The organism is Acinetobacter sp. ANC 4558 (genome assembly GCF_002135375.1).
In the GTDB taxonomy this organism is placed as follows: Bacteria; Pseudomonadota; Gammaproteobacteria; order Pseudomonadales; family Moraxellaceae; genus Acinetobacter.
Window position 1 is genome coordinate 421,113 of sequence record NZ_NEGH01000001.1, and the last position, 57,671, is coordinate 478,783.

Genomic DNA, 57,671 nt, shown 5'->3' on the forward strand with positions numbered 1-57,671 from the left:
AATTCGTTTGGATGTGAAAACACCTGCAATTGGTACAGGGTATGCAAATGTTATTATTGATCCTTATAGTGATAATAAAAATATGCGTGGGGAAGTGGCATTTAATGAAATTGATTTAAAAGTCTTTAAACCATTTATTCCAGATGTTCGAAAAATGGGGGGTATTTTATCTTTTGCTGGAAAAGTACATGGTTCTTTAACTGAGCCATTACTCACAGGTGAAATGCGTCTGAAAAATGGTGAAATTAGTATGATTTCACTCCCCGTCAATTTGACGAATATCCAAATATATACCGCAATCCGACAAGATTCAGCATCAATTAATGGTGCATTTAACAGTGGGCAAGGGGTTGGAAACCTAACAGGAAATATTAATTGGAAAGGTGAGCCTAAAATTCAATTGAATTTGAAAGGTGAAAATTTATTAGTTCGCCAAGCGCCGTTAATCACTGCACTTGTGACGCCTAATATGTCATTGGAAGCTTATCCATTAAAAAGAACATTAAAGGTTGATGGAAATATATTGATTCCAAGGGCTTTAATCTCTATGCCTGAGTCTTCAGAACCTGTGACTGAAGTTTCTCCAGATGCGCGTGTGATACAGGCAGGAAAAAATCAATTAGAAATATTAAAAGCGGCAAAACCATGGAAAATTGAGACAAAAATTGATTTACGATTAGGAAATCAGGTGATATTTCAAGGTTTTGATAGTCGATTCCCATTGGTTGGTCGCCTGTATTTATCTCAAGTAGGAAGTGAAGCTGCGATGCGAGCAAATGGTGCTATTGGCGTCAGTCAACAAGTAACATTTGAAGCTTATGGGCAGTCTTTAAATTTAAATAAAGCAATCGCACGTTTTAATGGTCCTTTATCCAATCCAACATTGGATGTTGATACGAGTAAAAGTATTCAAGGTAACTTAGTTGGCGTCAGAGTTTCTGGTACCGCATCTAGCCCTAATATTCGAATTTATAATGATGCAGGTTTGTCGGAACAAGAGGCATTGAATGCCTTGCTGACTGGGCGTATTAATGATGGTTCTGGTTCTTTTGCAGGAACAGCGGGCTTTAAATCTGATGTTAATAACACTATTGCAGCTGCAGGCTTAAGTATGGGGCTTGGAAGTACACGGGCATTTACCAATGAAATTGGTCGAACATTTGGTCTCAGTGGTTTGGCTTTAGATGCGCGTGGTGATGGTGATGATACACAGGTGAGCCTAACGGGATATATCACTCCTGATTTATTTATTCGATATGGTGTAGGTGTATTTAGTTCAGTTAATAAATTGACTCTGCGATATCAATTAAATAAACGCTTTTATTTAGAAGCAAGTCAATCTTTAGAAAAAGCGATAGACTTTTTCTATAATTGGAAATTTTAATGGTTTGAAAATCTTTATCTGTAGAAGAAATTATTATTTATTTTCAATACATTAAAAAGTGATATGAATTTCTAAGAAAGGTCAGGTTTAAAATACAAACGTTGAGTTTGTAAATTAGACCTGAAGTAAAACTTAAATATTTTAGATTAGACTTAAACTGGGTTTAGTTTTAAAACCTTTTGTTTACTGAAAATTAGAGGATTGGTTTTTATATCTGGTCTTTTTATTTTTAAGATATATCATAGAAAATCAAATGCAATATTATTTCGAAATTTATCCGTAGAGTTAATTAAATCAATTGTTTTGTTCTCTGATTTGGATGGTCGATTTAAAATCTATTGCTAAATATATATTTAGATGATTAAACAATAGAAATTTTTTTGGTGGTTCTGACCACATTGTTATTTTGATTATATCTAGACAAAATGTGGCATCTGTCAAAATATACATATGATATGAAAGTTTATATTAATCGTGAAATGGATTATTAATGAGTCGTTCTACTCGCCTTCTTATTTTATTACAAGCATTACGTGGTCGTCGTAAAGCTGTAACAGCATCCGTATTGGCATGCGAATTGGATGTATCTGAACGAACAATTTATCGTGATATTGCGAGTTTGATTGCAAGCGGAGCTCCAATTCGAGGAGAAGGAGGTGTTGGGTATATACTTGAAGCAGGACTATTTCTTCCGCCTCTTATGTTAAGTGAAGAAGAAATAGATGCACTTTTACTTGGTTTAAGTTATGTCGATCAGCGCGGTGATTCTATTTTACGTCAGGCAGCGCAAGTTGCTCGCGCTAAAATTATCAGTGTATTACCCTCGAAAATAGAGGCTGCTGTAAGAATGCCAATCTCGGATGCAGGCCCACATGATCGAAACTTTCCTACCGATATCATTCCTTTGGAAGTCTTTAGAATTTCAATTCAAAATCAGCAAAAAATAATCATTACATATTTAGATGAGCATAAAAATCAGACTGAACGTGTAATTTGGCCAATTCAACTTGGTTTTTTAGAGAATGTTCGAATTGTGACTGCTTGGTGTGAGTTACGACAGGCTTTTCGATTTTTTAGAACGGATCGTATTTTGACTGCTATACCAAGTATTCGTTACCCAAAACAACGTGCAATATTATTGAATGAGTTTGAGCGTGAGTTTGCTATTCCAATTGAGCCGAGTGAGTCACCCTGACACAAACTGTCAGGGGACATCGTGTATTCTTTTGATATGAAAACATAGAATCATTGAATAGTTACGTAATGATTCATATGCTTTTCTTTGGCTTAAATGACTAGAAACTGGAATAATATCATGAGTAATAATCAATACATTTATAGAAAACAAGCGGAACCATTTTTTAATATTGTAATGGAAGGATTAAGCGGTGAAGTTGATGGTGAGAATTTTTGGGAGGTTATGGCTGAAGATGTAATTTTTGACTTTATTTACGATATTCCGGGCTTTACGAATCAAATCAAAGGTCGTGATGCTTATTATGAGTGGTTTAAAAGTTATTCTATGGAGTTACATTCCGCAGATGATTTAAACATTTATAAAACTGAAAATGGCAATATCATTATTTTAGAATATGCTGTTCATGGCATAAACCCAAGTACTGGTAAGGCTTATAATAATAAATTTTGTTCAATTATAACGATTAAGAATCGTAAAGTTGTCTATTGGCGAGATTATATGGATACACTTGCTGTGATGAGAACGCAGCATTAAATACGTTTGAATTGAAACATCATATAAAAAGCTCACTCGAATCAGTGGGTTTTTTGAGTGAGTATTAGTCCTTCACATGAATATATAAATATTAATTTGATCTAAAATGACATAAGTCAATATGACGATACGTAACAGTAATGTGTTATATATTAACAATAATAATTATGAAATTAAGATGCTTTAAAATTAAGATAATAAATCGGATATGAAATAAAAAGTAATGCTCTAAAAGTTAAGTTTTCTATAAAATAAGGATCAATAAAGTACATATAAAAGAATGTAATTTGTAGCGTTTTTGGGATTGATGGTATTAAAAGGTTCATGAATATTATTTAAAATTAAATAGGATTAAGTGCATGTGTACAAGAGTTGTTTATCTGGGGGAAAATGGTCGTGTAATGACAGCACGGTCAATGGATTGGAAAGTAGACGTACATACTAATTTATGGATTTTTCCTCGCCAAATAAAACGAAATGGACTAGCGGGTCCTCAGTCCATTGAATGGACCTCAAAATATGGCAGTGTTATTGCATCAGGATATGATATTTCAACGACTGATGGGATCAATGAGAAAGGTTTGGTTGCAAACTTATTGTGGCTTGTTGAATCAGCCTACCCAGATCATACAACAAATACAAAAGCATCTTTAAATATTTCATTATGGGCGCAATATATCTTAGATAATTATGCAACGGTAGAAGAGGCAGTAGAAGCACTTGAAAAAGAACCGTTAACTGTAAAGACGGATACTGTTCCTGGTGAAGAACGTCTAGCAACGTTACATTTATCTATTTCGGATGCTTCAGGTGATAGTGCGATTGTTGAGTATATTGATGGTCAACAAGTGATCCATCATAGTCGTGAATATCAAGTTATGACGAACTCTCCTATATTTGAAAAGCAGTTGGCTTTAAATGCATATTGGCAACAAATTGGTGGTACAGTGATGTTGCCTGGAACAAATCGTGCATCAGATCGATTTGCTCGTGCTTCATTTTATATTAATGCAATTCCTAAAAATGCCAATCAACGTGATACGCTTGCCAGTGTATTTGGGGTCATTCGAAATGCTTCTGTACCATTTGGTTTAAATACTAAAGATGAGCCAAATATTTCATCTACGCGTTGGCGTACAGTGGTCGACCATCAAAATGGTTTATATTTCTTTGAGTCAGCCACATCACCAAGTATTTTTTGGGTGGACTTAAATGACATTGATTTTGAGCAGAGTGAAATTAAAGTTTTGGCACTTGGTGCAAACCAAGAAAATATTTATTCAAGTAAAGCGAATTCAGCATTTAAAATTTCTGAACCTTTCCAGTTTTTAGGAATTTCTTAAATACTCATATAGTAAGTCTGGGTAAAAGATAATACTGATATGTTTGAAACTAAACATAATGTATATGACAGTATATAAATTAATGTAAAAGTCATATAAATAGTGATGTGGTATCGTTGGGGGGGATGGTGCTACATTCATGTAATATATTTACATAAAACAACATAATATATGAAATTTAATTGGATAAATTAATACAATAATCCACTAATTTTTCATCACAATTGTTCCATCTGAGTTTACTATGAGTAAAAAGTTGTTATCTGTATTCGGTATTTCTATTTTAGTTAGTTTAAGTGCTTGTTCAACATCGCAAGTCACTTCAAGCAAGATATCGAATGTTTCCACTCAACATCAACAAGCGATTGCACGTTATTTTAACGAAGCGCAAACGCAGGGTGTGATTGTGATTAAAAAGGGTGAGCAGATTGATATTTATGGTAATGATTTAACGCGTGCTAATACGCAATATGTACCAGCATCAACTTTTAAAATGTTAAACGCTTTAATTGGCTTAGAAAATAATAAAGTAACGGTAGATGATGTTTTTAAATGGAATGGAGAAAAGCGATCATATCCTATTTGGGAAAAAGATATGAATCTGAGCGAAGCGATGTCTTTATCTGCAGTTCCTGTCTATCAAGAGCTTGCCAAGCGGATAGGATTAGATTTAATGACAAAAGAAGTAAAAAGAGTAAATTTTGGTAATGCTAACATTGGAACAGAAGTTGATAATTTTTGGTTAGTTGGGCCTTTACAAATTACACCAATTCAAGAAGTTGAATTTGCTGATCATTTTGCACATAAAAAACTGCCATTTAAGCCAGAAGTGCAGGAAGCTGTAAAAAATATGATTTTAATTAAAGAAGTTAATGGAAATAAAATTTATGCCAAAAGTGGATGGGGAATGGATGTTACGCCTCAAGTCGGTTGGCTCACAGGATGGGTAGAGCAAGCTGATGGCAAGAAAGTTGCTTTCTCACTCAATTTAGAAATGAAGTCAAATTTACCAGGTTCTATTCGTAATGAAATTGTTCTCAAATCTCTAGATGATTTAGGAATTATTTAATTATATCATGTGGTTAAATTAAACGATCAAGTCATGAGTGGGCAATATTATAAATTGAGTACCTTTATTCGTAGAGGTGTTCAATAAGCGTTAATAAGGAGTTGTGTTAAATGTTGAGATTAAAAGAAAGTTTGATTGTAAATAACGAATAATTCAAATAAATACATTATAAGAAATGTAACATTATAAAAAACCTACAAGTTTTGTTGAGTAGAAACTTGTAGGCTTATAAAGTTCTATATTTTAGATTATTTATTTTAATACTTATAATTTTAAGCATACAGGATTTAATTAAATATGCAAATAACATATTGTTTTATATTAAATAATCTAGTGTTTTGGTATGAATTTAAATTGTTGTGAAATCAGGGTATTGTGCTTTCTAGATAAGTTATACTAATATATGTAAGCGCAATTTATTTGAAATTTTCATATAGAACTTTAGAAAAATCAAAAAAATAGATAACAAAATAAAAATGGTAAATTAAAACAGGCTAAATAGAGTGACTTTTTTATGTTGATGTAGGTTTATCCATTCGATACGGGATACATATTTTAACTTTTCATCATTTTTGATTATGATACATCAATGAGGAGATTATGAATGAAAAAGTTAGTTGTATTGGTTGTATTTGCGATGTTAGTTGGATGTGCGGAAAAAAAGCCTTTAACTATGGAAGAGCAATGGCATGGATATTGTAAGAGTGTGGGAAATGCTGCGCGTACAATAATGTTAGATCGTCAAAATGCTATTGAAAAAGATCAGGCAATTGAACACGCCAATAAAATTGATGACGATACAACAAAAACATTTATTTTAGAGATTATTGAGTACGTTTACGCCTTACCTGAACGTGAAATTAAGCAGGATATTGAAGGCGCAAGAGAAAAAGTACGCAGTGAATTTACCGCTAAGTGTATCGCAACGCCACATGATAAAATGCCAGATTATAAGCCGTTCTAAGGAACGGTTGTTATTGATAATAGCCTAAGCAAATTTCATTCACATAAAACTATATAATAAATATAGAAATACTTATCGATATTTGACATATTAAAAGAAACTCTAAAAAAGAGGTTCATAATATGGAAGTTGTTGCTTACTTAAATAATTCAGATTTGCTCTTAGAAGATGAACATGGTGTGGCTGTTATTGGCGGGAGTTCATATGTATTAAGTGTGGGAGATAAAGTTTTTATCCAAAACCCGATTAATACTGATGCCAAGGTCTATTCTGTAAAGATTTCTTTTGCCCATGTTGAACATTGCATGCTACATGATGATGAAATTCAAATTAAATTTGAAGGCTGTCATGAAAGCCTAAAAAGTTATGTGCAAAAAACTACCGTTCACTAAAATGCATTATTATTTTTAGAAATGATTAGGCAACATTATGTTGCCTTTTTGTTAAGTTCATTCATATTGAGTTGTATAGATAAGTTGTTTTAAATGCTAGGTTTGTTAAATGATTGCTTATTGAACTAAATCAGAGCATTATTTCGTAGCGAAATAATGGACATCATAAAGAAACTCTTTACTAGCATTAACTTTTCACTCGATTTTTAGTAAAATTTGAGAGTCCATATTATTTGTGTAGCTTTGAATAGCTGGAATTCACAAATAATTTTTTAAAAAAGAGGAATTACACCGTGCTAGAAGCTTACCGCCAACACGTTGAAGAACGTGCCGCACTCGGAGTACCACCGAAGCCACTTGATGATGTTCAAACAGCTGCATTGGTTGAATTATTAAAAAATCCACCTGCAGGTGAAGAAGCTTTCTTGGTTGACTTGTTAGAGAACCGTGTTCCAGCGGGTGTTGACCAAGCAGCATATGTAAAAGCTGCTTTCTTAACAGCTGTGGCAAAAGGAGAAACAACATCTCCATTGGTTTCTAAAGAACGTGCGGTTTATTTATTAGGTACTATGCTTGGTGGTTACAACGTAGCGCCTTTAGTAGAACTACTAGAAAATGCAGAGCTTGCTGAGTTAGCTGCTGAAGCTTTGAAAAAAACACTTCTTGTATTTGATGCATTCCATGACGTTGCTGATAAAGCAAAAGCAGGTAATGCACATGCACAAGCAGTTTTACAGTCTTGGGCAAATGCTGAATGGTTTACGTCACGTCGTGATGTTCCGACAGAAATTAAACTCACTGTGTTTAAAGTAACAGGTGAGACAAACACAGATGACTTATCTCCTGCACAAGATGCATGGAGTCGTCCAGATATTCCATTGCATGCAAATGCAATGCTTAAGAATGAACGTGAAGGAATCAATCCTGAAAAACCAGGTGAAGTTGGCCCACTTAACCAAATTAAAATACTCATTGCGAAAGGCAATCAAGTTGCATATGTTGGTGATGTTGTGGGTACAGGTTCATCTCGTAAATCTGCAACGAACTCGGTTCTTTGGTTCTTTGGTGATGATATTCCACATATCCCAAACAAAAAAGATGGTGGTTACTGCTTAGGTTCTAAAATTGCACCAATCTTCTTCAATACCATGGAAGATGCTGGCGCTTTGCCAATCGAAATTGATGTTGCAAACATGAACATGGGCGATGAAATCGTTCTTAATATTAATCATGCGGAAGCGAAAGTTACAGCATCTAAAGATGGTGTACAAATTGCTGAAGCTGAACTTAAAACCCCAGTTCTTCTTGATGAAGTTCGTGCGGGTGGTCGTATTAATCTAATCGTTGGTCGTGGCTTAACAACGAAAGCACGTGAAGAATTAGGTCTTGCACCATCTACATTGTTCCGTGTACCAGTTCAACCTGCTGCAACAGGTAAAGGCTTTACACAAGCACAAAAAATGGTGGGTCGTGCATGTGGTCTTCCAGAAGGTCAAGGTGTACTCCCTGGAACTTACTGTGAACCAAAAATGACGACTGTCGGTTCGCAAGATACGACTGGTCCAATGACACGTGATGAATTGAAAGATTTAGCATGTTTAGGTTTCTCTGCAGACCTCGTCATGCAATCTTTCTGTCATACAGCTGCATATCCAAAACCAGTTGACGTTCAAATGCAACATACGCTTCCTGATTTTATCATGAACCGTGGTGGTGTATCTTTACGTCCAGGTGACGGTATCATTCACTCTTGGTTAAACCGTATGCTTCTTCCAGATACTGTAGGTACTGGTGGTGACTCTCATACTCGTTTCCCAATTGGTATTTCTTTCCCTGCTGGTTCAGGTCTTGTAGCATTCGCAGCTGCGACTGGTGTAATGCCGCTAGATATGCCAGAATCTATTCTTGTTAAATTTAAAGGAAAAATGCAACCAGGCATCACATTACGTGATCTTGTACATGCAATTCCTTATGTTGCAATTCAACAAGGTGATTTAACTGTAGAGAAAAAAGGTAAGAAAAACATTTTCTCTGGTCGTATTTTAGAAATCGACTTAACAGAAATGGAAACTGACTTAACCGTAGAACAAGCATTTGAACTTTCAGATGCATCTGCTGAGCGTTCTGCTGCAGGTTGTTCTATTACACTTTCAGAAGAGAAAGTGTCTGAGTACTTACGTTCTAACATTACAATGTTAAAATGGATGATCTCACAAGGTTATGGCGATGCGCGTACAATGGCTCGTCGTGTTGAGAACATGGAAAAATGGTTGGCAAATCCATCTCTTCTTCAAGCAGATGCAGATGCAGAATATACGAAAGTATATGAAATTGATCTTGCTGATATTAAAGAACCAATTCTTTGCTGTCCGAATGATCCAGATGATGCAAAACTTCTTTCTGATGTTCAAGGTGCGAAAATTGACGAAGTATTCGTTGGTTCTTGTATGACGAATATTGGTCACTTCCGTGCAGCTGGTAAACTTTTAGATAAAGTACCAGGTGGCTCTTTGTCTACTCGTTTATGGTTAGCGCCACCAACGCGTATGGACGAGCACCAGTTAATGGAAGAAGGTTACTATAATATTTATGGTAAAGCTGGTGCGCGTACGGAAATGCCAGGTTGTTCATTATGTATGGGTAACCAAGCACGTGTTGCGCCAAATACGACATGTGTATCTACATCTACACGTAACTTCCCGAACCGTTTAGGTCAAGGTGCCAATGTATATTTAGCATCTGCTGAGCTTGCATCTGTTGCTGCTGTATTAGGTAAATTACCTTCTCCAGAAGAATATCAGCAATATGCTGCACAAATTGATAGCATGTCTGCGGATATTTATCAGTACTTGAATTTCGACCAAATGGGCGAATATACAAATGCTGCGAAAGACATTGATACCAAGAAAATTGCTGCTGCTCAATTGTCTTAATTGATGACGTAGTTGAAAATAAGGGCTGATTTATTCAGCCCTTATTTTTGTGATTTTAAACTGGTACTAAATTAAGAAAATAGACTTTTATATTCAATCGGAAAGTCGTTAAAGTAAGATATCTAAATAATCCTAGATTTTTCTGTCTATGTAGTTTCCTCATCATGTGCAGGCGCTCTTTTTTAGATAATATGATCTGGACAGATTAAAATGATTTCAAACGACTAATTCCAAGATTAAAAGACTCAATCACTTTCTTATTCGAACCATTATTATCGATAGTAACTCTAATTGGGCAAGAATGTTTACAGATTGCATTTTTTAAAAAATCGACGAGTAGCTTACATATTCCAATGTTTCATCAATAAAAAATCTAAGGTTTTCCCTGCCGATCAATGGCACTGCACAAGTAATACTATTATCCTTTGATTTTGATCTAGGTTTCAGTAATATGCCAGAATTACTATACAGGCTTTTTATATCTAAGGGCGATCTTATGGGAAGATGAGTGTAGTTTTGAAAAAGCAAAAATAATGTTTTTAGCGCATATTCAATAGCAGCATGAAGAATTAGAAAATCGAATAAACGTTCAAAAGCAAAAAAATATGCCAAGCCCTAATGCTCATAAATTCATCATTAAATAAAGAAATGTAAATCTTGTGCTTAACACTTATGATTGGAAATAGGACATTTTAAGTGGTTTATCGCATAGACATTACAATTGGCAAATAACTCCATCTAAATTGAACATAGAGGATTAGATACTTTTCTGCTTAAGTTGTTGGCGTGAATACCAAGTATTATACAAATTATGGCATGTCGTCAGAGTTAACAGCTTCAAGAATCGTAAGCCATGTAGAGGATTGCCTAATCAATTTAACTTATCGAAGAATTTGCCTGAAGGTGAAGGTATAGACTGGAACGTAGTGATATCATGAGCATTATAAATAATAATCAACCTAATTTTTTAAGAGGGATAGAAATGCTAAGCTCTATGCCAAATGAATTTTTATTTTTTAATATATACCCAATGAATTTTAAAAAAAATATTACAGTAATCGTTGGAGAGAATGGCGTAGGAAAATCTACTTTACTTGTAACTATCGCTATTAAATTTGGTTGTCCTGCTGAAGGGGGGGCTCGTAATTTTAATTTTAAAACGGAAGATACACACTTCCAATCTGTAGAACATATTAGATTAATTAAATCTGGTAAAAGAATATCTGACTTATTCTTTTATAGATCAGAGGCTTATTATAATTTCCTTACCGAAATGAGAAAATTAGATGCAGAGGAGTTTGGAGGGGCTAAAATAAATTCATATTACGGTGGTAAAGACTTACTTCTCCTATCACATGGAGAGTCGATGAAAGCTTTATATGAACATCGACTTAAACCCAATAGTTTGTATATTTTTGATGAACCAGAAGCTTCTCTTTCCGTTGATAATTTAATTAATTTAATTCGTAAAATTAATCAATTAAGTCTAAAAGGCACTCAATTTATTATTGCAACACACTCCCCATTACTAATGGCAATTCCTGATGCTGATCTTATAGAGTTAGACAAAAAATTCCATAGAAGAATAAAATTATAAGATACGCATGCATATTATATATATAAGAAAATATTAGACTCCAAGGGTGAATTTCTAAAAAGTTTATTAGATTGATTGCTATTTTATTCTTAAATCGTAATTTAAAGAATTAGGGTCTGTTAATATTTGTTATGCAAAAAAATAGCGAAGTCGTAAAATTAAATCGCCAACCCCAATTTCATTATTCACTATGCCTCGTACAATGCTGAATGATCAATACGGGTCTAAGCTGAAATCTATTCTTTCCAATTTCGGTAGATTATTTATTGAAGCCATTCTTTATCGGATTAGAACTGGATGACCTTGGCGTGATTTACCTAACACTTTCGGTAAGCCAAACTCTATTTTTAAGAAGTTTAGTCGATGAAGTAAAGTTAATAAGTTGCTCAAAATATTTAAATTATTGTCTAAATGTGCAGATCTAGAATAGATCTTTATCGATGCGAGTCATGTTAGAGAACATTAACATGCGGTAGGAATCAAAGCGCAATCTATTTCTAAGAGTATCGGTGAGAATAGCTCTAAAATTCATTTAGCTGTGGGTACCAATGAAAATCCTATCGAATTTATCATTGGTGATGGCACCACATCATGATGTGAAAGTTGCTCCTGATTTAATAGATAATTTAGATTTAAGAGAAACAAAAAATGCATGTGTGGATAAGGGCTATGATGCTGATTACTCAGAGCGAAAATTGGAGGTACCCACACCAAAGCAAATAGACCAAAGAAATGTAATTCTAAATCCAGTAATTACCATATGGATTGGTATTTATATAAAATTAGACACTGAGTTGAAAATACATTTGCCTGATTAAAGCATTTCCGAGGGATTACAACTCGATATGACTTAGGTCAATGTGAAATAGATATTCGCAAGAAAACTATTTATACAAAGGATTTAAGTGGCGAGATAAGGATTGGTTATACATTAGCTTGGGAATTTAAAACTGGTCATACATATATGTAAGAGAGCTTTATTGAAAGGCATTAACATCATATATATCACGAGATTATAAAATCTAGAGAAATTACTTAAGATACATTTTTAAATAGAATAAATTTCACACATGTATTTAACTTAGATCTTACATAATGCTTTTATAAAAAAGAGGAACTATGATACTAGATCGAAAACCTATATATCAAATTGGGGATATTGTTAAATTAAATTCAGGAGGTCCTGAGATGGTGATTTTTAAGGCAACAAGTCCAGCAAAACGGCCATTTGATTTTACAGGAAATTATCAATGTCAGTGGTTTGCTGGACAAAAGCTTGAGTCGGCAAAATTTGCTGAAGCAAGTTTAACTTTGATATCACGTAAAATAGATTAGATAACTAAAATTTGATTCAATTGTAGAAATAAAAGAGGAATGGTCTTGAGTAATTCATCTGTTATTGAGTTTCATCACTCATCAAAAAAGTGGTATGCAGCAAAAATCTGAATGATGAATATTAACTAGTTATGATTATTTTTGATAGTTTGGATATCATTTAAATAATATATTATTTTTCCATGTATTTTTACTGAATTAATTTAAAAAATGTTATATAATAACAATTAGATTCAACGCGCTGAATTGTTTCTTCTATTGTTGTATTTTTCGAGACTCATCAAGTTATGCTTGGTGGGTTTTTCTTATGCATAAAAAAGGTTTGCATTGACCCCAACAATGCAAACCTTTGTCCGTTTTTATATCGCGCTGAGTTATTTTTATAGACGGTCATTATAATCATTTTATATAACAAATGGTAAAATACTGAAAATTTTAAAATTAAATACCAAATAAAGTAGTTGGTTTTAAAGTTCATATTTTTTACTATTGATAAGGGGCGATTAAATGGAAATCAATCAATACAAAGCCCTTACTAATAATAAACTACTCAAGCCAAAACCAAGAAATAGACCATTGCCTAAGGCAACTGAGAAATATTTAGAGGCATATGTCGATAAATTATAAATAGCCATGAAAAATACCATCTTTAGGAGGGTATTTTTATCTTGGACAATCTGTTTTTATGTAAAAGCAAATAATGAGCGAATCTCTGGTCGTTCTTGTTGACTTGCAAACCAAACCATACATCATATTGAACCTGAAGATTTAAATTCTGGGGTATATCGTTGTCCACTCATAATGTTCTCTTCTATGCAAAAAGAATAGACGAAATTTGTCTAGGAGAGTGGTGGCAGTCCATTTTATAAATGCTTTAACTAAATCGATATATGTAGGTTAATGATTAGATTAAATCAAAGGTTTTATTATAAAATAATGCATTATTTATCATGTTAAATATTAACTATGTGACTTAATTTGTATAATTTTTCTTTTATGCTACTATTACCAGTAAATGATTACTTAAAATAAAAAATGATCACGAATATCTTTGCTATTTTAGACAAAATAGGATTAGGCACACAGCGTCGTGCATTACATGTTCAATTTTCGAACTCAGAGCTCAATCATCAAGTCCTGTTACAACGTATCGATGGTCAGCATGCCATTAATGAAGGACTGTCTGTAGAATTAATATGCTTATCTAGCAATCCTTATCTTTCTCTTAAGCAATTTATTGGTAGCCAAGTCGCAGTTGATCAAGTCACAGATTCAGGACAACTGTTTAGAACTACAGGGATTATTACCGAAGCAGTTCAAGGTCAATCAGACGGTGCTTTGACCATCTATCGTTTGACCATGCAAGATGCAACTTCACTTTGGCATAAACGACGCAATAGTCGTGTATTTATGAATAAAAGTGCCATCGAAATTGTAGAAATTATCTTTAAAGAATGGCAAGAAAAAAGCCCACTTTTCGCAGCAAGTTTGCAACTTGATTTAACAGGGCTTCAACATCATTATGATATTCGACCATTTTCTATGCAATCCAATGAAAGCGATTATGCCTATATATCCAGACTTCTAAGAGAATCTGGCGTGTCCTGGTTAATTGATGAATCTAATGCAATTGTTGCTAGTCAAAACCAAACGATCGAAGCACAAAAGTTACGTTTGATTGATGACAATGCGCAGTTTTCACCTTTAAGCCGTCGTACCATTCGCTATCATCGCTCCCATGCCACGGAGCAAACGGATAGCATTACCAGCTTTATTGCTCAGCGCCAATTACAACCGACTGCAATACATGTACAGCGTTGGCAAGCCGATGCTTTAGCACAAGAAGAAGGAGCAGGCTCAGTACTAAGCTCCCATCAACACAGTAGCCAACAAGGCAATGAAAGCCTGAGTTTAGAACAGGCTTGGAATATTTCTCCAGCGTGGATCAGTGACTTAAAAGGTGAAGATCAAGCAACAAAATCGAGCAATGCGCAAATTGAAAAACTCAATACGCAGCTAAATCAATATCAAACCTTACAATCTAAATATTTCACGGCACATGGCAGTGTTCGAGATGTGCAAGTGGGGTATTGGTTTCAACTGAATGGTCACCCTGAACTGGATCAAAATCATCGTGGCAGCGATCAAGAATTCTTAATATTAAGCAAACATTTTTATAATCAAAACAATTTACCTAAAGATGTTCAAGAACAACTGGAAAAACTCCTGCAACAAAGCCATTGGACAAGAAGCAAAGACAGTACAGAAGAACGCCAAGCCAATGAACTAACCGTAATACGTCGTAGCATTGATGTTGTTCCAGAATATGACCCACAACAGTATCGTCCCACAGCCTATGTACAACGTGCCAAAGTGGTGGGAATTGATGGTGAAGAAATCCATGTCGATGAATGGGGGCGAATTAAAGTTCGTTTCCTCTTCACCCGAAATGAAGACCATACACATGATGGTGGCGCAGGTTCTAACGACAATGATACTGACTCTGCTTGGGTTGATGTTCTCACTCCTTGGGCAGGTGAAGGTTATGGTGCACGTTTCTTACCGCGTGTTGGTGAGATTGTGGTGATTGATTTCTTTGATGGCAATATTGATCGCCCTTTTGTGACGGGTCGAATCCATGAAGCACATCGACATCCAACTAAATTCGATATAAAAGGACAATTGCCAGATACCAAGAAACTCAGTGGTATTCGCTCTAAAGAAGTGGCTGGGGAAGGCTTTAACCAACTACGTTTTGACGATACGACAGGGCAGATCAGTGCACAGCTCCATAGTAGTCATGGGACCACTCAGCTCAATCTCGGAAATTTAAGCCATCCTAAAGAACAAGCCCAAAGCGATGGACGTGGGGAAGGTTTTGAGCTGAGAACAGATCAATGGGGTGCAGTACGTGCAGGTGATGGTTTATTAATTTCAACCCATCGACAAGATTCAGCCGAAGGAACTCACCTTGATGCCAATCAAGCAAGTAGCCAATTAGAATCTAACCTCAATCAGGCCAAAGCCTTAAGTGAGGTGGCAAAAAACCAACAAACTGATCCTTTAGAAGCGTTGGATGAACTTAAAAACTTTATCGATCAAATTGAACAGCAAGATGAAAAGAAAGCAGCTGCATTTAAACAAGCCTTGATGATTATAGCAGCACCGAACTCAATTGCGGTTTCAAGCCATGAAGATATTCATTTATCTGCCGATAGGCAAATCAGTCAAAGTGCTGGGGATAGCATTAATCTATCCACACAAAAGTCTTTGATTGCGCATGCCCAAAATAAGATCAGCTTATTTGCAGCTCAAGATGGTTTTAGGGCTTATGCTGCGAAGGGCAAAGCTGAAATTCAAGCTCAAACGGATGGTATAGATGTCTTTGCGCGTAAAGGCATACAAATAATTTCAAGGGAAGATACGATAGAAATTATTGCCAAGAAAAAAATAGTACTCAAAGGCGGAGAATCTCAACTGGTGATAGAGGGAGGAGGTATCTTTCCTACTACAGCTAAATTATTTGAGAGTAAAGCAGGGCAACATGTGTTTAAGGGTGGGGAGAAAGTTGCCATGTCCATAAATGCTCTTCCGCAACCGATTTGTATTGAATGCTTTATAAAGGCTGCCAAGGAAGGTTCAGGGATTTTAAGAAGATGATTTTAGATTTACGAAAGTTAGAAGCTTATTTATTCAATAATGATGAAAAAAAAGATTTATTTTGTCTGCTAGATGGTGCACAACTTGAACATGAAAAGAACTTAGATATAGAGCATATTTATGGAAAATGCTTATATATATTCAAAGGCACTTATGAAGAAGAAGCATATAAATATGGACCTATATTATTTGATTTGAGTGTTTCAAACAAGGAACAGCTAGTATCCTTAATAGAATTGATGAATGCAAAAGACTCTATGATTTTCATAAAAAGTAATTTAGACATTAAGATATTAAATAATAAATTACTCGAAAATTTATATCTTAAATTTGAAGATGGTGGAGTAGGAATTTTGAGATTTTACGATCCTCGAGTATTGAAACGTTTTTCACAAATTATGACGGAGGAGCAAAAAGATCAATTTATGGATGGAATAGAAGCAATCTATTTTATGCTTAATAATGTGAGTTATGAGATTTAAAATAATGATGAAATTAGATCAAACACAAATAGATAGCTTAGAAAGTGTAAAAGATAGAAAAGAGCTTTGTGAAAAAATATATAGTTATATCTTAGCTAATAAAGAATCTTTTAAAGAGTACCGAGTTGATTATGCATATCTAAACTCAGAGATTTACTCTAGTTTTGATTTGCTTATTTCACTGTTACTAACTGATAACGAAGTTATTTCACAGCTTATTGTGTGGGATGTAATTATTAGAAAAGATATTCTCCAGGATAAAGAAATACAGAAATTAATATATGGTTCTAATATTAGGGCGAAAGATTTATTGGCAGTCTTAGAATTTAATGAGCTAAGGGATAACTAATATGTGGGGAATACTTTTTCGTGGTGTCTTCGCAGGTGGTGCTAGAACTGTTGCTATTGGAACTGGTGAAGTTATTGTTACACAAGGTGGCAAAAAAATAGCAATAGAAGCGATTAAAGGTATGGCAACTATAGTTCTTGTTAAAGAAGTGAGCAAGGATAAAACAAAGCAAGAACGTTGTAATAAATGTGAACCTTATACATTAGGTAATAAACATTTGATTAAGCGCTCTATGGGTGCTGAAATTAATACTGTATATCAATATAAAATAGCAAATTTATCAAGTTACCCTTTAACTTTTAAAAGTTATACCCCTTATATTGCTGAAGGAAATAAAAAGGCGACGACTCCGATTGAGGAATGGAATGTGGGAGCAACATCCTTTGATGGATTATGGCCAATGGAATGTATTTTGGTTGAAGCAAAAGGTCAATATGCTCAATTTTTGGATTCGAAAAAGCCTGATTTTTTAAAAACTAATGTTTATCGAGATTTGGTATTAGAGGCAACAAGACAAAAGCGAGTCATTATTGGGTATAAAACTGCAAAATTAACATGGTATTTTTATGAAGATATGGCTAGAAATTATTTTATATTACAAGGTGGAGGTATTATCACCTCTATATTTATGCCATTATAAATAGGATTGATTATGCGCGAATTTTTCTTTAGCACACGTTTATATAAGCAATTACCTACGACTGAAATTGCGATTCAAGAACAATTAGAGATTCTAGAAAAATTAGTAAAAAAAATAAGTGGTATAGATCATATTTTTAAAACTTGGTTTGTAAATAATGCTACAAGCTCAAAGCCACCACTAGATTATCCTTTCCCATCGGAATCAGCTTATAAGTATCTTTTTAATCGAAAAAAAGAAGATGAATACAAAGGCTTTTTATTATGGAATGGGGAAGATAAAGTCACTTTTTCTAGTTTAAATTTTGACTCATTTAATATAAGTATGAGTTTTTATAAAGAGCTTACGAATAATCAAGTAATCAAATTATTTAAAATATTCTTGGAATTAGTTAAATTTCAATATATATATCTTAATAATAATTTTTTTGCTGACATAAATATTTTTCCTCATAGACTCAGTACAACATCAATTTGCTATGTTCCAAAAATAATAGATGAAAACCAAATTCCCCATTTATATCAAAAGATTGAAATAAATAATGAGTTAAACCAAGGAATGATTTTAATTTTTGATGAAAATTTGTTTGATGAATCCGACTCCATGAAGAAAAAGATTCAGGAAAATTCTATTGCTTTAGTTGATTTAAACCTTATACCAGAAGCTGAATTAAATTCTGATTTTTTTGAGATTGATGAATAGTTCAAAAGGATAGTATCTTCAAATACACCATAACTTGTTGCAACATGAAATAAGAGTTCGATATTCTCATCAATAGCTTAAACAGAGTAAAATCTGATCTTCAATACACAGTTTTGGTGGTCTGCCTTTAGAAGAAACTTCCATCTTCATTTAATCAATTATTAGAGAAAATGTTGAACGAGATATGCCTGTATAACGCTTAAACTGTGTTTGAGAAAGTTTTTTTGAATCGACGTATTTCATCCATAAATGGTGTTAGCAATGTTGGCCAAGCAGCAAAAAAGCTTAGTTCTGTTGGTGCTAATGAGCATCAAAGTAAGATGGATGCAATTGCTGAAGAAAAATGAAAACAAAGAGAATATCAAAAAGATCCAATGGGTAGATGGCATATTAAAGGTTCAGATTGATTTTACAAGAGAAAATTGTATGAAATTGAAATACCTAATATTAATTAGTTTACTGAGTTTAAGTACAGTTGGAATAGTTTCTTGTACCAAGCAAGTTTCAGTAAGCTCAATATCATCACAATCACAGGAAAGTGATGCTGAAAAAAATTATGATGAAGGGCAAAAATATTTATTAGGTGAAGAAGTTACTCAAGATTATGTTAAAGCCTTTAAACTCATTAAGGAAGCTGCAGATGCAGGATTACCGATAGCCCAAAATAATTTAGGTGCTATTTATATGAATAGTTTAGGTGTTAAGCAGGATAAAGAAAAAGCCTTTTATTGGTTAGAAAAATCTGCAAACCAAAATTTTGCTGAAGCTCAATATAATTTAGGGATTATGTATGATCAGGGATTTTATGTTCAAAAAGATCATGAAAAAGCATTGGAGTTGTTTAAGAAATCTGCGGATCAAAACTTTGCGGCCGCTCAATTTAATTTAGCGAATGCTTATTTACATGGAAATGGTATTGCTAAAGATGAAAAGAAAGCATTGGAATTATATGAAAAATCAGCAGATCAAAACTTTGCTAAGGCTCAATATAATTTGGCCGATATATATTTAGATGGAAGTGATGAGGTCCCTCAAGATGAAAAGGCAGCATTTGAATTATATAAAAAGGCGGCAGAGCAAAACCTTCCTGAAGCACAATATAATTTAGGTTTAATGTATGAAAGAGGGCTTAATGCTAATGCTAGATATTGGTATTCAAAATCATTAGAAAATGGAATATCTCAGGCAGAAGAAGCACTGAAAAGATTAAATGAATAAGAAGCATATAAAAAATTAAAAATAAGTAATGAATTATATATTGGGCTTGAGAGAGTTTATTTGATTTTAACAAAATGTTGCCCTCATTAATGAGGGTACCAAATTTCAAAACATTAGATTTGGTGATATAATTAGGTTTAAAACGACATTAAAACAAAAATTAGGGAATTTTCTAATTCACCTGTTTCGTCAATTAAATTTAAGCTATTGATTTTAAAAATAAAAAAGCCCCATGGTTAGGGGCTAGTCGTATCACTCACGTAATACTCATATAAGGCTCATCTCATACTATGTTTATTAAAACATAAATTGATGAATAAAGATAATAAAAGTATTTAGTCTATTCATTAAATTAAAAAGAATATTCTAGAATATTACCAATAACCTAGAAATTTCCACCAAATTCCACCTAAGAATATAAAGATTAAAATATTGACGACACTCATCACAAAACCAGCTTTCCACCATTCACCTAAGGTTGTAAATCCTGATCCAAAGACAATAGGTGAGGTACCGGTTGCATAGTGTGTTAAGGTCATCATAATACTTGATGCTGCAGCCATCATTAATGCAAAATACATTGGTGGGGCGCCAACTGCAATACCGGCAATATAAAAGGCAGAGAACATTGCGGTAATATGTGCTGTAGTACTGGCAAATATATAATGTGCATACATATAAGCTAAAAGTAGTAGTAAACTTGCAGGAATCCAACTTAAGCCTATATGGCTAATTCCTGTTTGTAATACAGTAGAAAACCAAGCAATTAAACCAAGTTTATTTAAAAAAGTGGCCATCATCACTAAGGCTGCAAACCATGTGACAGTATCCCAAGCACTTTTTTGCGTAAGCACATCATCCCATGTTAAAACACCTGTTAATAACAGTAATGATAAACCAATAAATGCTGTCGTTGTAGGATCTAAAGACCATAAATCACCTAAGAGCATTGCAGGAATACCTGCCCACAAAAGTAATAAAATCCCAAATACACAAAGCATAATAAGTTCATGCAATGTAATCGGTCCCATTTCTTTCAATCGTTGCTTAGCAAATTTAGAAGCATCTGGCGTCTTTTTAATTTCAGGAGGGTACATGAAATATAAAATAATAGGCATAACTGCTAAAGCAACAATTCCAGGTAAAACCATGGCAAGTGCCCAAGTCGTCCAACTTAAATGAATTTCACTATGTGTAGCTTTTGCAATTAAATCGACAATCAGTGGATTCGGAGCAGTTGCCGTAATGAACATGACAGATGTAATTGGGTTCGAATGGTAATTGACCAGAGCTAAATATTTACCAATTTTCCCTTCTGTGCCTTTTTCAGGGTCTGAATCAAAACTTGCTGCCATTGATCGAACAATCGGGTGAATAATACCACCACCACGTGCCGTATTACTTGGTGTAACTGGTGCTAAAATAAGCTCAGACAGTGCAAGGCTATAACCAATGCCGATTGTGCGTCGGCCCCAAACAGCGATAAAGTAATAGCCTAAGCGAGCCCCTAATCCAGTTTTTTGCAATCCTTTGGAAATCATAATAGATATACCAATTAACCAAATCAAAGGATTTGAAAAGCCACTTAAGGCATCTTTAATGGCTTCGCTAGGAGAGTCAGATGTTACTCGGGTAATGGCAACAAGCGCAATTGCAATGATGGAAATTGCACCAATTGGTAAAGCTTTACCAATTATGGCGGCAATGACACCTAAGAACATGGCAAAAAGCAACCATGCATTTGGAGTTACACCGTGAGGAATGGGAATAATAAACCAAATCACACATGCAAGGCCGACTGAAATTAAAGTGGGTATGAGTTTAAATCCCATTGAGGATACTCCAGAATACATAATTATTATCATGTAATATTTTGATAAATATATGTAATATTGTTGAAATTAATTTTTTTTAAATCATTTTTTTACGGCTACATCATATGATTAAATCCAGTAAAAATCATATATTTTTTTAGTTAATTTTATAAACAACCTTAATTTTTATTCATATAAAATATTAAGTAATAAATGAATTTTTTAAGTAAATTTGTAAATACTCAAGATTTCTTGATGTTTTTGAGAGGAATATAAAAACTAAATATGAAGAGAAATTTTGTGTTTTTCAGTAAATTAAGATGAACGACATATTAAAATATTATGTGAAATTTATTCTAAATGAAAAAAGAGGTGAACTTAGAATATTGAGTAAATTCAGTTGTGAAATTGTTTGGATTCAAAATTTTAAATTATTATAGTTATGCAGATACAGTTAAGATTCAAAACATTACATGATCTTCAATGTTTTAAGTCATTTTTTTTATATATTCTATAACGAAATTGCATAGTTCTGCTAAAATTGAGAGAATTAAGTAATCTGTAAAGATGCTTTACCACATTGGATAGGACGATAAGTTGAACGCTGAAAATAAGCCAAAATTGATCAATTTTCAAGAAGTTGCTTTGGCAACTTTAAGTATTGAAGAACATGCGATAAGAGTTTTGGCCAATCAAATTGATGATCGTTTTACCCAAGCATGCGAAATTATTTTGCAATGTAAAGGGCGTTTAGTGGTCACGGGTATGGGAAAATCAGGTCATATTGGTCGTAAAATGGCTGCTACTTTTGCCTCTACAGGAACGCCTTCATTTTTTATGCATCCAGGTGAAGCTGGGCATGGTGATTTGGGAATGTTGGTGCGTGGTGATGTATTAATTGCGATTTCTAATTCAGGCAAAAGCGATGAAATTATGATGCTTATGCCACTGATTAAACATTTGGGCGTTCCACTGATTACGATTAGTCGAGATGACACAGGACCGATGCCACAAAGTTCAGATGTTGCATTAACTTTAGGGGATGTAGAAGAAGCATGTCCATTAGGTTTGGCTCCAACTTCGAGTACAACTGCAACCTTAGCTTTGGGTGATGCACTTGCTGTAGCACTTCTTGAAGCACGTGGATTTACTGCGGATGATTTTGCGAGATCACATCCTGCGGGTGCACTTGGTAAGCGTTTACTTCTTCAAGTTAAGCACTTAATGCACACAGGTGACGAACTTCCTAAAGTTTCACCAAATACACCGATGAATAAAGTATTGTATGAAATTTCAAATAAGCGTTTAGGTTTAACAACGGTAGTTGATGAAAATAATACATTATTGGGTATTTTTACCGATGGTGATTTACGACGTTTAATTGATAAACAACAAGGCTTTGATGTCAATTTAAATGTTTCTGAAGTAATGACAAAAAAACCGTCTACAATTTCTGAAGAAGCAAAAGCTGTAAAAGCATTAGAAGCATTACGAGATAAAAAAATTAACCAATTTATTGTAGTGAATGATGCTCAACAAGTAATTGGTGTAATTAGTATGCATGACTTAATTCAGGCAGGAGTGAATTAAATGGCATCTTATATTTTGTTAGAACAAGCACGTCATATTGAAGCTTTAGTTTTAGATGTAGATGGAATATTAAGTGATGGTTTTGTGACATTAACCAATTCTGGTGATGAAATTAAATCATTTGATATTCGTGATGGTTTAGGTATGAAGCTTGTACAGCAAGCAGGTGTTAAAGTTATTATTATTACAGGTCGTAAAAGTCATATTGTTGAAAAGCGGATGTCGGATCTGGGCGTAGACTTGGTGTTTCAAGGGCGTGAAGATAAAGGTATTGCATTAAAGGAAGCCTGTGCTCAATTCAATCTCTCTCCTGAGGATTGTTTATATATGGGGGATGATTGGCCTGACTTATCCGCTTTTGCGATTGCAGGAATGAAAGTTACGGTACCAAATGGTCATATTGAAGTACGTCGTCGTGCAGATTTAGTTACACAAGCAATGGGTGGGCGAGGTGCTGTGCGTGAAATTTGCGATATGATCTTAATGGCAAAAGGCGTATACTCAAATTTACTTGAACAATATGTCGCAATCCCTAAATAATGTTATATAGAATCGAAAGTTTGAGTTAAATAAGCCGCTATGGATACAAAAAACTTATATATTACGGCATTGATAGTAGGCGCTTTGAGTGCTGGATATTATTATTACAGTGGTAAAAGTAAAAAACTCGATGTTGATTCTGCGAGAAATGTAACGTATGTTGCTGAAAAAATTAATTTAACTCAAACGAACGAAAAAGGTCAGGTATACATTCAGGCTCAAGCAGATCGTCTTGTACAAGATGAATCTAAAGGCACATCACAGTTAGATAATTTCCACGCACAAAGCTATCAAAATGGCGTCATGGATGGTACTTTTTATGCAAAAGTTGCCTATGGCTATGATGATAATCAGCGTGTCGTATTATCTGATCAGGTGTTGGTGACACGCTTGTTACCAAATGGAAAAATGACTTTAACCACGACGGAACTTACGGGATTTCCTGAAACAAAAGAAATTGAAACAGATAAGCAGGTTGTCATTGATAGCCCGCAATCTAAATTAATTAGTCAAGGATTAAAGGCTAATTTAGAAAACGGTCAGTACGAGTTTTTTTCTGTTAGAGGCACATATGAACCATAAGACTAAGCTTACACATATGAATATGTTTTTGAAGCAAACCTTAGTTGTAGGCTTGGCATCCATAATTACCAATGTGGCTTTTGCATTACCATCAGATCGTCAGCAGCCTATTCAATTGGTTGCAGATAAAGCAACATATAATGAAAAAACAGGTGTGAATACCTATACGGGTAATGTCATTGTTGATCAAGGAACAATGCGTTTACAAGCAAATGCCATTGTTGCCAATTTTAATGAGAAAAAAGATATTACTACGATTACCGCAAATGGTAGTCCTGCAAAGTTTCAACAAAAAATGGATGTAAATAAAGGTTTTGCAAAAGGGCAAGCCCAAAAAATTGTTTATAATGCGCAAACTGGTATTATTACTTTAACTGGAAATGCTTATCTTGAACAAGATGGATCAAGCATTAAAGGTGCTGTATTACGTTATAGTATGAATAAAGGTGATATTGAAGCACTTGGTTCATCGAGTGAAGCGGGTACATCTAAAGGACGGGTTGAAATTGTGATTCCACCATCAAGTCAAAAATCCTTCCCAGGAGCTCGTGATTAATGGAAAATCAAGTTAATTCGGCTCAAGTCTTATGTATTAAGCATATTGCAAAAAACTATAATAAACGCTGGGTGGTTAAAGATGTATCATTCACTATGAAAAGTGGTGAAATTGTAGGGTTATTAGGACCTAATGGTGCAGGAAAAACAACCAGCTTTTATATGGTTGTCGGTTTGGTGCGGATGGATAAGGGGGAGATTCATCTTGATGGTCTAGATCTGTCCAATTTAGCAATGCATGAACGTGCACGACAAGGGATTGGCTATTTACCACAAGAAGCATCTATTTTTAGAAAATTGTCGATTGCAGACAATATTATGGCTATTCTTGAAACGCGCAAAGATTTGAATAAGCAACAACGCCATGAACGTTTAAATGAATTATTAAGTGATTTTAAAATTACTCATATTCGAGATTCTTTAGGAATGAGTGTTTCTGGTGGTGAGCGTCGTCGTGCTGAAATTGCTCGAGCATTGGCTGCAAATCCTAAATTCATGTTGTTAGATGAACCGTTTGCAGGTGTCGATCCAATTTCTGTAGGCGATATTAAAGATATTATTATTGATTTAAAAAATCGTGGTATTGGTGTTTTAATTACAGATCATAATGTACGTGAAACATTAACCATTTGTGAGCGTGCTTATATTGTCAGTGAAGGCTCTGTGATTGCTGAAGGTGCACCTACTGATATTCTGAATAATGAAATGGTTAGACAAGTGTATTTAGGTGAAGATTTCGTCGTTTAAAATTTTTATTGTTCAACTATTTTATTTGAATATCAAAAGTCTCTTATTAGGGGCTTTTTTTAATGGCAGATTTAAAGAGATTTTTATATGAGGTCTAAATTCTAATTAAATTCAGGTTATGATGTTAGGTGAATAATTTTGTCTATGATGTTGGTATGCCTTTTACAATTTCAACCTTAGTGAGTTTTGAAGAAGAAATAAAAAAAAGTCGATTTCAAGCGATTGCTGTGCCTGTTGAAAATGAACAAGCTGTAAAAGATTTTCTAGAAGCATATAAAGATATGAGTACGACTCACCAATGCTGGGCGTGGAAAATTGGGAATCAACTTCGATTTAATGATGATGGTGAGCCTTCTGGAACAGCAGGTAGGCCAATTTTAGCGACCATAGAAGGGAATGAGCTCACTAATGTTTTAGTCTTGGTCAATCGTTGGTATGGTGGTGTTAAATTAGGAACAGGTGGTCTTGTTCGTGCGTATGGGGGATGTGCTGGAAAATGCTTGCTCTTAGCAGAAAAAATAGAATTAATTGAAAAGAAACAAGTGGCTTTTTCATGTCTGTTTAATGAATGGGCTATTTTTCAATATGAGTTGAACCAACAAAAAATTGAATATCTTGAAGAATATACAGCAGATGGTGTAAATATTTTAGCATGGCTACAACTCGATCAGATTGCATCAATCTCGCTTAAAATTCGAGATATGACCAGAGGGCGTGTGAGTTTAAAGGTGCTGGATGAAGAGGTTAAACCATGAGTGAAGATTCATTATTAAAATATAGAGAACAGCATAAACATCGATTGAATTATATGCCATGGTTATATTGGTCACTTAAGCCGAAAAATCGGAATTGGGCAGAACAATGGCAACAAGAATATCAAGCATATTTAATGGAAATGGAAACTGTTGAAATTGGGAAAAATTGTTTTATTTCTCCTTTAGCACATATTTTTGCAGAACCTGGTCGTAAAATTATTATTGGCGATAATACTTTTATTGCGGCAGATTGTACGCTTCATGGTCCTTTAAATATTGGTCATGAGGTTGCGATTAATCATCATTGTATTTTAGATGGCGGGCGCGCAGGAATTAAATTAGGAAACCAAGTTCGTATTGCTGCATATAGTCATTTATATGCATTTGATCATGGCATAGATTTAGCTCAACCCATTTATCAACAAGCAGTACGTTCTCAAGGAATAGAAATTGGCAATGATGTCTGGCTGGGTGCGCATGTGGGGATTAAAGATGGCGTTAAAATTGCAGATCAGGCAGTTGTTGGAATGAACAGTATGGTCACCAAAGATATTGCTCAGAAAGAAATTGTTGCAGGGAATCCAGCAAAATTTATCCGGTTACGCGCTTAAATTGTGATTGAAGTATTTTTAATGTTTCAATAGAAATTACAAAAGAGCTGCATGTGCAGCTCTTTTCTTAGAGAATTATTTAAATTTTTTCTTTAGAAATCAGCTTTTAAAACGATACGATATCGTGCTTTTCCTGAGTGGAGTCGTTCAAGCGCATCATTTATTTTTGACATTGGATATAATTCAATTTGTGGTGCAATATTTTTGCGTGCTGCAAATTGCAATAATTGACGTAAAGCAAAAGGCGATCCAGTTGGTGAACCAGAAACGGACTTGGCTCCTCCAATGAGTGAAACGGTTGGAATAGCTAATGGCTCTAATACAACACCGACCATATGCATTGTTCCATTTGGTGCCAAAGTACCTAAATATGCATTCCAATCGAGCGTGACATTGACCGTGCATAAAATTAAATCAAATTTACCTGCGTGTTCTTTAAGCACTGAACTATTACGACTATTGACAACATGATCTGCCCCCATTGCTTTGAGTTCATCTGTTTTGTCAAGACTAGAAGTAAATGCAGTAATTTCACAACCCCATGCTTTAAGCAATTTAATGGCAATATGACCTAAACCACCAATTCCAATCACACCAACATGATGTACTGCTTGAATTTGATGTTTGACAATGGGATCAAATACTGTAATTCCACCACAAAGAAGTGGACCTGCACTTTCAGGGTCTAAATTCTCAGGTAATGGAATAATCCATTGCCAATCTGCACGAACTTTATCGGCAAAACCGCCTGCATGCCCGATAATCGTTGATTGCTTCTGACCTGTACATAAAACTTGTTGTCCACTAATGCACGAATCACAATATTGGCAGCTTTCTGCTGTCCAGCCAATTCCTACACGTTGTCCGATTTTTAAACCTTTTGCTTCAGAACCTAATTGAGAGATTGTTCCAATGATTTCATGTCCAGCTACGACTGGATAAACGGAAATACCCCATTCATTGTTAATCACCGATGCATCAGAATGGCAAAGACCACAGTATTCAACGTTGACTTCAACCTGATGTGGATGTAATTCACCTGCATCAAATTCATATGGGACTAGAGGCGCACCAGCTTCGAGTGCCGCATAGGCATGAACTATATTATCAGTCATTTTTTAATCCTTATGTGGACATTGAAGAAATATCAAGATTAAGCGTAGGTAGATGTTCACTTAAAAGTATGAGATTAGAGATGTCTTGGAAAGACTTTTATAAATCTTTCCATGTGAAGTATAACAGATGATTTTTACCATAATAATGATGTTCTAGTCTGTATATATTGAATTTCAATATTACAAATCGACACGATTGAGTTAGAGAGATGTTATTCTAAAATATTGCACATGGAATACATTAATTGTCTTTTTAATACAGTTTTTTGATTTTGATGATATGTTTTCAATTAAAAAATAACATAAATAACCTATTACTAGATGAAATTTACTGAACTTATATGCTAGTTTTAAGAAAAGGTATAACCAAAAATATATAAACTTTGGAGGCTACTATGAAACGGGTAATTGCTTGTATTGATTCATCTCCATGCACACATGCTTTAGCCGATGCTGCGGCATGGATTGCGAAAAAAACACATAGAGAGCTCGTATTATTACAAATTTTAGATTATTACCCTGCAAGTTACCATTTGGGAGAAATTAGTGGTGTTATTGGCTTTGAAAGCAATGCCATGTTGCTTAAGGAGTTGGCTGAGTTAGAACAAAAACAAAGTGATATTGCTTTAGAATATAGCAATAATCTACTTAATTATATTTCAGAAATAATTACAGAGAAACATGGTATAGAGGTTTCACATTTACAAGAAAAAGGTGATTTTTTAGAGCAAAGTTTTTCGTTACTGAGAGAAGATGACATTGCCGTTCTTGGTCGTGTTGGGGAGCGATCAGCTGAAAAAAATAAAACATTAGGTAGTAATGTTGAAAATTTTATTCGTGGTGCAAACTGTACCATTATGACGGTGGGTGAGACATTTAAACCGCCAACACGATTCATTTTTGCCTATGAGTTTTCACCCACGTGTACAAAAATGGTCAAACGAATTGCACAGAGTGATTTACTGCGATTATTACAATGCCATTTACTGTATGTTGGTGATCATCCTGAAATTTTAGAAGAGCCAGCATCCTATTTAGTTGAGGCAGGATTAGATGTTGTAACTGAATATCGATATGGAGATGTGGCAGAAAACATTTTGGAATATCAAAAGGAACATGGGATTCAACTTATTGTTATGGGTGCATTTAGTCACAGTAAAATTCATCAATTTTTCTTGGGAAGTATCACAACATCGATTTTTAGAAATGTCGAAATTCCATTATTGGTGACGAAGTAGCTGAATATTTCGATATGATATGTTAAAAAACAATCTATTAGATCAATAGAGTTATCCGCATTATTTGTGGATAACTCTATGGACACTATTTATATCTATATGATAATTAATAATAAATAAAAAAAGATGGTTTTTTATACATAAGTGCTTATTTGACAATTGCTAATGCAAAACCGTCATGTCCTTTGCATCCTACAGTTTGTATTGCTGTACATGACAAAATTTGTGGGTGGTTTTGCATGGCTTGAAATACATTACGTAAGCCCTCAATACTTGGTTTATGGTTTACAGCATTTAAAATATCACCTGAGCGAATGACATTGTCTAAGAAGATAATCGTGCCAGAGTGGGAAAGCTTAAGACTTAACTCTAAATATTCAGGATAACTTTGTTTATCTGCATCAATAAAAATAAAATCAAAAGTTTCAAAATCCTCAGGAAGGCTGCGTAAAACATCCGCTGCACGTCCAATTCTTAAGTCGATGGTTTGAGGAAGTTTGGCATTATTAATGTTTTCTTGCCCGATTGCTGCATTTGTATCTCGACCTTCAATCGTCAGAATATAACCATCATCAGGTAATCCACGAGCAAGCCATATAGTGCTATATGCAGCAAATGTTCCTAATTCTAAAACACGTTTGCAATGATTCATTTGAATCAACATTTGTAAAAGCATGCCTTGGTTGGGTGCAACTGCGAGATGATCTGGAAAGCCTTTTGCCTCAGTGTTATCTAGCGTTTGTTTTAAAATGGGATCATCTGGAATTAAATGTGAATCGATAAAATTATCAACGTCTGTCCACATTTGTTGCATAGTTCGTCACCTTTATTTTGATGAATGCATTTTATACTTTTCTAACTATACTGCAATTTTTTCCATACAAATCTTTTGCAAAGAGGGTGTTTCGGATGGTTAATTTGATTTATATTTTTACATTGGTTAAAAAACCATCAGAAGTTGTATTTAAACTCCTGATGGTTTGAGTTAATAATTACACATTGATGAGTTTTTGCTTAAATCAGGACCCCATGTTCTATATCCTTGAGTATCAACATGAATTTGACCTGACGCATAAAGACCTAAGCCCATATTAAATTGTGGACCATATTGTTTCCAGAATTGACATAATCTAAATTTGGTATTTTCAATTGCAGCATAGTCTGTAATGTCAGGATTTTCTGGACCGATTCGAAAATCAATGGCTGAATTAAATAAATGCTTTGAAGAGCTTGCGCCACCTGCACATTGATTGAGCGTAAGATCTCTGTATACAGAAGTGACTGTGAAATCCGTTAGAATTTTAGCTGCAATTAAATATTTAAAGACTTTGAGGGTAGGCACTTGGTTTTGCCATATTTCTCGATGTGGTACCATATATTCTGATCGACCACACTTTTGCCAGTCTCGAGCTGTACGCATTAATTCATAGCTTGGAATAATATGTCCGACTTGGTTTTTATTTAAAAAGTTTTCGTAGTCACGGACTTGGGCTAAATTGTCACTGACTGCAAGCCAAGTGTTATAAGTATAAGGCACAACTTTAGGGGGAGGAGTCGGGTGCTCTAAAGATGCTTTTTCTTGTGGGATGTTTATACGCTTACCTGGATATGTTGGCGTAGTATTTTTATCTACTGTAGATGAGCAGCCAATCAAGGTAAGAGAAATAAAGCCAAAAGAAAGCATCGCTTTCAAAAAATGCTTCATTATTTAAATCAATAATTTATTTATATGTTCAGTATCATAATCTAAAATGTAAAAAAAGAATGATAAATATTGAAAATTAATGTGTATGTTCAGTATAAAAAAGATCAGCATATGCTGATCTTTTAATATTACTTTTCAAGATATTGTAATTTATCTGGTTTACCATTCCACTCTTCACGATCATCGGGTTGATCGCCTATTTGCGTAATGTTCGGCCATTTTTCTGCAAGTTCAGCATTGAGTTCAATGAAGACCTCTTGACCTTCTGGCAATTCATCTTCAGAGAAAATTGCATTTGCAGGGCACTCAGGTTCACAAAGAGCGCAGTCAATACATTCATCAGGATTGATGACGAGAAAGTTTGGACCTTCATAGAAACAATCTACTGGGCAAACTTCAACACAGTCTTGATATTTACATTTAATACAATTTTCTGTGACAACAAATGTCATGGCGACAGCTACCTAAAATTTGGTTCTAATTACTGGGGTCTATTTTAGGCAAAAATGGGTACAACAAACAATTCCTTTTATTGATATTTATTATTTAAATCTATGAATAGTAAATTTGATATGATTTTTGTTTATAAATGATAATTAATATCAACTATTTAATGCTCGGAAATACAGTATATTTCCGAGTGAGCCGTTCTATTATGCATTTTTAAGCTTTTCAGAGCCAATCCAGTGTTTTGAAAATTGATAGGCTGCTCGACCTGAACGTTGACCACGTGCCTGGCACCATCTCAATGCTTCTGCTTTTACATCGTCTGAGAACGGCATTTCTGCGAGTGTTAGATAATGTTCCACAATTTCAAGATATAGATTTTGATCCATTGGGTAGAAGGAAAGCCATAATCCAAAACGATCTGATAAAGAAATTTTTTCTTCAATTGCTTCTTGAGGATGTAGTTCTGTGTACTGAGGGACATCAACTTTTTTAATGGGTGTATTTTCATGCATAAATTCTGGCAGTAAATGTCGTCTGTTGCTGGTTGCATAGATAATGAAGTTATTAGAACCAGATTGTAGTGAACCATCTAATACGCTTTTTAGACTTCGATAGTTTTCATCTTCGGCATTGAACGCCAAATCATCGCAGTACACAATATATTTTTCAGGACGATGCGCAATGATTTTTTGAATTTCAGGTAAGTCTGATAAATCATCACGTTCAATTTCAATTAAACGTAATCCTTGAGATTCATATTGTGTAAGCAGCGCTCGAACAATAGATGATTTTCCTGTTCCTCTCGAACCTGTTAGGAGGATATCATTCGCGGGTAAGCCATGTAGAAATTGCAGTGTATTTTGAATAACTTTTTCTTTTTGCCTATTAATGCCTTTTAAATCATCTAGATGGAATTTTTTAGGTTGGTGAATAGGAATGAGCTGCTTATTTTGCCATTTATAAGCAGTTGCAGAAAAATCGGGTTCCAGTTTTAATGGCGGTAATGTTTGCTGTAGTTGCTGTAAAACTTGGCTAAGAGAATCTATAATGTTTTCGGGTAATTGAATGGTAGACATAAGAGACTGACTTTGATTCGTTCATCGGTTGATTAATAGTTAAATGTATATCAATCGTTAACGCTTTGCTACATGAAAGGATTTTTAAAATATTGCAGTATGCATAAAAATTCTGCAATATGAATAAATTGAATATGAAATCCATTGGTATGGTATAGTGGACGAGGTTGGTTATGTTATTTAAGGATTTCTCCCAGAATGTAAACGCTTATAAATCTAAGCGCGTAAAGTTATTAAAACAACAAATTCAACATGCCCAAAGTTATGAAGAATGGAAAGCACTGGCGCTTAAAATTGATGAAGCAACAGGAGCATGGGAATGGAAGTATGACAATACGTCTCCATATTTTGATGCTGCAGTAATCGCATCTCGGTTAAATTTATTAAAGCGTTATAAATCTATGCAGCGTGGCAAAGATTTAATGCATGTTCTGCACGAAGGTTTAACGTATGACGTTGCGAATATCGCACATCCTATGCTTTTTACCGCAACATGTATTGGCACCAAAATTATCATTGAAGATTATATTGACCAGGTGAGTGAGTGCTTAGCCTATATCGCTTCATGTGAATGTACTGATATTAGTTTGAAAGAAAAAATTAAATTCTTTACGGAAAGTAAAGTGGCATATGGTCAACCTGCAATTATGTTTTCTGGTGGTGCAACTTTAGGGCTATTTCATACGGGTGTGTGCAAAGCCTTATACGAACAAGATTTAATGCCTGCTGTTCTCTCAGGTTCAAGTGCTGGCGCAATTATGACAGCAATGTTGGGCGTGGCAAAACCGACAGAAATTGAACATATTCTCAATGGTGAAAATTTTTATGATGAAGCATTTAAGTTCAGAGATTGGAAAGAGGTTATAAAAGGCAATTCTGGATTAGCAGATGTTCGATATTTGAAGCAATTTTTAAAGAAAAATTTAGGTGATTTGACATTTAAAGAAGCATTTGAACAATCTGGGCTTCATATTAATGTCGCGGTTGCTCCGTATGAAGCATCACAAGATGCACGCATTATGAATAAATTTACATCGCCAGATGTGTTGGTTTGGAGTGCCGTTTTAGCGTCTTGTGCTGTTCCAGTTTTATTCCCTCCAGTCAAGTTAACCAGTAAGCGCTATGACGGTAAATATACCTCTTATATGGCCAATACAAAGTGGGTTGATGGCAGTGTCCGAAGTGATTTTCCTCAAGAAAAAATGGCACGTCTATATAATCTAAGCTATACCATTGCAAGCCAAGTAAATCCTCATATTGTGCCTTTCATGCAATCTGATGAAGAGCGCTATCGTAAAGATATGCTGAGCTGGCCAGAACGAATTGCCCGTCGACAAAGTATTGTTATTTCCAGAGGAATTATGGATTTTGCGAGAGAAAGAGCAGAGCGTATGCCAACGATTCGACGCTTGTTAGATTATGGTTATGGCGTGATTGATCAGCGTTACTATGGCGATGTAAATATTATTGGTCGTTTTAATTTACGTGAATATAGCTATATGCTAAAAAATCCAAAACAAAATTTATTTAAGATATTGCAACAAGAGGGGGAAAGAGCGACTTGGCCTAAAATTTCTTCTATAGAGGCACATGCACGCGTAGGTAAGACCATTCACCATTGTCTTGAAAGCTTAAAAGTATTACAGCATAAAGAAAAGCATGCGAGTGCATAACTTATTCTCTATGCAGAAACTGAATTTTGATGCTTTAACATTAAAAACACATGCACAACATATTCAACAAGGGCGCTTATTATATGAATATCAAGATAATAAGCATCACTATTGGATAAAGACGCAGCTTAACGGTATTAACCAACAGTATGAGTACAATTTTCAACGTGAAATTGACTTTTATCAATATGCTCGGGAGAAGATGAGTTCTATTATGCCGTATCACACCATTACTAATGCACCATTGACCCATTCAGATTATGAATTTGGGCAGCAATGCCTTTTGTTAGAACATGTACCAATCTTATTTGACACAGTTCCGCATGATTTAAAAATAGAAAAAATTGTACATTATATGCTACAAGTATTTTCTGCGATTCAATGTTTGCATATGCAAGGGTGGGTTCATGGTGACTTAAAAAAAGAACATATTGGACAAATCAATAGACAGATTAAGTTTTTGGATTTCGAACAAAGTTTTAATTTGCATGAAATTCAACAAATTCAACCGTCTTGTTTAAATGCAACTCCACGTTATATGGCACCAGAATTATTCCATCGTGAAGCAAAAAGTATTGCAAGTGATATTTATGCTTTGGGCATTATCTTTTTAGAGTGGCTTACGAAGAAGCGATTACAAGGAAGAAGCTATCAGGATTGGGCTTTATTACATTGCCAAACGTTAGAAATTGAACTTCCTCGACAGTATATTTGCTTTCAGGGCATTCTAAATCAAATGCTAATGAAGGAAAAAAATCGAAGAGAAGTCGATATTTTTGCTTTAAAAAGACGATTAATCGTTGATATTGTATAAGAAAAAAACAAAAAACAAAGTTTTGTTTTATATTTAATCAAACAAGTGGCTTTTTCATAAAAAGGACTTGTCATGATGGGATGATCTCTATAATATACACAGCCATTGGGGACGTGGCGAAATTGGTAGACGCACTGGATTTAGGTTCCAGCGCCGCAAGGTGTGAGAGTTCGAGTCTCTCCGTCCCCACCAATAAATACTAAGTTCAACTTAATATTTATATTGTAGAGGATTGGTGTAATGGTAGCATGACGGTCTCCAAAACCGTTCGTCAAGGTTCGAGTCCTTGATCCTCTGCCAAATTTAAAATCCAACACTATGTTGGTACCCTGATGGGGACGTGGCGAAATTGGTAGACGCACTGGATTTAGGTTCCAGCGCCGCAAGGTGTGAGAGTTCGAGTCTCTCCGTCCCCACCAAGAATATTAAAGCAAGGTTAATAACCTTGCTTTTTTATTATCTAAAATTTATAAATAAAAAAGCTCATAAAATAATAATGAGCTTTAATAAATGTGGAATATTTATTCTCGTTTTTAAAAATCAATAAAATGATGATTTATGCTTTGAGATGATCTTCGAATTCTTCACCTAATTGCACGGCAAGCGAGTTTCCAGAAAGTTCGCCTGTCACTAGACCATATTCTTTTTTAAAGCTAAATGTAAATCCACGATTATCAGTAAGGCTTTTAACGGAATAACCTAATTTTTCTAACCAAATACGAAATGCAACTAAGTTTTTTGCTTTAACTACTTTTTTCACGAGAAATACTCCTTTATTACTGATGTATTATTTATAGGGGTTGGGTACTAATTTTTAAAGTGTTGAATTGAATAAAATAAGGATAAATTATGTAAATAAATGATTTATTATTGCCTTAAATAATAGATAAAAAAAAAGATAGTGATTTAACTTTATAAAATATAACAATATATTTTAGGGTTTTGATGATGGAGTTGATTTTGCAAATTAATAATAATGAAATAATTTGTTTAATATATTTGTCATTAAAATTGATGGAAAAGTATTTGTACAGCTTGTATGAAATCTTTTGATATATTTTTATCTTAAAGGGGGGTATACATAAAAAAATGAGGCTCGGATTAGGAAGCTTATTGCTCAAGGTCTTCTAGAGCCTAATAGATCATTCAAGGATGGCTACATTGATATTTTCTAAATAGGCTATTTAGAGAAGGGGGCTCTTGGTTTAAAATTCGTGTATCTTTAGATTAAAAGTTATCTTTCCATTCGCGCAGTTTTTTGAAGTCTTGAACATTTTCTGCAATTAAGAACGGATTGGTTTTTAGTTCCAATTCAATGGTACTTGGTAACGTAATTTTGTTGAGCATGCGTAATGCTTCGACTTGTTCAAAACGCTGCTGTATTTCAATATTATCTGGATCTGCGGCTAATGCAAATTGAGCATTGGCAAGCGTATATTCATGTGTGCAATAAACTTTGGTTCTTGGGGGTAATGCAGCTAAGCGATTAAGTGAATGGTACATTTGCTCATATGTGCCTTCAAAAATACGACCACATCCCATGGCAAATAGGGTATCTCCACTAAATAAACTATCGATGGATTCTACATAATAAACAATATGCCCTAATGTATGGCCTGGGACTGAAATAATATCAACAGATAAATCGTTGAAGTGAAATTTTGAGTCATGTTGAACGGGATGGGAGATAAATGGTATTTTACTCAGTTCTTCTCTAGGGCCATAAATTGGAATATTTCGATTAATTAAAAGCTCTGGAACACCGCCAATATGATCTTTATGCCAGTGTGTTAGCCAGATTTGGTTGAGTGTTAATTGGCGTGAATTACAAAACTCTTCAACTAAATTAGCTTCTGTTGGGTCGATTGCGATCACTTCATGTGTGTGTGTATCCTCAATCATCCAAATATAGTTTTGAAGTTGATTTTTGACATCAATATAATGAATTTTAAATTTCATTTTTGTATTTTCCGAATGTGCAATGTGTTATATGAAGCTTAATGTATTAGTCACAGAGTACTATGAAATTTTGCAAATCCATAAATAAAAAAGCGCTAAATTTGCGCTTTTTTATTGAATTAATATTTAGATAGATACAAGTTAATATTCCCAAAACATTCGTTGAATTTCTGTTGGATTTTTAGTTTTTGTTAGAGCCAATGCTGCCAAAATTTTGGCTTTTTGTGGGTTAAGGTCATGTGCAACTACCCAGCCATATTTATCATCGGGTTGTTCCGCATTACGTAAAACAAAACCTTGAGGGACACGAGAGGAACGTATAATTTGGACACCTTCGTTTTGCAATTTAGTTAATGTCGGAACAATATAATTTGCGACAGAACCATTCCCTGTGCCTGCATGAATAATTGCTTTAGCACCTGCCTTTGCATAGGCTTCATAAGCATCTGGTAGCATATTTCCAGATCCATATACAATTTGAACTAAAGGCAAGCTATCGCCTTTAATCTCATCAATATTAAATTCGGAAGATTTATTAAAGCGCTTAGCTACATTTCTAAACCAATAGGGTTTGCCCTCAACAAGCATACCTAACGGTCCCCATTGACTGACAAAGGCATTGGTATGAATGTTAATGGTTTTAGTCACATCACGTGCAGCAAAGATACTATCATTCATTAATATCATGACGCCTTTCCCTTTGGCGCTATCTGAAGCAGCAAGAGCAACGGCACTATATAAGTTAAGCGGACCATCTGCTGACAGTGCTGATGGTGGACGCATTGATCCAACAAGAACGACAGGTTTATCAGATTTAATCACTAAGCTTAAGAAAAATGCAGTTTCTTCTATGGTGTCTGTACCATGCGTAATCACAACACCATTGACGTCAGGCTTTTTTAATAATTCATTGATTTGTCGTGCAATGCTAATGAGTTCTTTATCAGTGATGCTTTCGGAAGCAATTTGCAGTGCTTGTACGCCTGTTACATTGGCGAGATTTTGAATTTGAGGTACTGCATTGAGTAGGTCATTAACCGGCACTTTTGCTGCAGTGTATGTAGCACTATTGGTAGAGTTCGCACCTGCACCAGCAATGGTACCTCCCGTTGCAACGACAACAACATTATTTTTAGCAAATGAGCTAAGCGGGAGAAGTAAACCAATGCTCAGTGTTAATATTGAAAGTGTTTTTTTCATCTTTATTCCTTTGTAATGTTTATCGCTGGATTATTTCTAAAGCGATAATTGAATCCTATATCTGTGTTATTCAATTTATTTTTAGCGGTGTGCAACTTGCATTATAGAATTTAACTTATTTTTTCATTGAAGAGGAGTAGAATCATCGAAAATATTTTAGATGTTCAAGCTGACTATACACTTGAAAGCCGTGCGTTATGAAGTCACTACCTATATTCAACTCTCGTCATGCTATATATTTTTATTGTTAATCATTATTTTGTGCTGTTAATATTATGCTTTTGTATCATGTTTTATGGTGCGATTAAGACTTTGTCAAAATTATTATGATAAAAGGAAATGAAGTAAGGTATTGTCTCTACATTTGTTTTAGATGTTGATTGAATGATAAGAATAAGAAAGATGCTTAATATGAATTAAGCATCTTGGATTTGCATTTAAGCTAAGTGAATAATCAATTTAACGTATTTTTGCTAAGAAACGACCTAAACGTGTTAAAGCTTCTCTTAATTCATTTTCTGCGGGGAGGAAAACTACACGGAAATGATCAGGTGTGGGCCAATTGAATCCTGTACCTTGCACCAATAAGACTTTTTCGGCTTGTAGTAGGTCTAACATCAATTTCTCATCATCTTGGATGTTATAGACATTTGGATCTAGGCGTGGGAAGCAATACATTGCACCTTCAGGTTTTACACATGATACCCCTGGAATTTCGTTGAGCATTTCCCAAGCAATATTCCTTTGCTCATAAAGACGGCCACCTGGGCGAATTAAATCATTAATGGATTGATAGCCGCCTAATGCAGTTTGAATGGCATATTGTGCTTGATGATTTGCACATAAACGCATAGAGGCAAGCATATCTAATCCTTCGATATAATCTGCTGCACGTGTTTTATTGCCTGTAATTGCCATCCAACCAGAGCGATAGCCTGCAATTCGATAAGCTTTAGATAATCCATTAAATGAAATACACAGCTGATCGCCTGCTAATGCTGCAACAGAAACATGTTCTATACCGTCATAAATGATTTTGTCATAAATTTCATCTGCAAATAAAATCAGGTCATATTTTTTTGCTAAAGCCACAATTTGTTCTAAAACATGACGTGGATAAACAGACCCAGTAGGATTATTCGGGTTAATAATAACAATACCACGGGTATTTGACGTAATTTTAGTTTCCATGTCGGCAATATCTGGATACCAACTATTTTCTTCATCACATTTGTAATGAATTGCAGTACCGCCAGATAAATTAACCGCAGCCGTCCATAATGGATAATCTGGCATTGGAATCAGCATTTCATCACCATCATCAAGCAAGCCTTGCATTGCCATCACAATAAGTTCTGAAACACCGTTACCAATATACACATCATTGACGTGCATATTTAAAATGCCTTTTTGCTGATAATATTGGCAGATTGCTTTACGAGCAGGAAAAATACCTTTTGAATCGGTATAACCGACAGCATTCGGTAAATTTAAGGCAATATCATTAATGATTTCTTGCGGGGCTTCAAAACCGAAAGGAGCTGGATTGCCAATATTGAGTTTAATAATTTTATGGCCAGCCTCTTCCATTTCATTGGCCGCTCGTAACACAGGTCCGCGAATATCGTAGCAAACATGCTCGAGTTTAGATGATTTTTTAATTTCGCGTGAAGTGGTGTTACCTGTAACGGACATGATTTTATCCAATAAAAAGTAAGTTTAAGTTATAGATTACTGAAATATCACAATCTATGTTGAAATTTAGCTAGATATTTTCGAACGACTAGCGTAAATATGAGTGTACAGAAGCATGACATTGAATGTAAAAGATTTAAAGGAGTTAGTCATGGGAAAACTCAATAAAACAGAGAGAGAATGGCAAAGAGAGTTATCACCAGAAGAATTTCGTATAACTCGTCAAAAAGGAACAGAGCCTGCTTTTACTGGAAAATACTGGAATACAAAACAAGAAGGAACATATTTTTGTCGTTGTTGCGGTGCAGAATTATTCTCTTCAGAATCTAAATATGACAGTGGATGTGGGTGGCCAAGTTTTTATAAAGCCATCAATAATGTTGCAATTGAAGAACATCAAGATTTGTCTCATGGGATGGATCGAACAGAAATCGTTTGCCATCATTGTGATGCACATTTAGGTCATGTTTTTCCAGATGGTCCACAGCCGACAGGTTTGCGATATTGTGTAAACTCGGCATCGTTAGAACTTAAAACACAAGAAAAAAGTGATGAGGAAACTTATCCATGACAAATATTTATCAGTTTGAAGCCGATTTATTAGATGGCAAACCAAAATCTTTGAAAGACTATGAAGGTAAGGTTTTATTAATTGTGAATACTGCAAGTAAGTGTGGTTTTACCCCACAACTTTCAGGGCTTGAAAAATTATATCAAAAATATAAAGATCAAGGATTTGAAATTTTAGGTTTTCCATGTAACCAGTTTGGTGGACAAGATCCAGGAACGAATGATGAGATAAAGTCATTTTGTCAAAAAAATTATGGCGTGACATTTACCATGTTTTCTAAAGTGAATGTGAAAGGTCCTGAAGCACACACGATATTTCGATATTTAACGAATAATAGTAAAGGTGTTTTAGGCAATGGTATTAAGTGGAACTTTACCAAATTTCTCATTGGTCGAGATGGTTTTGTTTTAAATCGATATGCACCAGCAACTAAACCCACTGCTTTAGAGGATGATATAGAAGCAGCCTTAGTATAATTTAAGCTAATTTATTTAGGGATGAGTATATCCCTAAATAAATGAATAATCGGCAGTTTTATAGAACCCATTTTACGTTAGCATTTAATCTTCAGACACTAGATTATATTCTTTGAGTAATATTCCAATTTGAGTTTGATCCAATTTACTTAAAAGAAGGTGACGCAAAAATTTGGGACCAGGCACATCAAGTTCTTTTCCATCTCTCAATCGGCTTGTGGCAGCAAGAAGACAGCGAATATCATAAGTTGAGTTAAAGACTTCAGGAATGCCGCGTTCAATATCTAATAATGTATATACGGCTTCCATGGGGGTACGAACGGAATACTCTGTAGTAAAGATACAATCTCGCTGTTTCGATTCTGAGAATTGACCAATAAAAGCAAAGTTTTTTGCACCAAGCGGAACAACATCAGGGCGATCTCCTGTTTGGCGAGGCATGAACAATGACGTAATATAAGGCATCATCACTGGAACAGTTTTGGCACCAGTACTTGCAAGTTCTGGAATATCTTCAACTGGAACACCCAGATGATAGAGCCACTCTTGTGTAATTTCTTCACCTGTACAGTCTTGCATTGACTTTTTAATAAAATCACCAGGTGTTTCAACAAACAAAGAATAGACCCAGACCACAATTTGGTCTTGAGGTTGATTTTTAAAATGTGGTTGACGATTAACTGTCCAACTTAGAAGCCATGAAGAATCTTTTGCAGTGACAATACCTCCTGTAACCACTTTGCCACTAAAAGGGTCTCGTTTGGCAATTTTTTCAATGTATTTCGGAATACGATGATCAAGCGTGGTGACGGTTGCAGACTCCCATTTTGTTTCTGCAATATTGGAACAAAATTTTTCTGGATTTCCGAAAGATGAGTATTTTTTCGCAATATTTTTCCATAAATCCCATGCTGGTGCAGGACCCAAGTTAATTTTTGCAGCAGTGTGATGATCACCATAATCAGAATTCTCAGTTAAAGAACCATTGGTAATAAATAGCAGATCATTTGCGGTTAATGCGACTCCACCATTTTCTCCATGATGTGTCCAATGGATATAATTGGCAAGTTTATGATTTTCTGAGATTTCAAAGTCGACATCGTTGACAATCATGTCATATTGAAATTTTACCCCATGATCTTTAAGCCATTTGACCAGTGGTAAGACTAAAGATTCGTATTGATTATATTTGGTGAATTTGAGCGCTGAAAGATTAGGTAAACCATCAATATGGTGAATAAAACGGTGTAAATAGAGTTTGAGTTCTAAGGCAGAATGCCATTCTTCAAATGCAAACATCGTCCGCCAATACATCCAGAAATTACTTTCAAAAAATGCTGTGCTAAATACATCATTAATACGTTTATTTTCCATCTCGTCACGTGTGGCAAGAAAAAATTTAATAATTTCTTTTTGTGCTTGATCGTTGAGTGCAAATAAGTTATCTGTGCGCGCGTCTTGTCCTTGTTGAACTGTTGCTCGTTGTAGTGATGTATTAGGATCATCTTTATTGAGCCAATAAAATTCATCTAAAACACTCGCACCTTCAATTTCTAAAGAGGGAATAGAGCGAAATAAATCCCATAGGCATTCAAAATGGTTTTCCATTTCACGACCACCACGAATGATAAAACCTTTTTCAGGAACATCTAGTCCATCTAATGCTCCTCCAGCAATTGTTTGTTGTTCTAGAATTGTAATTTTATGGCCTAGCATTTGACCATCACGAATGAGAAATGCGGCGCCTGCTAAAGAGGCAAGACCTGAGCCAACAAACCAAGCTGATTTTTTATCAACATCTAACGGTTTGCGGGGACGAGCAAAAGCTTCATAATTACCATTTGAATAATACATTGAAAATAACCGAGTTATATAATGAATCAATATTCATATTAAATGTGTAATTGAGCATAGGTGAGGCATGTAAGAATTTGTATACTTTTGTTTTATAGTCATTTATTAAGTATAACGCAGATCATTTTTCTTTTAATGAGTGTGACTAAGATCAGAGATATGGAAATAAGCTGTTCGTTATTCAAAAATAAAAAACACCTGTGCTGAAACAAGGTGTTTTTTAAGGCTTCTATATTTATAGGATCGCTTTTAGCCTTTGAATTGCTTGTTCACATTGCGTAATATCTGCAACCAATGCCATACGAACATGATTTTCACCAGGATTTCCTTGAGGGGTTTCTCGTGATAAATAACGGCCTGGAAGTACTTTGATGTGTGCTTTTTCCATAAGCATTTTTGCAAAGTTTTCATCATGATCAACTTTAAGCCAATAATAAAAGCCTGCATCTGGTTTTTGCAGCGGTAATAAATGACCTAATTCATTTTGAAAGAGTTCAAATTTAGCACGATAGAGTTTGCGATTGTCTTCTACATGTTGCTCATCATTCCATGCGGTAATTGATGCAAGTTGATGTTGAACTGGCATAGCAGCGCCGTGATATGTACGATATTGCAAATATGGTTTTAAGAGACTAGCATCGCCTGCGACAAAACCAGAACGCATACCAGGTAAATTCGAACGTTTAGAAAGAGAATGGAAAACAACACAATTTTTATAATCGTGTCGTCCGATTTCAGCACATACTTCTAATAAACCGACAGGCGCTTGATCAAACCAGAGTTCGGAATAACATTCATCAGATGCGATGACAAAATTATATTGATCAGATAACGCAATTAATTTCTTAAATTGTTCTTTTGAAAGTACTGCTCCTGTTGGATTTCCAGGGGTACAAACAAATAATAATGCAGTTTTTTCCCAAACTTCAGCAGGAACAGCATCAAAATCGCCAAGATAGTTATTTTCTTCTGTACAGTTAATAAAATAAGGTTTTGCACCTGCGAGTAGTGCTGCGCCTTCATAAATTTGATAAAACGGATTCGGCATGACGACATAAGGAGCATCATCACGATTAATGAGCGCTTGAACAAATGAAAATATTGCTTCACGTGTGCCAGAGACAGGGAGAATATTAGTTTCAGCACTTATTTGTTTTAAATGAAAACGGCGAGATAGCCACTGCGCAATACTTTCTCGTAATTCAGGCAATCCTTTGCTGTTTGGATAGGTTGATAAGTGATTAAAATGATCAATAATTGCTTGTTTTACAAACTCTGGTGCAGGATGCTTTGGTTCACCAATTGACAATGGAATAAGAGGCAGGTCAGCAGGTTGTACCTCTTGAAACAGTCGAGTGAGTTTTTCAAAAGGATAAGGGTGTAATAAAGACAAACTAGAGTTCATGGAAATTAAATACCGAGCAATTTAAATTAATGTTGACCGCAGACTTGATGAGATGCTTCATCCAAAGCTGCTTTTAAACGTGTTGCGAACAGTTGAGCTTCAAGTTCGGTCATAGGCGTACCATCTTTCTTGGTGACATAAAAAATATCTTCTGCACGTTCACCTAGAGTGGCAATTCTTGCAGAATGAATATCAAGTCCTTGCATCATAAACAAACCGCCTACTTTTGCCAGTAATCCTGGATGGTCAAGTGTTGCAATTTCGACCATATTTTGGTTGAGTGCTTCATTTAACGTAATTTCTGCGGTGCTTTCAATGTCAAAATGGCGTAATTGACGTGGAATACGTCTTTGCATGAGACCTGGATATTTATCGGATTGACTGAGAGCGGTAACGAGCGAGTGAATCACTTTTTCCTCTCGTTCTGGATCGGTGAGTAAAGTACCAAAGCGATCTAAAACGACATAGGTGTCTAAGCTAAAAGCTTTTTCTGCTGTAATAATTCGTGCATCTTGAACATCTAAATTCATACGGTCAAGAATGGCAACAGTAGTTGCAAATAAATTAGGTTTATCTTGAGTATAAATAAAAATTTGTACAGCATCTTGTGCATATTTACGGTGTGCCCGCATCAGAACTAATGGGGCAGGATTATCACCATGCTTTAAAATTGCACGTGTGTGCCAAGCAATTTCATCAGGAGATTCTTTTAAGAAATATTCATCTCCGAGCTCTTGCCATACCAGTTCTACTTCAGCGAGAGAAAAATCATTGACTAACATTTCACTGGCTGTAAATTTGGTATCTTCGATTAGCATTTGATAGTCAACAGGACGATCTAAACCAGAACGAATGGTTTCACGTGCTTGTGTATACAGTTGACGCATCAGCGATGCACGCCAAGTATTCCAAAGGGTTGGATTGGTAGCATTAATATCTGCAACGGTTAATGTGTACAAATAGTCCAGATGTTCCATATCACCCATTTTTTCGGCAAATTCTTTGACGACATCTGGGTCGGAAATATCTTTTTTCTGCGCAGTCACTGACATTTGTAAATGGTTTTTAACCATCCAAGCCACTAAGTTGCATTCACGTTCAGTAAGCCCATGCGCTCGACAAAAATGAATTGCATCGGTTGCACCGAGTTCACTATGATCTCCACCTCGACCTTTGGCAATGTCGTGGAAAATAGCCGCAAGATAAACAATATCATGTCGTACAATACGTTGAAAAACAGAGCTTACAACAGGAAAGTCTTTGGCGTAGGCAGGCTCTTTAAAACGACTTAAGTTGCGAATGAGCAAGAGGGTATGTGCATCTACCGTATAAATATGGAATAAGTCATATTGCATTAATCCCATAATTTGTCCGAAAGACGGAATGTAATGTCCCAATACGCCATAGCGTTTCATTGCAACCATTGTTTCATATAAACGTTGAGGAGAACGTAAAATTGCCATGAACAATCCTTGATGAAGCGGATTATCACGAAATTCTTGGTTAATACGTTTTGCTGCTAACGTTAATAGTCTAAGTGTGCGTGCACGAATACCATCAATATTAGGATAGTTTGCAAGTAAATAGAAAATTTCAAGGATTGCACTTGGTCTTTCTGAGAATACTTTATGATGTTGTACGGCAAGCTTGCCATCGACAAGTTTAAAATTCGGATTAATTTCTTCAATACGACGTTCATAACCTGGTAAGCGCGGCGTAATAACGGATTCATTAAAATAAGCCAATAACATTTCATTTAGCGTAGACACTTGTTGAGCCGTTCGATAATAACGCTTCATAAATTGTTCAATTGGATAATTGAGAGATTTTCCTTCTTCACGCAAATAGCCAAACTTTGCAGCAATTTCACGTTGATGATCGAATAACAATCGATTTTCATCACGTTTGGTCATACGATGTAAATGATGACGTATTTCCCAAAGAAAGCTTTCGGCTTCTTCAAGTACCCCAAGTTCAAATTCAGAAATAAACCCTAAATGCACTAAATCATAAATCCGATTGACACGAAAATGACGTTTTGCAATCCAACCAATTTGATTAATATCTCGAATTCCACCTGGCGCATTTTTAATATCGGGCTCTAAATTACTTTCAGTATTATTATATTGAGCATAACGCTTGGTCTGCTCTTGCATTTTTGCATCAAAAAAAGTTTTGTCGGTCCATGCGCGAGACACAATTCGGCGAGGCCACTTGGCTAAATGAGGGTTACCACTAATCAGTCTAGCTTCAATTAGACTGGTTGCTACTGTTAAGTCATTTGTTGCTTGGGTAATACAATCTTGTAAAGTGCGAACACTAATACCTGGCTTAAAATTTCCAACATCCCATAAACAAGAAATAAAACTCGAAATTAATTCTTCGTGCTGAGTTGATATCTCTCCTTCGGATAAAATCATAATATCAACATCAGAATAGGGCAGCATTTCCCGCCGACCATAACCACCTACAGCAAATAATCCTAAATTGGTTTTATTAAGTCCGGAATGTTGCCAGATGAACTCAAGGGCTTCATCAATCAGGTTTGAGCGAGCACGGATTACCTCACGAATGGACAGTCCTTCATCAAAACACGCTTGTAGCTGATTCTCAACATCTGTGCGCCATTGATTAATTGCATTGACATCATGGCTACTTTTAACATAGTTCAGTAAAGGAAGTGTATTAATCATGAACAACTGTCCGTAATGCTGTGATTGATTTAGTTTTGTTGCACTTTAACAAGGTTTGCTGTTTGTTGCGCAAGGTCACGGGCTTGATCTGTTGTTTCAGCACGGGCCGTTGCAACACCCATTCGACGACGTTTAAAACCTTCTGGTTTACCAAAAAGACGTAAATCAGTATCTGGATGTGCTAACGCAAAATTTAATCCAGAAAATGACAAATTAGTATCATCCACACCTGCATAAATTACAGAACTTGCAGCTGCACTGTGGCGACTGGTGTTGACAGGCAGACCTAAGATTGCACGTGCATGTAACTCAAATTCACTTTGAAATTGAGAGGCTAAGGTTACTAAACCAGTATCATGTGGGCGAGGAGATACTTCACTAAACCACACTTTATCGCCTTTGACAAATAATTCCACACCAAAAATACCACAGCCGCCTAGTGCAGTTGTTACTTTATGTGCAATTCGCTTTGCTTCTTCAAGTGCAGGAATGGTCATGATCTGAGGTTGCCAGCTTTCAACATAGTCACCGTCATTTTGACGATGACCAATTGGATCACAATATGAAGTTTCAACCTCACCCGTTTCAGCGTTTTTTGCACGAACTGTCAGTAAGGTAATTTCAAAATCAAAATCAATTTGAGATTCGACAATTACAGTGCCTTGATTGACGCGACCACCTGTTTGAGCGTATTCCCAAGCCGCATCAACTTCCTCAAAGCTTTTTACTCTAGATTGCCCCTTACCTGAAGAGGACATGGTTGGCTTGACAAAATTCGGATAGCCAATGTCATCGCAAGCGGCACGGAAACTTTCTAGGTTATTCGCAAAGCGATAAGCTGAGGTTGGTAAACCAAGCTCTTCAGCAGCAAGTTTACGAATACCTTCACGGTTCATGGTTAAATTTACAGCTTTTGCTGAAGGAATAATGGTTGCAATTTTTTGTTCTTCAATATGAATGAGAACCTCAGTTGCAATGGCTTCAATTTCAGGAACAATTAAATGAGGTTTTACATGATGAATAAGTGATTTTAATTCTGCAGGATTTGCCATATTTAAAGTATATGAAAAATGGGCAACTTGCATTGCAGGAGCGTGATCATAACGATCAGCAGCATGTACTTCTACACCGAGTCTTTGTAATGAAATCACCACTTCTTTACCAAGTTCACCGGAACCTAAAAGTAAAACTTTAAAAGCAGAAGGTTGTAGTGGAGTACCAATAGTCACGCTCATGTTTATCATCCATGCTTGATAATATGGACTTTTAGCATAGCAGAACTGTATAAACACTTCAGTGGTGAATATGGCAAATATTGAATTATTTTAGATATAGATGGTGTAAAAAATAAAATAAGATCAGATTGAAATTGCTTTATTAATGATTAAAATAAACGATATTAAAACCATTAGAAGAAATTATGATTTTTTCTGCTGTTTGAAATGCCAATAAAAATTGCAGCAGATAAGTCAATAAAATAACAAGAAATTGCGGAAGAAATAACAATGTAGATAACGACTAAATTATATGTTTGATCAAAAGAGACAAGTAAAAAACTTAACAATACAGTGACTAATAGAAAATCAAGTAAAGCTTGTAAAAAGTAGGGCAAATTTGAAACTTGATTGGCAAATAATCTACTGAATATAGTGAACCTCATGTTTAAAACAATCAAAAAGTGACTTGCACCTGCATACATCAAATAGAATAAAAATAAAGTCTTCCAATGTGTAAAACCAAAGTGGATGGCAGAGACACCAAAAGCAAATGAAACTGATAGGGTGATACTAAGCAAATTAGAACGATGGTTAAAAAGATTGAGTATTGTAGTCGAATTTACTAGCATATTGCCTGAATGTTTTTAGAGTGACGCTTGAAATGTTAAAGTTAAATCAATCAACATTACTACTCATTTCAGTGGTGATGAGTACTTTGTTATTACAGGCATGTGGAAATAATGAAACCAATGAAAAAGTTGTGATTCAACCTGCACTTCAATTAACCAATGATGCAACGACGTATGCTCAAAAAGCATGGGAATTTATGAATCGCGTAGATGATGTTGTCTATCAGAAAAAAATAGACTTGATCGATGAGCAAGTACGAAAGCCTGCACGTAAATTAACTACAGACTGGAAAATTAATGTCAAAATGACAGATTCAGTCACTGAAGGTAAATATGCTTTATGTCGTAAGGCATTAACAAGTCTTGAAATATGGGCGAGAGAAACTGCAGAAGGCATACCGAATACCGCACAAAAACAAGCAGATTATGAGCGTGATAAAGCACAGTGTAAGGATGCAATCAACAATCCTAAACTTGGCAATACAGATCCTAAGAAAAATGGGGTAGCTGCTTAATTTAATTGTATAAAAAACGAGATGGTCATAATCTCGTTTTGATTTTTCATCCTTCTTAATGCGACATAGTCATGATGCTGAATTATTATAATTCATCAATTTGTAATGCAATATTATTCAGTTGATACACACTCAGAATTTCAATTTCTTTAAATGAAATTTTTAGAATTCCAAGTTTTTCAAACTTTTGTAATTCTTGATTAATGGTTTGTCTAGAACAGATTAACATTTGAGCTAATTGTTCTTGAGATAACCGAATAATATTATTTTCAATTTCAATATGATTTCCATATCCATTTAAAATAAAAACCAAGCGTTGAGCTAAGCGTTGAGAGAGTTTATACGTTTGTATGGCAATTAATTCAGAGAATGCAACACGAAGCTTTTGTGAAGTGAGCTGAGCAATATGAAACCAGAACTGAGGATGAGTGATAAGCAGTTGCTCTAAATCTTTCGCATGCACATGTAAGACTAAAGATTTTTGTACGGTAATTGCATCATGTGAACGGGGTTGTTGATCAACTAAAGAAATTTCTCCAAACCACATAATTGGGCTTGCAAATGCGACAACAGCTTCTCGACCTTCAGTATTACTATTACTTAAGCGAATGGAACCATCTAAAACTGCATAAATGCCATCAAAGTGGTCACCTGAATAGAAAACAGTCTGTTCTTTGTCTAAGGATAATAAGCGAGACTTTTCCAATATAAACTGTTGAAATATTGGAGGTAATGAACTATACCAAAAATTATTATTTAATTTATCAACATGTATTTGATTCAGCAAGATAATATCCTTTATTTCGGTGTCACATCACTTGTCGGATTAACGACAACTTATTGTGATCATCCCTTGTATATTAATAGTATAAAAATGATGGGGAAGGATGCAATGACCAGATTGGAAAAGTTACTCAGTCAATATGCCGCTTATCATCTAGATAAGAGGAATGTGGCTACACATTTTGTTGGTATTCCTTTAATTGTGTTTTCAATTATATGTTTAACAGCAAAAGCAGATTTTATTATTTCTGGATATTCTGTGACATTCGCTTTAATTTTGATGGTACTTAGTACTTTATATTATTTAAGCTTAGATCTATTTTTTGGATTATTAATTGGCATTTTATTTGTGTTGGTTTACCCACTTGCAATTAGAATTGCTGATATGAGCATTACGTATTGGTTAGTGGGGAGTATTTTAATTTTTATAGTTGGATGGATCTTTCAGTTTATTGGGCATTTTTATGAGAAAAAGAAACCAGCTTTTACAGATGATATTATTGGATTAATTATTGGACCATTATTTGTGATGGCGGAGTTTATTTTCGCGATAGGACTAAGAAAAGAGCTTCAACGTACAGTATTTATGGAAGCGCAAAAACTTAGATTAGAAATGGATCATTCATCAGCCAATGTCGAGTCCTCCTAATTTTAATGCTTTATATAAAATTAGAGAAGATTGCTTTTAAACTAAAAGAAGGGATTTATGGTGTTTTATAACTCTCTTTTTTTGTTTTGCACTCCATTCTATCAATTACATTCTAGTAGTTAAGTGAATTGATACATGATTTATAAACATTAGAATTTGATATATGCTGATTGTGAGAGGGACGTAATTTTATCATTAAGGATGAATTTTGGGTCGATTTTTAAAGATATTTTCTAAATTTTGTAAAACTGTCTGAAATACATGTAACGTCTTTGAAAGAAATTAAGATGTTTTATGTCTTTAATTTATTGTTTTATCACTAAATCTTAGATGACTTATAGAGTTGTTTTTTAAAATCCATAGATTTAGTCGACTTTCTAAATATTCGCCCTTTAAAAATATTATAATGCCCATATTGTTAGTAAAGCGTATCAGAAAAGCTTGGTCAAGATTAAGCAATTGATGACGAATTTTTAGTTCTTTTTTTGAGATTAGATTAATTTTTATGAAATTATTTCTTATTATATTCGTAGGCTTAATCCTTGAAATACTTGTTTGGATCGGTGTTGGGGATTTAGTTGGAAGCATGTGGTATGTTTTCTTCTGGTTTATTGCTGCTTTTTTTATCGGTTTAAGTATGGTTCGTAAATATGCAGTTGGTGTAATGCCTCAAATGCAGCAAATGCAGATGGGGCAAATGGGGGGGAACCCAGCATTAGCTAATAATTTACCTAAGATTATTGCTGGTATCTTGTTGATGATTCCAGGATTAATTACAGATGTATTAGCGGTATTAATTTTGATTCCAGGCGTGCAGAACCTATTTAAGAATGTCATGATGAATATGATGATGAAGCGTCAGCAAGACATGATGAGTAAAATGATGGGTGATATGAATGGTATGGGTGGTGCTCAAGGGCAAAACCCATTTGCAGACATGATGCGTCAAATGCAAGAGATGCAAGCTCAGCAAAATGGTCGTGGTGATTCTAGTGTGATTGATGGGGAAGCACGTGAAATTACACCTGATGCTAAAAAGATTGAAATGAAAGATATCAATCCTAAGTAAAAATATAAAAAGCTGAACAAATGTTCAGCTTTTTTTTTGAAAAAAATAAAAAATATAAATAGTTAAGTTTATAATTCATCATCTTTTTAAACTCGATGAACTGATGTCATTACTTTTCACCATTTGTCTTCTGCATTTTGTCGCACAATTGAGTCCAGGCCCTGATGTTTTACTTATCGCAAAAAGCTCAGCATCAACCTCTAAATTAAATACTTTTAAAATTATTTTAGGTATTTCAATGGGGATTGTCGTTTGGGTCATACTCACGTTGTCTGGATTTACCTTGTTGATTGATGAGTTTCCATGGATTCAGCAAGTATTGATGTTAGTCGGTGGATTTTTCTTGGCAAAAATGGGGTGGGGAATGTTGAGTTTTGGTTTGAAAACACTCAACAAAGATTTTAGTTTAGAATCTAATGAACAACTTAACAGTCAAAATTATTTTTTATTAGGGTTATTTACGAACTTAGCGAATCCGAAAACCCTTATTTATTTTAGTAGTGTGTTCTCTTTGGCCCTGACGGCATCGGCATCGACTGAAATAAAAACATATTTGGCTATTATTATTCCTATACAGACGCTTTTTGTTTTTACTTTATTCATGTTCATCATGTCATTGCCAGTAATGAAGAAGCTATATGTAAAATCTGGCAGTTATATTGATATTTTATCAGGAGCATTATTCTTAATATTTGCAATATGGTTGTGGCTAGATGCATTAAACATTATTTAGTGTCTGGCGAGGGTGAGATTTGTATGTCCTCTTTTAATGTGAAAGGTGGAGAAAGATCTTTCTGTGGTGTTCGTTGATAAGTATTCGGTTTAAGTGACGTTTCAGTATTTTCTGATCCTTGATATTGACGACTTCGGTTGGCTCTTTCCCTTAAGCCGCCTTTTTTGATTAATTGAGTCATGTTTTACTCTAAATTGATTTAGCTCATAATTTTAGCTTAAATTGAACTATAATGAATGAAAAATTAGGATTAAAATAATCATAGAAGATTTCAAACTCATTTACTACATAGTTTGATGGTATGAAGGTTGAATTTTATTTTTTCTGTATTACTATATAATGAAACTATTCATGTTATTTATAAAAATAGTTACACAGTCGAAATAATAATTATGATATTGGGAGGGTATTATGCTTTATCGTCAGTATCGATGTGGTTGTTGTAATAGTGTTGTTGCATCTTATGAAAAAGAATGTCCAAGATGTGGTTCACACCATATTAAAAGTCCTTATGGTTTTTGGATTTTATGTTTTTTAGTGTGCTTTTCATTTATTGTCATTTTTAAACTGATACATTTTTACAAAAATGAATCTTATGTGGAAAGTACAATAAGTGATGAAAATATTATAAAAAATATTACGCAGAGTAAAAAATAGTCAATTAAAAAGCCCACATGGCGTGAGCTTTTTCATATCACTAAAAGTAACTTAAAGACCTGCAGAGGCTTTAAGCGCTTCTACTTTATCTGTTTTTTCCCACGTAAAGGCAGTATCAGAACCATCTCGACCAAAATGACCATAAGCTGCAGTTTGCTTGTACATGGGTTGAATTAGATCAAGCATACGTGTAATACCGTATGGACGTAAGTCAAAATGCTCGCGCACCAACTGAATAATTAAGTCGTCAGAGATTTTTGCTGTATTAAAGGTATTGATAGAAATAGAGGTTGGTTCTGCAACGCCAATAGCATAGGATACCTGAATTTCACATTTATCTGCTAATCCAGCAGCAACAATATTCTTGGCAACATAACGCCCAGCATAGGCAGCAGAACGGTCAACTTTAGATGGGTCTTTACCTGAGAAAGCACCGCCACCATGACGCGCCATACCGCCATACGTATCAACAATAATTTTACGACCCGTTAAACCACAGTCACCAACTGGTCCACCAATCACAAATAAACCTGTTGGGTTAATATGAAATTTAGTTTCTGGATGGAACATTTCAACTGGGATGATTTTTTTGACAATTTCTTCAATAACAGCTTCTTTTAAGTCTGCTTGAGAAATTTCAGGGTCATGTTGTGTGGAAAGTACAACAGCATCCAAACGAACAGGTTTACCATTTTCATAAGCAAACGTAACTTGGCTTTTTGCATCTGGACGTAACCAAGCTAAAGTACCATTTCTGCGTAATTCTGCTTGTTTTTCCATTAAGCGATGAGCATATGAAATTGGTGCAGGCATAAGCACTTCAGTTTCACGGCTTGCATAGCCGAACATTAAACCTTGATCTCCAGCGCCTTGATCTTCAGGCTTTTGGCGATCTACACCTTGTGCAATTTCAGGAGATTGTTTACCAATCATGTTGATGACTGCACAAGTTGAACCATCAAATCCTAAGTCTGAATGATGATAACCAATTCCATTTACGGTTTGACGCACAATGGCTTCGAAGTCAACATTCGCAGTTGTTGTAATTTCACCAGCAAGTACAACTGCACCAGTTTTTACAAGCGTTTCACATGCTACACGTGCATATGGGTCTTCTTTTAAGATTGCATCCAAAATGGCATCACTAATTTGATCGGCCATTTTATCTGGATGGCCTTCGCTTACAGATTCTGAAGTAAATACAGCGTACTCGCGCATAAGTCCTATCACAGTAAAATTCATAGACGCGTTATGTTACATCGACTTTAATATTAGAGCCAGCCAATATGAGTTGATTTGGGTGATTTTATTTCAATTTTAGAACGTTTTAATTGATATGAACATCTGAAAAATTGATAAGTAGATCATAAATTGTAAATATAATTAGGTTAAATTAGTTGTTTTTAGGCAAAGTGGCTGAATGCGACTTAATACATCGTCATAAGTACGGTAGCGTATAAATATGAGGGAAAGTGAGTTAATAATTATGCACACTTTGTTGTTAATTTGTACTAAATGAAAACAGTATGCATAGATAGATCAAAATTAGATTCATGTTTGTGGTGAAATAATCATGAAATATTAATTTCAAGTCTTTACCCCATTCGATTTTTTTACGACAATACACATTCGTTTTGAATTTCTATTCATCCGCTTCATACTTTCAACAAATTTATTGGACTTAGATTTATGACAACCCCGCTTAATGAACGTCGTATTGCAAATGCAATTCGTGTGTTGGCAATGGATGCTGTGCAAAAAGCAAACTCAGGTCATCCAGGTGCACCAATGGGGATGGCAGACATCGCTGAAGTTGTTTGGCGCGAATTTTTAAATCACAACCCAAAAAATCCACAATGGGCGAACCGAGATCGTTTTGTTTTGTCAAATGGTCATGGTTCTATGTTGCAATATGCTTTATTGCATTTGACCGGTTATGATTTATCAATTGAAGATTTAAAATCTTTCCGTCAATTGCATTCAAAAACACCTGGTCATCCAGAATTAGGTTATGCACCAGGAATTGAAACAACAACTGGTCCATTAGGTCAAGGTATTGCAAATGCTGTGGGTTTTGCATTGGCTGAAAAAACATTGGCAGCTCAATTCAATAAAGATGACTTTAAAGTTGTTGACCACTTTACATACTGTTTCTTAGGTGACGGTTGTTTAATGGAAGGTATTTCTCACGAAGTGTGTTCGTTGGCTGGAACTTTAGGCTTAGGTAAGCTTGTTGTTTATTATGATGATAATGGAATTTCAATCGATGGTGAGGTAGAAGGTTGGTTCTCTGAGGATATAGAGCAACGTTTCCATGCTTATGGTTGGCATGTGCTAAAAGTCGATGGACATGATGCTGATGCGATTCGTAAGGCAACGATTGTAGCGCAAGCAGAAACTACAAAACCAACAATTATTATTTGTAAGACTGTCATCGGTTTAGGTTCTCCAAATAAACAAGGTAAAGAAGATAGTCATGGTGCACCTTTAGGTCATGATGAAATTTCATTGACACGTAAGGCATTAGGTTGGGCGGAAGAAGCATTCGATATTCCAAATGATGTCTATGCGGCATGGGATGCAAAAGTCAAAGGTGCGCAAAGTGAAGCAGCTTGGGATGAAGTGTTTGCAAAATATGCTGAAAAATACCCGACTGAAGCAGTTGAACTTAATCGTCGTATATCTGGCGATTTGCCTGAAGAATTCATCGCTCAAGCAGATGCTTATATTGCTGAAGTGAATTTAAAAGCTGAAACAATTGCAACACGTAAAGCCAGCCAACAAGCAATTCAGGCATTTGCACCATTATTACCTGAAATTCTAGGTGGCTCTGCTGACTTAGCGAGTTCTAACCTCACTTTATGGAAGGGTGCACAAGGTATACAAAATGATCCAGCTGGAAATTATGTATACTATGGTGTCCGTGAGTTTGGCATGACTGCAATTGCGAATGGGGTTGCTTTACATGGCGGTTTCATTCCATATGTTGCAACTTTCCTTATGTTTATGGAATATGCACGTAATGCAGTTCGTATGTCTGCACTGATGAAACAACGTGTCATTCATGTATATACACATGATTCTATTGGTTTGGGAGAAGATGGTCCTACACATCAACCCGTAGAGCAGATTGCATCTTTACGCGGCACACCGAATCTAAACACATGGCGTCCGTGTGACACGGTTGAAGCGACAATTTCGTGGAAGTCCGCACTTAAACGCGCTGATGGTCCAAGTGCATTAATTTTCTCTCGTCAAAATCTACCATTCCAAATTCGTACGCAAGCACAAATTGAAAATGTTGAAAAAGGTGGCTACATTCTTGCACCAGAAGTGGGTGAGCTTAAAGCGATTATTATTGCAACGGGTTCAGAAGTTTCATTGGCGATAGAAGCATATGCACAGCTTGAAGGTGTACGTGTTGTTTCAATGCCATGTGCTGAAGAGTTTATGAAGCAAGATATTTCATATCGTGAAACAGTATTACCTGCTGCAATTCGTGCACGTGTTGCAGTAGAAGCTGCACATGTAGACTATTGGTGGAAGTTTGTTGGATTAGATGGTCGTGTAATTGGCATGACAACCTATGGTGAATCAGCACCAGCGAAAGATTTATTTCAACATTTTGGAATTACCACTGAGGCAGTTGTTGCCGCGGTTAAAGAAGTAATCGCTTAATGATTTAAATGATAAAAAACGCTCCTTAAATGAGGGGCGTTTTTGTTTTATATCACGGTTATGCAGTATGAAATTTAGTTTGAATAAAATAAATAAGATGGAATTTAAAGCGAGAAGAAATATTTATTTAGAATGCTTTGTTTTAAGTTATAGTAAATGCGTATATAGTGTGCCAATTTATACAATATTCATTTAAATCGTAAAAAATTAAGATGAATTGAGGTTGTTATGAGTTTATATGATCAAATTAATGATGAAGTTATTTTAATGGATTCAGGTGAGCAAAAGTGGATTGGTCAAGATTTGCCATTAAATAGTATGGTTGCTGTGGAGCTTATGCTTCAAGAGTTGCAAGACGTAAAAATGATTAAGATTAGACGTAAAAATCATGAAAAGAATACGGGCTTAAAATTAATCGATCGAATTTTAATTGAGAAACTCTAAATTTTAGAGTTTCTCCTTTTAGCTTAAAAGTAATGTGAATAATTACGACTTTTTAGTGTATTACTGTTTAAATCTAAATTTCCTTCACTTTCAATATATAAAATATCAATTAATCGCTCTAAATTCTGAGGCGTTAAATGATTAAGATCAAAAATATCTAAATTTAGATCACTGAGTAATGACTTGACAGGGCTTAAGTGTTCAACATATTTCATGGTCCAGTTATTAAATTTAATATTTTGAATCGGATTGATTTTTAAAAGTGTAAGGTCATGATGACGACTATCTTTTGAAATGTTTTTATATAAGTTTCTAACGGCTTCATCATTGCCTTCTAAACATTGAAAAAAATAGCCATCTGCATAGTATAAAACCCCAT

General features: G+C 35.0%; 53 protein-coding genes, 3 tRNA genes and 2 pseudogenes (2 of these 58 cut by a window edge). 39 read left to right on the forward strand and 19 right to left on the reverse strand.

Annotated features, from left to right (window positions below; all coding sequences use genetic code 11):
• The 17 genes and pseudogenes from B9T31_RS01990 to B9T31_RS02075 all read left to right on the forward strand — a co-directional run.
• A protein-coding gene (locus B9T31_RS01990; RefSeq protein WP_086180282.1) for a translocation/assembly module TamB domain-containing protein crosses the window boundary here: on the forward strand, positions 1-1,384 show its end. It extends 3,125 nt beyond the left edge of the window; the window shows 1,384 of its 4,509 coding nt (coding positions 3,126-4,509); the start codon falls outside the window, past its left edge; the stop codon is at positions 1,382-1,384.
• Between the two features lie 490 nt (positions 1,385-1,874).
• Positions 1,875-2,579 (forward strand): helix-turn-helix transcriptional regulator, encoded by a 705-nt coding sequence (locus B9T31_RS01995; RefSeq protein WP_086180283.1) that lies wholly within the window; start codon positions 1,875-1,877, stop codon positions 2,577-2,579.
• 120 nt (positions 2,580-2,699) lie between these two features.
• Positions 2,700-3,116 (forward strand): nuclear transport factor 2 family protein, encoded by a 417-nt coding sequence (locus B9T31_RS02000; protein ID WP_086180284.1) that lies wholly within the window; start codon positions 2,700-2,702, stop codon positions 3,114-3,116.
• 350 nt (positions 3,117-3,466) lie between these two features.
• A complete protein-coding gene (locus B9T31_RS02005) occupies positions 3,467-4,459 on the forward strand; it encodes a linear amide C-N hydrolase (protein WP_416202510.1) in 993 nt (330 codons plus the stop codon).
• Between the two features lie 244 nt (positions 4,460-4,703).
• Positions 4,704-5,528, forward strand: coding sequence for a class D beta-lactamase (gene blaOXA / locus B9T31_RS02010; RefSeq protein WP_086180286.1), 825 nt, complete (start codon positions 4,704-4,706; stop codon positions 5,526-5,528).
• A gap of 604 nt (positions 5,529-6,132) precedes the next feature.
• Positions 6,133-6,492, forward strand: a complete 360-nt coding sequence (locus B9T31_RS02015) for a hypothetical protein (RefSeq protein ID WP_086180287.1) — start codon at positions 6,133-6,135, stop codon at positions 6,490-6,492.
• 122 nt (positions 6,493-6,614) lie between these two features.
• Entirely contained in the window at positions 6,615-6,884 is a 270-nt protein-coding gene (locus B9T31_RS02020; protein ID WP_086180288.1) for a hypothetical protein, read from the forward strand.
• Between the two features lie 293 nt (positions 6,885-7,177).
• Positions 7,178-9,817 carry a bifunctional aconitate hydratase 2/2-methylisocitrate dehydratase gene (locus B9T31_RS02025; protein WP_086180289.1) on the forward strand — a complete coding sequence of 880 codons (2,640 nt, stop codon included), beginning with the start codon at positions 7,178-7,180 and terminating at the stop codon, positions 9,815-9,817.
• Between the two features lie 934 nt (positions 9,818-10,751).
• Positions 10,752-11,414 carry an AAA family ATPase gene (locus B9T31_RS02035; RefSeq protein ID WP_228145967.1) on the forward strand — a complete coding sequence of 221 codons (663 nt, stop codon included), beginning with the start codon at positions 10,752-10,754 and terminating at the stop codon, positions 11,412-11,414.
• A gap of 190 nt (positions 11,415-11,604) precedes the next feature.
• Positions 11,605-12,204 (forward strand): annotated as a pseudogene (locus B9T31_RS17955) (IS5 family transposase); the annotation flags it as partial.
• A 329-nt stretch (positions 12,205-12,533) separates the two neighbouring features.
• Positions 12,534-12,749, forward strand: a complete 216-nt coding sequence (locus B9T31_RS02045) for a YodC family protein (RefSeq protein WP_086180290.1) — start codon at positions 12,534-12,536, stop codon at positions 12,747-12,749.
• Positions 12,750-13,784: 1,035 nt separating this feature from the next.
• Complete coding sequence (locus B9T31_RS02050) at positions 13,785-16,409, forward strand: type VI secretion system Vgr family protein (protein WP_086180291.1); 2,625 nt, start codon at positions 13,785-13,787, stop codon at positions 16,407-16,409.
• Positions 16,406-16,891, forward strand: a complete 486-nt coding sequence (locus B9T31_RS02055; protein ID WP_086180292.1) for a DUF4123 domain-containing protein — start codon at positions 16,406-16,408, stop codon at positions 16,889-16,891. Before B9T31_RS02050 ends, B9T31_RS02055 begins: the two co-directional genes overlap by 4 nt.
• A gap of 4 nt (positions 16,892-16,895) precedes the next feature.
• Positions 16,896-17,240 carry a hypothetical protein gene (locus B9T31_RS02060; RefSeq protein WP_086180386.1) on the forward strand — a complete coding sequence of 115 codons (345 nt, stop codon included), beginning with the start codon at positions 16,896-16,898 and terminating at the stop codon, positions 17,238-17,240.
• Position 17,241: 1 nt separating this feature from the next.
• Positions 17,242-17,880, forward strand: a complete 639-nt coding sequence (locus B9T31_RS02065) for a Tox-REase-5 domain-containing protein (RefSeq protein ID WP_086180293.1) — start codon at positions 17,242-17,244, stop codon at positions 17,878-17,880.
• A 12-nt stretch (positions 17,881-17,892) separates the two neighbouring features.
• Positions 17,893-18,582 (forward strand): hypothetical protein, encoded by a 690-nt coding sequence (locus B9T31_RS02070; RefSeq protein ID WP_086180294.1) that lies wholly within the window; start codon positions 17,893-17,895, stop codon positions 18,580-18,582.
• 261 nt (positions 18,583-18,843) lie between these two features.
• Positions 18,844-19,800, forward strand: coding sequence for a tetratricopeptide repeat protein (locus B9T31_RS02075; RefSeq protein ID WP_322853494.1), 957 nt, complete (start codon positions 18,844-18,846; stop codon positions 19,798-19,800).
• A 374-nt stretch (positions 19,801-20,174) separates the two neighbouring features.
• Here B9T31_RS02075 and B9T31_RS02080 read toward each other — a convergent pair whose 3' ends face one another.
• The gene (locus tag B9T31_RS02080) at positions 20,175-21,632 is read right to left on the reverse strand and encodes a DASS family sodium-coupled anion symporter (RefSeq protein WP_086180295.1); all 1,458 of its coding nucleotides are present in this window, start codon (positions 21,630-21,632) and stop codon (positions 20,175-20,177) included.
• 603 nt (positions 21,633-22,235) lie between these two features.
• On the opposite strand from B9T31_RS02080, the gene B9T31_RS02085 reads away from it, so the two are divergent.
• The 7 genes from B9T31_RS02085 (at position 22,236) to B9T31_RS02115 (ending at position 26,994) form a co-directional block, all read left to right on the forward strand.
• The gene (locus B9T31_RS02085) at positions 22,236-23,204 is read left to right on the forward strand and encodes a KpsF/GutQ family sugar-phosphate isomerase (RefSeq protein ID WP_228145971.1); all 969 of its coding nucleotides are present in this window, start codon (positions 22,236-22,238) and stop codon (positions 23,202-23,204) included.
• Entirely contained in the window at positions 23,205-23,744 is a 540-nt protein-coding gene (locus B9T31_RS02090) for a KdsC family phosphatase (protein WP_086180297.1), read from the forward strand. It begins immediately after the preceding gene.
• A 39-nt stretch (positions 23,745-23,783) separates the two neighbouring features.
• The gene (gene lptC / locus B9T31_RS02095) at positions 23,784-24,326 is read left to right on the forward strand and encodes an LPS export ABC transporter periplasmic protein LptC (RefSeq protein WP_086180298.1); all 543 of its coding nucleotides are present in this window, start codon (positions 23,784-23,786) and stop codon (positions 24,324-24,326) included.
• Positions 24,316-24,882, forward strand: a complete 567-nt coding sequence (gene lptA / locus B9T31_RS02100; RefSeq protein WP_086180299.1) for a lipopolysaccharide transport periplasmic protein LptA — start codon at positions 24,316-24,318, stop codon at positions 24,880-24,882. Before lptC ends, lptA begins: the two co-directional genes overlap by 11 nt.
• Positions 24,882-25,628: an LPS export ABC transporter ATP-binding protein gene (lptB, locus tag B9T31_RS02105; protein ID WP_086180300.1), complete on the forward strand. Its 747-nt coding sequence runs from the start codon at positions 24,882-24,884 to the stop codon at positions 25,626-25,628. Before lptA ends, lptB begins: the two co-directional genes overlap by 1 nt.
• Before the next feature lie 155 nt (positions 25,629-25,783).
• Positions 25,784-26,383 carry an IMPACT family protein gene (locus tag B9T31_RS02110; protein ID WP_086180388.1) on the forward strand — a complete coding sequence of 200 codons (600 nt, stop codon included), beginning with the start codon at positions 25,784-25,786 and terminating at the stop codon, positions 26,381-26,383.
• On the forward strand, positions 26,380-26,994 hold the full coding sequence (locus B9T31_RS02115) for an acyltransferase (protein ID WP_086180301.1): 615 nt from the start codon (positions 26,380-26,382) through the stop codon (positions 26,992-26,994). Before B9T31_RS02110 ends, B9T31_RS02115 begins: the two co-directional genes overlap by 4 nt.
• 92 nt (positions 26,995-27,086) lie before the next feature.
• On the opposite strand, the gene ahr is transcribed toward B9T31_RS02115, so the two are convergent.
• Positions 27,087-28,109, reverse strand: a complete 1,023-nt coding sequence (gene ahr, locus B9T31_RS02120) for an NADPH-dependent aldehyde reductase Ahr (RefSeq protein WP_086180302.1) — start codon at positions 28,107-28,109, stop codon at positions 27,087-27,089.
• 395 nt (positions 28,110-28,504) lie between these two features.
• Between ahr and B9T31_RS02125 the strand changes: the two genes are divergently transcribed.
• Positions 28,505-29,347 (forward strand): universal stress protein, encoded by an 843-nt coding sequence (locus tag B9T31_RS02125; protein ID WP_086180303.1) that lies wholly within the window; start codon positions 28,505-28,507, stop codon positions 29,345-29,347.
• A gap of 148 nt (positions 29,348-29,495) precedes the next feature.
• Here B9T31_RS02125 and B9T31_RS02130 read toward each other — a convergent pair whose 3' ends face one another.
• The 4 genes from B9T31_RS02130 to B9T31_RS02145 form a co-directional block, all read right to left on the reverse strand.
• Positions 29,496-30,161 carry an O-methyltransferase gene (locus B9T31_RS02130; protein WP_086180304.1) on the reverse strand — a complete coding sequence of 222 codons (666 nt, stop codon included), beginning with the start codon at positions 30,159-30,161 and terminating at the stop codon, positions 29,496-29,498.
• Between the two features lie 171 nt (positions 30,162-30,332).
• Positions 30,333-31,052, reverse strand: a complete 720-nt coding sequence (locus tag B9T31_RS02135; protein WP_086180305.1) for a D-Ala-D-Ala carboxypeptidase family metallohydrolase — start codon at positions 31,050-31,052, stop codon at positions 30,333-30,335.
• A gap of 128 nt (positions 31,053-31,180) precedes the next feature.
• Complete coding sequence (gene fdxA / locus B9T31_RS02140; protein WP_086180306.1) at positions 31,181-31,504, reverse strand: ferredoxin FdxA; 324 nt, start codon at positions 31,502-31,504, stop codon at positions 31,181-31,183.
• 201 nt (positions 31,505-31,705) lie between these two features.
• Positions 31,706-32,578 carry an ATP-binding protein gene (locus B9T31_RS02145; protein WP_086180307.1) on the reverse strand — a complete coding sequence of 291 codons (873 nt, stop codon included), beginning with the start codon at positions 32,576-32,578 and terminating at the stop codon, positions 31,706-31,708.
• 173 nt (positions 32,579-32,751) lie between these two features.
• Between B9T31_RS02145 and B9T31_RS02150 the strand changes: the two genes are divergently transcribed.
• The 5 genes from B9T31_RS02150 to B9T31_RS02170 all read left to right on the forward strand — a co-directional run bounded on the left by B9T31_RS02150 (position 32,752) and on the right by B9T31_RS02170 (position 35,484).
• On the forward strand, positions 32,752-34,251 hold the full coding sequence (locus tag B9T31_RS02150; protein WP_086180308.1) for a DUF3336 domain-containing protein: 1,500 nt from the start codon (positions 32,752-32,754) through the stop codon (positions 34,249-34,251).
• Complete coding sequence (locus tag B9T31_RS02155; RefSeq protein ID WP_086180309.1) at positions 34,238-35,065, forward strand: protein kinase domain-containing protein; 828 nt, start codon at positions 34,238-34,240, stop codon at positions 35,063-35,065. Before B9T31_RS02150 ends, B9T31_RS02155 begins: the two co-directional genes overlap by 14 nt.
• Positions 35,066-35,172: 107 nt before the next feature.
• Positions 35,173-35,257 (forward strand) — tRNA-Leu (locus B9T31_RS02160).
• Positions 35,258-35,291: 34 nt separating this feature from the next.
• A tRNA-Trp gene (locus B9T31_RS02165) sits at positions 35,292-35,365 on the forward strand.
• A 34-nt stretch (positions 35,366-35,399) separates the two neighbouring features.
• Positions 35,400-35,484, forward strand: a tRNA-Leu gene (locus tag B9T31_RS02170).
• A 137-nt stretch (positions 35,485-35,621) separates the two neighbouring features.
• Here B9T31_RS02170 and B9T31_RS02175 read toward each other — a convergent pair.
• The 4 genes from B9T31_RS02175 to B9T31_RS02190 form a co-directional block, all read right to left on the reverse strand.
• Entirely contained in the window at positions 35,622-35,825 is a 204-nt protein-coding gene (locus tag B9T31_RS02175; RefSeq protein ID WP_086180310.1) for a hypothetical protein, read from the reverse strand.
• Positions 35,826-36,292: 467 nt separating this feature from the next.
• A complete protein-coding gene (gene gloB, locus B9T31_RS02180; RefSeq protein ID WP_086180311.1) occupies positions 36,293-37,024 on the reverse strand; it encodes a hydroxyacylglutathione hydrolase in 732 nt (243 codons plus the stop codon).
• A 141-nt stretch (positions 37,025-37,165) separates the two neighbouring features.
• Entirely contained in the window at positions 37,166-38,224 is a 1,059-nt protein-coding gene (locus B9T31_RS02185; protein ID WP_086180312.1) for an asparaginase, read from the reverse strand.
• A gap of 459 nt (positions 38,225-38,683) precedes the next feature.
• Positions 38,684-39,919 carry a pyridoxal phosphate-dependent aminotransferase gene (locus B9T31_RS02190; RefSeq protein WP_086180313.1) on the reverse strand — a complete coding sequence of 412 codons (1,236 nt, stop codon included), beginning with the start codon at positions 39,917-39,919 and terminating at the stop codon, positions 38,684-38,686.
• Between the two features lie 151 nt (positions 39,920-40,070).
• Here B9T31_RS02190 and msrB point away from each other — a divergent pair, with 151 nt between their 5' ends.
• Together msrB and B9T31_RS02200 are read left to right on the forward strand one after the other, a co-directional pair.
• The gene (gene msrB / locus B9T31_RS02195; RefSeq protein WP_086180314.1) at positions 40,071-40,490 is read left to right on the forward strand and encodes a peptide-methionine (R)-S-oxide reductase MsrB; all 420 of its coding nucleotides are present in this window, start codon (positions 40,071-40,073) and stop codon (positions 40,488-40,490) included.
• The gene (locus B9T31_RS02200; protein WP_086180315.1) at positions 40,487-40,966 is read left to right on the forward strand and encodes a glutathione peroxidase; all 480 of its coding nucleotides are present in this window, start codon (positions 40,487-40,489) and stop codon (positions 40,964-40,966) included. Before msrB ends, B9T31_RS02200 begins: the two co-directional genes overlap by 4 nt.
• Positions 40,967-41,050: 84 nt before the next feature.
• On the opposite strand, the gene B9T31_RS02205 is transcribed toward B9T31_RS02200, so the two are convergent.
• From B9T31_RS02205 to B9T31_RS17960, 5 genes and pseudogenes are all read right to left on the reverse strand, one after another.
• Positions 41,051-42,820 (reverse strand): oleate hydratase, encoded by a 1,770-nt coding sequence (locus B9T31_RS02205; RefSeq protein ID WP_086180316.1) that lies wholly within the window; start codon positions 42,818-42,820, stop codon positions 41,051-41,053.
• Positions 42,821-43,055: 235 nt separating this feature from the next.
• The gene (gene dapC, locus B9T31_RS02210; protein ID WP_086180317.1) at positions 43,056-44,225 is read right to left on the reverse strand and encodes a succinyldiaminopimelate transaminase; all 1,170 of its coding nucleotides are present in this window, start codon (positions 44,223-44,225) and stop codon (positions 43,056-43,058) included.
• 26 nt (positions 44,226-44,251) lie between these two features.
• Entirely contained in the window at positions 44,252-46,918 is a 2,667-nt protein-coding gene (gene glnD, locus B9T31_RS02215; protein ID WP_086180318.1) for a [protein-PII] uridylyltransferase, read from the reverse strand.
• Between the two features lie 29 nt (positions 46,919-46,947).
• Positions 46,948-48,162, reverse strand: a complete 1,215-nt coding sequence (gene purT / locus B9T31_RS02220; protein ID WP_171264662.1) for a formate-dependent phosphoribosylglycinamide formyltransferase — start codon at positions 48,160-48,162, stop codon at positions 46,948-46,950.
• A gap of 164 nt (positions 48,163-48,326) precedes the next feature.
• Positions 48,327-48,698 (reverse strand): annotated as a pseudogene (locus B9T31_RS17960) (hypothetical protein); the annotation flags it as partial.
• Between the two features lie 98 nt (positions 48,699-48,796).
• Here B9T31_RS17960 and B9T31_RS02230 point away from each other — a divergent pair.
• On the forward strand, positions 48,797-49,279 hold the full coding sequence (locus tag B9T31_RS02230) for a hypothetical protein (RefSeq protein WP_086180389.1): 483 nt from the start codon (positions 48,797-48,799) through the stop codon (positions 49,277-49,279).
• An 85-nt stretch (positions 49,280-49,364) separates the two neighbouring features.
• Here B9T31_RS02230 and B9T31_RS02235 read toward each other — a convergent pair whose 3' ends face one another.
• A complete protein-coding gene (locus tag B9T31_RS02235) occupies positions 49,365-50,066 on the reverse strand; it encodes a Crp/Fnr family transcriptional regulator (RefSeq protein ID WP_086180321.1) in 702 nt (233 codons plus the stop codon).
• Between the two features lie 105 nt (positions 50,067-50,171).
• On the opposite strand from B9T31_RS02235, the gene B9T31_RS02240 reads away from it, so the two are divergent.
• The 3 genes from B9T31_RS02240 (at position 50,172) to B9T31_RS02250 (ending at position 52,513) form a co-directional block, all read left to right on the forward strand.
• On the forward strand, positions 50,172-50,711 hold the full coding sequence (locus B9T31_RS02240) for a DUF962 domain-containing protein (protein ID WP_086180390.1): 540 nt from the start codon (positions 50,172-50,174) through the stop codon (positions 50,709-50,711).
• Between the two features lie 505 nt (positions 50,712-51,216).
• Positions 51,217-51,780 (forward strand): FxsA family protein, encoded by a 564-nt coding sequence (locus tag B9T31_RS02245; RefSeq protein WP_086180322.1) that lies wholly within the window; start codon positions 51,217-51,219, stop codon positions 51,778-51,780.
• A 103-nt stretch (positions 51,781-51,883) separates the two neighbouring features.
• Positions 51,884-52,513, forward strand: a complete 630-nt coding sequence (locus B9T31_RS02250) for a LysE family transporter (RefSeq protein ID WP_086180323.1) — start codon at positions 51,884-51,886, stop codon at positions 52,511-52,513.
• Here B9T31_RS02250 and B9T31_RS02255 read toward each other — a convergent pair.
• A complete protein-coding gene (locus B9T31_RS02255) occupies positions 52,506-52,694 on the reverse strand; it encodes a hypothetical protein (RefSeq protein ID WP_086180324.1) in 189 nt (62 codons plus the stop codon). The genes B9T31_RS02250 and B9T31_RS02255 overlap by 8 nt on opposite strands.
• Before the next feature lie 230 nt (positions 52,695-52,924).
• Between B9T31_RS02255 and B9T31_RS17965 the strand changes: the two genes are divergently transcribed.
• Positions 52,925-53,170, forward strand: coding sequence for a hypothetical protein (locus B9T31_RS17965; RefSeq protein WP_086180325.1), 246 nt, complete (start codon positions 52,925-52,927; stop codon positions 53,168-53,170).
• Positions 53,171-53,221: 51 nt separating this feature from the next.
• On the opposite strand, the gene metK is transcribed toward B9T31_RS17965, so the two are convergent.
• Positions 53,222-54,388 carry a methionine adenosyltransferase gene (gene metK / locus B9T31_RS02265; protein ID WP_086180326.1) on the reverse strand — a complete coding sequence of 389 codons (1,167 nt, stop codon included), beginning with the start codon at positions 54,386-54,388 and terminating at the stop codon, positions 53,222-53,224.
• Between the two features lie 471 nt (positions 54,389-54,859).
• On the opposite strand from metK, the gene tkt reads away from it, so the two are divergent.
• Both tkt and B9T31_RS02275 read left to right on the forward strand, forming a co-directional pair.
• Entirely contained in the window at positions 54,860-56,848 is a 1,989-nt protein-coding gene (tkt, locus tag B9T31_RS02270) for a transketolase (protein WP_086180327.1), read from the forward strand.
• Positions 56,849-57,076: 228 nt separating this feature from the next.
• Positions 57,077-57,292, forward strand: a complete 216-nt coding sequence (locus B9T31_RS02275) for a hypothetical protein (RefSeq protein WP_086180328.1) — start codon at positions 57,077-57,079, stop codon at positions 57,290-57,292.
• Between the two features lie 23 nt (positions 57,293-57,315).
• On the opposite strand, the gene B9T31_RS02280 is transcribed toward B9T31_RS02275, so the two are convergent.
• A protein-coding gene (locus B9T31_RS02280; protein ID WP_086180329.1) for a BLUF domain-containing protein crosses the window boundary here: on the reverse strand, positions 57,316-57,671 show its 3' portion. Its footprint extends 115 nt past the window's final position; only the last 356 of its 471 coding nucleotides appear in the window; the start codon falls outside the window, past its right edge; its stop codon occupies positions 57,316-57,318.

Coding starts and splice junctions, on each gene's coding strand:
- fdxA (WP_086180306.1), bottom strand. CDS start 31,504: ATGACATTTGTTGTCACAGAAAATTGTATTAAATGTAAATATCAAGAC.
- lptB (WP_086180300.1), top strand. CDS start 24,882: ATGGAAAATCAAGTTAATTCGGCTCAAGTCTTATGTATTAAGCATATT.
- B9T31_RS02200 (WP_086180315.1), top strand. CDS start 40,487: ATGACAAATATTTATCAGTTTGAAGCCGATTTATTAGATGGCAAACCA.
- B9T31_RS02240 (WP_086180390.1), top strand. CDS start 50,172: ATGACCAGATTGGAAAAGTTACTCAGTCAATATGCCGCTTATCATCTA.
- B9T31_RS02190 (WP_086180313.1), bottom strand. CDS start 39,919: ATGTCCGTTACAGGTAACACCACTTCACGCGAAATTAAAAAATCATCT.
- blaOXA (WP_086180286.1), top strand. CDS start 4,704: ATGAGTAAAAAGTTGTTATCTGTATTCGGTATTTCTATTTTAGTTAGT.
- B9T31_RS02135 (WP_086180305.1), bottom strand. CDS start 31,052: ATGAAGCATTTTTTGAAAGCGATGCTTTCTTTTGGCTTTATTTCTCTT.
- glnD (WP_086180318.1), bottom strand. CDS start 46,918: ATGATTAATACACTTCCTTTACTGAACTATGTTAAAAGTAGCCATGAT.
- B9T31_RS02090 (WP_086180297.1), top strand. CDS start 23,205: ATGGCATCTTATATTTTGTTAGAACAAGCACGTCATATTGAAGCTTTA.
- B9T31_RS02060 (WP_086180386.1), top strand. CDS start 16,896: ATGATGAAATTAGATCAAACACAAATAGATAGCTTAGAAAGTGTAAAA.
- lptA (WP_086180299.1), top strand. CDS start 24,316: ATGAACCATAAGACTAAGCTTACACATATGAATATGTTTTTGAAGCAA.
- B9T31_RS02020 (WP_086180288.1), top strand. CDS start 6,615: ATGGAAGTTGTTGCTTACTTAAATAATTCAGATTTGCTCTTAGAAGAT.
- B9T31_RS02275 (WP_086180328.1), top strand. CDS start 57,077: ATGAGTTTATATGATCAAATTAATGATGAAGTTATTTTAATGGATTCA.
- B9T31_RS02245 (WP_086180322.1), top strand. CDS start 51,217: ATGAAATTATTTCTTATTATATTCGTAGGCTTAATCCTTGAAATACTT.
- B9T31_RS01995 (WP_086180283.1), top strand. CDS start 1,875: ATGAGTCGTTCTACTCGCCTTCTTATTTTATTACAAGCATTACGTGGT.
- B9T31_RS02055 (WP_086180292.1), top strand. CDS start 16,406: ATGATTTTAGATTTACGAAAGTTAGAAGCTTATTTATTCAATAATGAT.
- B9T31_RS02075 (WP_322853494.1), top strand. CDS start 18,844: ATGTTGGCCAAGCAGCAAAAAAGCTTAGTTCTGTTGGTGCTAATGAGC.
- B9T31_RS02155 (WP_086180309.1), top strand. CDS start 34,238: ATGCGAGTGCATAACTTATTCTCTATGCAGAAACTGAATTTTGATGCT.
- B9T31_RS02255 (WP_086180324.1), bottom strand. CDS start 52,694: ATGACTCAATTAATCAAAAAAGGCGGCTTAAGGGAAAGAGCCAACCGA.
- B9T31_RS02145 (WP_086180307.1), bottom strand. CDS start 32,578: ATGTCTACCATTCAATTACCCGAAAACATTATAGATTCTCTTAGCCAA.
- B9T31_RS02205 (WP_086180316.1), bottom strand. CDS start 42,820: ATGTATTATTCAAATGGTAATTATGAAGCTTTTGCTCGTCCCCGCAAA.
- B9T31_RS02070 (WP_086180294.1), top strand. CDS start 17,893: ATGCGCGAATTTTTCTTTAGCACACGTTTATATAAGCAATTACCTACG.
- B9T31_RS02015 (WP_086180287.1), top strand. CDS start 6,133: ATGAAAAAGTTAGTTGTATTGGTTGTATTTGCGATGTTAGTTGGATGT.
- tkt (WP_086180327.1), top strand. CDS start 54,860: ATGACAACCCCGCTTAATGAACGTCGTATTGCAAATGCAATTCGTGTG.
- gloB (WP_086180311.1), bottom strand. CDS start 37,024: ATGAAATTTAAAATTCATTATATTGATGTCAAAAATCAACTTCAAAAC.
- dapC (WP_086180317.1), bottom strand. CDS start 44,225: ATGAACTCTAGTTTGTCTTTATTACACCCTTATCCTTTTGAAAAACTC.
- B9T31_RS02110 (WP_086180388.1), top strand. CDS start 25,784: ATGCCTTTTACAATTTCAACCTTAGTGAGTTTTGAAGAAGAAATAAAA.
- B9T31_RS02185 (WP_086180312.1), bottom strand. CDS start 38,224: ATGAAAAAAACACTTTCAATATTAACACTGAGCATTGGTTTACTTCTC.
- B9T31_RS02230 (WP_086180389.1), top strand. CDS start 48,797: ATGTTAAAGTTAAATCAATCAACATTACTACTCATTTCAGTGGTGATG.
- B9T31_RS02080 (WP_086180295.1), bottom strand. CDS start 21,632: ATGGGATTTAAACTCATACCCACTTTAATTTCAGTCGGCCTTGCATGT.
- ahr (WP_086180302.1), bottom strand. CDS start 28,109: ATGACTGATAATATAGTTCATGCCTATGCGGCACTCGAAGCTGGTGCG.
- B9T31_RS02125 (WP_086180303.1), top strand. CDS start 28,505: ATGAAACGGGTAATTGCTTGTATTGATTCATCTCCATGCACACATGCT.
- msrB (WP_086180314.1), top strand. CDS start 40,071: ATGGGAAAACTCAATAAAACAGAGAGAGAATGGCAAAGAGAGTTATCA.
- B9T31_RS02065 (WP_086180293.1), top strand. CDS start 17,242: ATGTGGGGAATACTTTTTCGTGGTGTCTTCGCAGGTGGTGCTAGAACT.
- B9T31_RS02045 (WP_086180290.1), top strand. CDS start 12,534: ATGATACTAGATCGAAAACCTATATATCAAATTGGGGATATTGTTAAA.
- B9T31_RS02000 (WP_086180284.1), top strand. CDS start 2,700: ATGAGTAATAATCAATACATTTATAGAAAACAAGCGGAACCATTTTTT.
- B9T31_RS17965 (WP_086180325.1), top strand. CDS start 52,925: ATGCTTTATCGTCAGTATCGATGTGGTTGTTGTAATAGTGTTGTTGCA.
- lptC (WP_086180298.1), top strand. CDS start 23,784: ATGGATACAAAAAACTTATATATTACGGCATTGATAGTAGGCGCTTTG.
- B9T31_RS02050 (WP_086180291.1), top strand. CDS start 13,785: ATGATCACGAATATCTTTGCTATTTTAGACAAAATAGGATTAGGCACA.
- B9T31_RS02150 (WP_086180308.1), top strand. CDS start 32,752: ATGTTATTTAAGGATTTCTCCCAGAATGTAAACGCTTATAAATCTAAG.
- B9T31_RS02115 (WP_086180301.1), top strand. CDS start 26,380: ATGAGTGAAGATTCATTATTAAAATATAGAGAACAGCATAAACATCGA.
- B9T31_RS02035 (WP_228145967.1), top strand. CDS start 10,752: ATGAGCATTATAAATAATAATCAACCTAATTTTTTAAGAGGGATAGAA.
- B9T31_RS02130 (WP_086180304.1), bottom strand. CDS start 30,161: ATGCAACAAATGTGGACAGACGTTGATAATTTTATCGATTCACATTTA.
- purT (WP_171264662.1), bottom strand. CDS start 48,162: ATGATAAACATGAGCGTGACTATTGGTACTCCACTACAACCTTCTGCT.
- metK (WP_086180326.1), bottom strand. CDS start 54,388: ATGCGCGAGTACGCTGTATTTACTTCAGAATCTGTAAGCGAAGGCCAT.
- B9T31_RS02250 (WP_086180323.1), top strand. CDS start 51,884: ATGTCATTACTTTTCACCATTTGTCTTCTGCATTTTGTCGCACAATTG.